Source organism: Burkholderia sp. BCC0397 (assembly GCF_902832865.1).
Classification (GTDB): Bacteria; Pseudomonadota; Gammaproteobacteria; order Burkholderiales; family Burkholderiaceae; genus Burkholderia.
In genome coordinates, this window is the sequence record NZ_CADFDL010000009.1 from 114,832 (window position 1) to 170,936 (window position 56,105).

The 56,105-nt window shown below is 65.7% G+C and carries 52 protein-coding genes and 5 pseudogenes (2 of these 57 only partly in view); 25 read left to right on the plus strand and 32 right to left on the minus strand.

Translation table 11 applies throughout. From position 1 onward, the window contains the following. The 4 genes from HWX03_RS25020 to HWX03_RS25035 form a co-directional block, all read left to right on the plus strand. On the plus strand, positions 1-20 hold the end of the coding sequence (locus HWX03_RS25020) for a feruloyl-CoA synthase (RefSeq protein ID WP_175873055.1). Its footprint begins 1,882 nt before the window's first position; only the last 20 of its 1,902 coding nucleotides appear in the window; the start codon falls outside the window, past its left edge; the stop codon is at positions 18-20. Positions 21-245: 225 nt separating this feature from the next. Continuing rightward, the gene (mhpT, locus tag HWX03_RS25025) at positions 246-1,451 is read left to right on the plus strand and encodes a 3-(3-hydroxy-phenyl)propionate transporter MhpT (RefSeq protein ID WP_175873056.1); all 1,206 of its coding nucleotides are present in this window, start codon (positions 246-248) and stop codon (positions 1,449-1,451) included. A gap of 61 nt (positions 1,452-1,512) precedes the next feature. Continuing rightward, positions 1,513-2,661, plus strand: coding sequence for a porin (locus HWX03_RS25030; protein ID WP_175873057.1), 1,149 nt, complete (start codon positions 1,513-1,515; stop codon positions 2,659-2,661). Between the two features lie 33 nt (positions 2,662-2,694). Continuing rightward, positions 2,695-4,419: a tannase/feruloyl esterase family alpha/beta hydrolase gene (locus HWX03_RS25035; RefSeq protein ID WP_175873058.1), complete on the plus strand. Its 1,725-nt coding sequence runs from the start codon at positions 2,695-2,697 to the stop codon at positions 4,417-4,419. Between the two features lie 63 nt (positions 4,420-4,482). On the opposite strand, the gene HWX03_RS25040 is transcribed toward HWX03_RS25035, so the two are convergent. Continuing rightward, the gene (locus tag HWX03_RS25040; protein ID WP_175873059.1) at positions 4,483-4,965 is read right to left on the minus strand and encodes an Lrp/AsnC family transcriptional regulator; all 483 of its coding nucleotides are present in this window, start codon (positions 4,963-4,965) and stop codon (positions 4,483-4,485) included. A gap of 179 nt (positions 4,966-5,144) precedes the next feature. Here HWX03_RS25040 and HWX03_RS25045 point away from each other — a divergent pair, with 179 nt between their 5' ends. Next, positions 5,145-6,377 (plus strand): diaminopropionate ammonia-lyase, encoded by a 1,233-nt coding sequence (locus HWX03_RS25045; protein WP_175873060.1) that lies wholly within the window; start codon positions 5,145-5,147, stop codon positions 6,375-6,377. A gap of 29 nt (positions 6,378-6,406) precedes the next feature. Next, complete coding sequence (locus HWX03_RS25050; RefSeq protein WP_175873061.1) at positions 6,407-7,591, plus strand: M20 aminoacylase family protein; 1,185 nt, start codon at positions 6,407-6,409, stop codon at positions 7,589-7,591. A 129-nt stretch (positions 7,592-7,720) separates the two neighbouring features. Here HWX03_RS25050 and HWX03_RS25055 read toward each other — a convergent pair whose 3' ends face one another. Continuing rightward, on the minus strand, positions 7,721-9,082 hold the full coding sequence (locus HWX03_RS25055; protein WP_175873062.1) for an aspartate aminotransferase family protein: 1,362 nt from the start codon (positions 9,080-9,082) through the stop codon (positions 7,721-7,723). A 139-nt stretch (positions 9,083-9,221) separates the two neighbouring features. On the opposite strand from HWX03_RS25055, the gene HWX03_RS25060 reads away from it, so the two are divergent. Further along, positions 9,222-10,097 carry a CS1 type fimbrial major subunit gene (locus HWX03_RS25060; RefSeq protein WP_244132762.1) on the plus strand — a complete coding sequence of 292 codons (876 nt, stop codon included), beginning with the start codon at positions 9,222-9,224 and terminating at the stop codon, positions 10,095-10,097. 264 nt (positions 10,098-10,361) lie between these two features. Then, positions 10,362-12,360, plus strand: a pseudogene (locus HWX03_RS25065) (glycoside hydrolase family 28 protein). A gap of 75 nt (positions 12,361-12,435) precedes the next feature. Here HWX03_RS25065 and HWX03_RS25070 read toward each other — a convergent pair. Beyond that, positions 12,436-12,945, minus strand: coding sequence for a GNAT family N-acetyltransferase (locus tag HWX03_RS25070; RefSeq protein ID WP_174390620.1), 510 nt, complete (start codon positions 12,943-12,945; stop codon positions 12,436-12,438). A 266-nt stretch (positions 12,946-13,211) separates the two neighbouring features. Then, positions 13,212-13,862: a glycine zipper 2TM domain-containing protein gene (locus tag HWX03_RS25075; protein WP_174432884.1), complete on the minus strand. Its 651-nt coding sequence runs from the start codon at positions 13,860-13,862 to the stop codon at positions 13,212-13,214. A 465-nt stretch (positions 13,863-14,327) separates the two neighbouring features. Between HWX03_RS25075 and HWX03_RS25080 the strand changes: the two genes are divergently transcribed. The 3 genes from HWX03_RS25080 (at position 14,328) to HWX03_RS25090 (ending at position 17,311) form a co-directional block, all read left to right on the plus strand. Then, entirely contained in the window at positions 14,328-15,527 is a 1,200-nt protein-coding gene (locus HWX03_RS25080; RefSeq protein ID WP_175873063.1) for an amidohydrolase family protein, read from the plus strand. A gap of 67 nt (positions 15,528-15,594) precedes the next feature. Beyond that, positions 15,595-16,779 (plus strand): amidohydrolase family protein, encoded by a 1,185-nt coding sequence (locus HWX03_RS25085; protein ID WP_175873064.1) that lies wholly within the window; start codon positions 15,595-15,597, stop codon positions 16,777-16,779. A 55-nt stretch (positions 16,780-16,834) separates the two neighbouring features. After that, positions 16,835-17,311 (plus strand): nuclear transport factor 2 family protein, encoded by a 477-nt coding sequence (locus HWX03_RS25090; protein ID WP_175873065.1) that lies wholly within the window; start codon positions 16,835-16,837, stop codon positions 17,309-17,311. Positions 17,312-17,363: 52 nt separating this feature from the next. Here the strand turns inward: HWX03_RS25090 and HWX03_RS25095 are convergent, their stop codons facing one another. Then, the gene (locus HWX03_RS25095; protein ID WP_174432880.1) at positions 17,364-18,227 is read right to left on the minus strand and encodes a LysR family transcriptional regulator; all 864 of its coding nucleotides are present in this window, start codon (positions 18,225-18,227) and stop codon (positions 17,364-17,366) included. 186 nt (positions 18,228-18,413) lie between these two features. Here HWX03_RS25095 and HWX03_RS25100 point away from each other — a divergent pair, with 186 nt between their 5' ends. Then, positions 18,414-19,088 (plus strand): ankyrin repeat domain-containing protein, encoded by a 675-nt coding sequence (locus HWX03_RS25100; RefSeq protein WP_175873066.1) that lies wholly within the window; start codon positions 18,414-18,416, stop codon positions 19,086-19,088. A gap of 28 nt (positions 19,089-19,116) precedes the next feature. Here HWX03_RS25100 and HWX03_RS25105 read toward each other — a convergent pair whose 3' ends face one another. After that, positions 19,117-19,596 (minus strand): helix-turn-helix domain-containing protein, encoded by a 480-nt coding sequence (locus HWX03_RS25105; protein WP_175873067.1) that lies wholly within the window; start codon positions 19,594-19,596, stop codon positions 19,117-19,119. Between the two features lie 469 nt (positions 19,597-20,065). Between HWX03_RS25105 and HWX03_RS25110 the strand changes: the two genes are divergently transcribed. Beyond that, a complete protein-coding gene (locus tag HWX03_RS25110) occupies positions 20,066-20,866 on the plus strand; it encodes an ABC transporter substrate-binding protein (RefSeq protein WP_175873068.1) in 801 nt (266 codons plus the stop codon). Between the two features lie 31 nt (positions 20,867-20,897). Beyond that, entirely contained in the window at positions 20,898-21,746 is an 849-nt protein-coding gene (locus HWX03_RS25115) for a phytanoyl-CoA dioxygenase family protein (RefSeq protein WP_175873069.1), read from the plus strand. Positions 21,747-21,823: 77 nt separating this feature from the next. Here HWX03_RS25115 and hutC read toward each other — a convergent pair whose 3' ends face one another. Further along, the gene (gene hutC, locus HWX03_RS25120) at positions 21,824-22,561 is read right to left on the minus strand and encodes a histidine utilization repressor (protein ID WP_174390610.1); all 738 of its coding nucleotides are present in this window, start codon (positions 22,559-22,561) and stop codon (positions 21,824-21,826) included. A gap of 31 nt (positions 22,562-22,592) precedes the next feature. Continuing rightward, positions 22,593-23,135 (minus strand): XRE family transcriptional regulator, encoded by a 543-nt coding sequence (locus HWX03_RS25125; RefSeq protein ID WP_174390609.1) that lies wholly within the window; start codon positions 23,133-23,135, stop codon positions 22,593-22,595. 133 nt (positions 23,136-23,268) lie between these two features. On the opposite strand from HWX03_RS25125, the gene HWX03_RS25130 reads away from it, so the two are divergent. The 3 genes from HWX03_RS25130 to HWX03_RS25140 are packed head-to-tail and all read left to right on the plus strand — an operon-like array spanning position 23,269 to position 25,699. After that, a complete protein-coding gene (locus HWX03_RS25130) occupies positions 23,269-24,051 on the plus strand; it encodes an aldolase (protein WP_174390608.1) in 783 nt (260 codons plus the stop codon). 50 nt (positions 24,052-24,101) lie between these two features. Continuing rightward, positions 24,102-24,998 carry a dihydrodipicolinate synthase family protein gene (locus HWX03_RS25135; RefSeq protein ID WP_175873070.1) on the plus strand — a complete coding sequence of 299 codons (897 nt, stop codon included), beginning with the start codon at positions 24,102-24,104 and terminating at the stop codon, positions 24,996-24,998. Continuing rightward, positions 24,995-25,699 carry an MOSC domain-containing protein gene (locus HWX03_RS25140; protein WP_175873071.1) on the plus strand — a complete coding sequence of 235 codons (705 nt, stop codon included), beginning with the start codon at positions 24,995-24,997 and terminating at the stop codon, positions 25,697-25,699. The genes HWX03_RS25135 and HWX03_RS25140 overlap by 4 nt, the downstream gene beginning before the upstream one ends. 17 nt (positions 25,700-25,716) lie before the next feature. On the opposite strand, the gene HWX03_RS25145 is transcribed toward HWX03_RS25140, so the two are convergent. Continuing rightward, positions 25,717-26,478, minus strand: coding sequence for an SDR family oxidoreductase (locus tag HWX03_RS25145; RefSeq protein ID WP_175873072.1), 762 nt, complete (start codon positions 26,476-26,478; stop codon positions 25,717-25,719). 409 nt (positions 26,479-26,887) lie between these two features. Here HWX03_RS25145 and HWX03_RS25150 point away from each other — a divergent pair, with 409 nt between their 5' ends. Then, positions 26,888-27,598: a YceH family protein gene (locus HWX03_RS25150; protein ID WP_175873073.1), complete on the plus strand. Its 711-nt coding sequence runs from the start codon at positions 26,888-26,890 to the stop codon at positions 27,596-27,598. 43 nt (positions 27,599-27,641) lie between these two features. On the opposite strand, the gene HWX03_RS25155 is transcribed toward HWX03_RS25150, so the two are convergent. Both HWX03_RS25155 and HWX03_RS25160 read right to left on the minus strand, forming a co-directional pair. Continuing rightward, on the minus strand, positions 27,642-28,880 hold the full coding sequence (locus tag HWX03_RS25155; protein WP_244132763.1) for a hypothetical protein: 1,239 nt from the start codon (positions 28,878-28,880) through the stop codon (positions 27,642-27,644). Between the two features lie 82 nt (positions 28,881-28,962). Beyond that, complete coding sequence (locus tag HWX03_RS25160) at positions 28,963-29,517, minus strand: hypothetical protein (RefSeq protein ID WP_175873075.1); 555 nt, start codon at positions 29,515-29,517, stop codon at positions 28,963-28,965. A 403-nt stretch (positions 29,518-29,920) separates the two neighbouring features. On the opposite strand from HWX03_RS25160, the gene HWX03_RS25165 reads away from it, so the two are divergent. The 3 genes from HWX03_RS25165 to HWX03_RS25175 all read left to right on the plus strand — a co-directional run bounded on the left by HWX03_RS25165 (position 29,921) and on the right by HWX03_RS25175 (position 33,404). Beyond that, positions 29,921-31,237 carry a lipase family protein gene (locus HWX03_RS25165; protein ID WP_175873076.1) on the plus strand — a complete coding sequence of 439 codons (1,317 nt, stop codon included), beginning with the start codon at positions 29,921-29,923 and terminating at the stop codon, positions 31,235-31,237. Between the two features lie 193 nt (positions 31,238-31,430). Next, on the plus strand, positions 31,431-32,561 hold the full coding sequence (locus HWX03_RS25170) for a 3-deoxy-7-phosphoheptulonate synthase (RefSeq protein ID WP_217445751.1): 1,131 nt from the start codon (positions 31,431-31,433) through the stop codon (positions 32,559-32,561). 414 nt (positions 32,562-32,975) lie between these two features. Next, positions 32,976-33,404 (plus strand): PRC-barrel domain-containing protein, encoded by a 429-nt coding sequence (locus HWX03_RS25175; protein WP_175873077.1) that lies wholly within the window; start codon positions 32,976-32,978, stop codon positions 33,402-33,404. 61 nt (positions 33,405-33,465) lie between these two features. Here HWX03_RS25175 and HWX03_RS25180 read toward each other — a convergent pair whose 3' ends face one another. The 7 genes from HWX03_RS25180 to dapF all read right to left on the minus strand — a co-directional run bounded on the left by HWX03_RS25180 (position 33,466) and on the right by dapF (position 38,919). Beyond that, on the minus strand, positions 33,466-33,981 hold the full coding sequence (locus HWX03_RS25180; protein ID WP_175873078.1) for an Ohr family peroxiredoxin: 516 nt from the start codon (positions 33,979-33,981) through the stop codon (positions 33,466-33,468). Between the two features lie 23 nt (positions 33,982-34,004). Further along, positions 34,005-34,760: an SDR family oxidoreductase gene (locus tag HWX03_RS25185; RefSeq protein WP_175873079.1), complete on the minus strand. Its 756-nt coding sequence runs from the start codon at positions 34,758-34,760 to the stop codon at positions 34,005-34,007. A 205-nt stretch (positions 34,761-34,965) separates the two neighbouring features. After that, a complete protein-coding gene (locus tag HWX03_RS25190; protein ID WP_175873080.1) occupies positions 34,966-35,970 on the minus strand; it encodes a LysR family transcriptional regulator in 1,005 nt (334 codons plus the stop codon). A gap of 110 nt (positions 35,971-36,080) precedes the next feature. Continuing rightward, on the minus strand, positions 36,081-36,485 hold the full coding sequence (locus HWX03_RS25195; protein ID WP_175873081.1) for a cupin domain-containing protein: 405 nt from the start codon (positions 36,483-36,485) through the stop codon (positions 36,081-36,083). A gap of 63 nt (positions 36,486-36,548) precedes the next feature. Further along, positions 36,549-37,028, minus strand: coding sequence for a carboxymuconolactone decarboxylase family protein (locus HWX03_RS25200; RefSeq protein WP_175873082.1), 480 nt, complete (start codon positions 37,026-37,028; stop codon positions 36,549-36,551). A gap of 191 nt (positions 37,029-37,219) precedes the next feature. Next, positions 37,220-38,104, minus strand: coding sequence for an RNA polymerase sigma-70 factor (locus HWX03_RS25205; RefSeq protein ID WP_175873083.1), 885 nt, complete (start codon positions 38,102-38,104; stop codon positions 37,220-37,222). Beyond that, positions 38,104-38,919, minus strand: a complete 816-nt coding sequence (dapF, locus tag HWX03_RS25210; RefSeq protein WP_175873084.1) for a diaminopimelate epimerase — start codon at positions 38,917-38,919, stop codon at positions 38,104-38,106. The genes HWX03_RS25205 and dapF overlap by 1 nt, the downstream gene beginning before the upstream one ends. Before the next feature lie 667 nt (positions 38,920-39,586). On the opposite strand from dapF, the gene HWX03_RS25215 reads away from it, so the two are divergent. Together HWX03_RS25215 and HWX03_RS25220 are read left to right on the plus strand one after the other, a co-directional pair. Continuing rightward, the gene (locus HWX03_RS25215; protein WP_175873085.1) at positions 39,587-39,853 is read left to right on the plus strand and encodes a DUF2933 domain-containing protein; all 267 of its coding nucleotides are present in this window, start codon (positions 39,587-39,589) and stop codon (positions 39,851-39,853) included. Continuing rightward, a complete protein-coding gene (locus HWX03_RS25220) occupies positions 39,837-40,493 on the plus strand; it encodes an isoprenylcysteine carboxylmethyltransferase family protein (protein WP_175873086.1) in 657 nt (218 codons plus the stop codon). The genes HWX03_RS25215 and HWX03_RS25220 overlap by 17 nt, the downstream gene beginning before the upstream one ends. A gap of 32 nt (positions 40,494-40,525) precedes the next feature. On the opposite strand, the pseudogene glnQ reads toward HWX03_RS25220, so the two are convergent. The 11 genes and pseudogenes from glnQ to HWX03_RS37030 all read right to left on the minus strand — a co-directional run. Further along, positions 40,526-40,716 (minus strand): annotated as a pseudogene (gene glnQ, locus HWX03_RS37025) (glutamine ABC transporter ATP-binding protein GlnQ); the annotation flags it as partial. Between the two features lie 99 nt (positions 40,717-40,815). Next, positions 40,816-41,973, minus strand: a complete 1,158-nt coding sequence (locus tag HWX03_RS25225) for a porin (protein ID WP_175873190.1) — start codon at positions 41,971-41,973, stop codon at positions 40,816-40,818. A 265-nt stretch (positions 41,974-42,238) separates the two neighbouring features. Next, complete coding sequence (locus tag HWX03_RS25230; protein WP_175873087.1) at positions 42,239-43,732, minus strand: ABC transporter substrate-binding protein; 1,494 nt, start codon at positions 43,730-43,732, stop codon at positions 42,239-42,241. A 140-nt stretch (positions 43,733-43,872) separates the two neighbouring features. Further along, entirely contained in the window at positions 43,873-44,958 is a 1,086-nt protein-coding gene (locus HWX03_RS25235) for an ABC transporter ATP-binding protein (RefSeq protein WP_175873088.1), read from the minus strand. Then, a complete protein-coding gene (locus HWX03_RS25240; RefSeq protein WP_208456819.1) occupies positions 44,955-45,935 on the minus strand; it encodes an ABC transporter ATP-binding protein in 981 nt (326 codons plus the stop codon). The genes HWX03_RS25235 and HWX03_RS25240 overlap by 4 nt, the downstream gene beginning before the upstream one ends. A gap of 16 nt (positions 45,936-45,951) precedes the next feature. Beyond that, positions 45,952-46,866: an ABC transporter permease gene (locus HWX03_RS25245; protein WP_175873090.1), complete on the minus strand. Its 915-nt coding sequence runs from the start codon at positions 46,864-46,866 to the stop codon at positions 45,952-45,954. Beyond that, positions 46,856-47,788 carry an ABC transporter permease gene (locus tag HWX03_RS25250; RefSeq protein WP_208456820.1) on the minus strand — a complete coding sequence of 311 codons (933 nt, stop codon included), beginning with the start codon at positions 47,786-47,788 and terminating at the stop codon, positions 46,856-46,858. Before HWX03_RS25250 ends, HWX03_RS25245 begins: the two co-directional genes overlap by 11 nt. A 146-nt stretch (positions 47,789-47,934) precedes the next feature. Further along, a pseudogene (cueR, locus tag HWX03_RS25255) lies at positions 47,935-48,318 on the minus strand (Cu(I)-responsive transcriptional regulator); the annotation flags it as partial. After that, positions 48,315-49,376, minus strand: a complete 1,062-nt coding sequence (locus HWX03_RS25260; RefSeq protein WP_175873092.1) for a 2Fe-2S iron-sulfur cluster-binding protein — start codon at positions 49,374-49,376, stop codon at positions 48,315-48,317. The gene HWX03_RS25260 and the pseudogene cueR, both read right to left, overlap by 4 nt. Before the next feature lies 1 nt (position 49,377). After that, complete coding sequence (locus tag HWX03_RS25265; RefSeq protein WP_208456821.1) at positions 49,378-51,900, minus strand: heavy metal translocating P-type ATPase; 2,523 nt, start codon at positions 51,898-51,900, stop codon at positions 49,378-49,380. 59 nt (positions 51,901-51,959) lie between these two features. Then, positions 51,960-52,583, minus strand: a complete 624-nt coding sequence (locus HWX03_RS37030) for a hypothetical protein (protein ID WP_244132764.1) — start codon at positions 52,581-52,583, stop codon at positions 51,960-51,962. Positions 52,584-52,644: 61 nt separating this feature from the next. Here HWX03_RS37030 and ispG point away from each other — a divergent pair, with 61 nt between their 5' ends. Further along, positions 52,645-53,949 (plus strand): flavodoxin-dependent (E)-4-hydroxy-3-methylbut-2-enyl-diphosphate synthase, encoded by a 1,305-nt coding sequence (ispG, locus tag HWX03_RS25275; protein WP_175873094.1) that lies wholly within the window; start codon positions 52,645-52,647, stop codon positions 53,947-53,949. 49 nt (positions 53,950-53,998) lie between these two features. Here ispG and HWX03_RS25280 read toward each other — a convergent pair whose 3' ends face one another. From HWX03_RS25280 to HWX03_RS25290, 3 genes and pseudogenes are all read right to left on the minus strand, one after another. Further along, positions 53,999-54,394, minus strand: a complete 396-nt coding sequence (locus HWX03_RS25280; protein ID WP_175873095.1) for a DUF305 domain-containing protein — start codon at positions 54,392-54,394, stop codon at positions 53,999-54,001. A gap of 255 nt (positions 54,395-54,649) precedes the next feature. Then, positions 54,650-55,039 (minus strand): annotated as a pseudogene (locus HWX03_RS25285) (two-component sensor histidine kinase); the annotation flags it as partial. Next, a pseudogene (locus HWX03_RS25290) lies at positions 55,036-55,520 on the minus strand (winged helix-turn-helix domain-containing protein). The pseudogenes HWX03_RS25285 and HWX03_RS25290, both read right to left, overlap by 4 nt. Positions 55,521-55,679: 159 nt before the next feature. Here HWX03_RS25290 and HWX03_RS25295 point away from each other — a divergent pair. Further along, on the plus strand, positions 55,680-56,105 hold the 5' portion of the coding sequence (locus tag HWX03_RS25295) for a hypothetical protein (protein WP_244132765.1). It continues 108 nt past the right edge of the window; the window shows 426 of its 534 coding nt (coding positions 1-426); its start codon is at positions 55,680-55,682; its stop codon lies beyond the right edge, outside the window.

Genomic DNA, 56,105 nt, shown 5'->3' on the forward strand with positions numbered 1-56,105 from the left:
CCGACGTGATTTACGCGTAAGCAGCACGCACGAACAGCAAGCAGCAAGCAGCAGTAAGCAGCAACAAGCAGGTACAACGACCGGCCGGCCACGACACCGGCAGGCACGCTTGCGGCCAGTGAATCAGGTTGCCTGATAAAGGCAGCCGTTCATACGACACCTCGCGCGCCGATCCGCCACTGGCCGGCGGCGACGCGCGGTAGCCGTTGCACGGCCGACCGACTACAAGACATGGGACTGGAGACATGAACACTTACGTTGCCGAAAAATCCACGGTCGCGACCACGCTCGCGCTGTGTTTCGCGATCGCCCTCCTCGAAGGGCTCGACCTGCAGTCGGTCGGCGTCGCCGCGCCGCGAATGGCGCGCGAATTCGGGCTGTCCGTATCGCAGATGGGCATCGCGTTCAGCGCGGGCACCTTCGGGCTGCTGCCGGGCGCGATGCTAGGCGGGCGGCTCGCCGACCGGATCGGCCGCAAGCGCGTGCTGATCGCATCGGTCGTGCTGTTCGGGCTGCTGTCGATCGCGACCGCGCAGGTATCGACCTTCGCGATGCTGGTCGTCGTGCGCGTGCTGACCGGCATCGGCCTCGGCGGCGCGATGCCGAACCTGATCGCGCTGTCGTCCGAAGCGGTCGAGCCGCGCTCGCGCAGCAGCGCGGTCGCGACGATGTACTGCGGGATCCCGTTCGGCGGCGTGATCGCATCGGTGATCGGCGTGCTGCTCGCCGGCGACACCGAATGGCGGCACATCTTCTACGTCGGCGGCGTGGGGCCGCTGCTGCTCGTGCCGCTGCTCGTTTGGTTCCTGCCGGAATCGCGTGCGTATCTCGACGTCGCCGGCACGCAGGCCGCACGCACCAGCGTCGCACGCACGCTGTTCGGCGACGGCCGCACGACGTCGACGGTCGCGCTGTGGGTCAGCTACTTCTGCACGCTGATCGTCCTCTACTTCCTGCTGAACTGGCTGCCGTCGCTGATGGCCTCGCGCGGGCTCGATCGCGCGCACGTCGGCCTCGTGCAGATCGCGTTCAACGTCGGCGCGGGGCTCGGTGCACTCGGCATCGGTGCGGCGCTCGACCGGATGCGCGCGTCGCGCGTGGTCGGCGGCATGTATGTCGGGATCGTGCTGTCGCTCGCCGCGCTCGCGGCCGCGCCCGGTTTCGCGTCGCTCGCGGCGGCCGCGTTCGCGGCGGGGATGTTCGTCGTCGGCGGGCAGTCGGTGCTGTATGCGCTCGCTGCGATCTACTACCCGACCGCGATGCGCGGCACCGGCGTCGGTGCGGCGGTGGCGATCGGCCGGCTCGGCTCCGTCGTCGGGCCGCTCGCGGCTGCGACGCTGCTGGCCGCGGGCCGCAGCGCGCCCGTCGTGATCGGCGCGAGCATCCCCGTCACGCTCGTTGCGGCTTTCGCTGCATTCGTGCTGATTCGCCGCCCGCAAGCCGGCGACTGAGGTTTTGATTTTTCAATGCGCGCCGTCAGAGCGCGCTTACTCAAGGTCTGGAGACGCAACGATGAAGACGAAGACAAGGAACGGCCTGCTGGCCGCCGGCGCGTGCTGCGCACTCGCGGCGCCCGGTGCGCATGCGCAGTCGAGCGTGACGCTATACGGGATCATCGACACGGGCGTCGAATTCGTGTCGCACGCGAACGCGGCCGGCGACCACGTGGTGCGGATGCCGGGCGTGACGGGCGAACTGCCGTCGCGCTGGGGGCTGCGCGGCACCGAGGATCTCGGCGGCGGCTACCAGGCGGTGTTCACGCTCGAAAGCGGCTTCAACGTGCGCGGCGGCGATCTCGGGCAGGGCGGCCGGCTGTTCGGGCGGCAGGCCTTCGTCGGGCTGAAGAGCGGCTTCGGCACGCTCGCGTTCGGCCGGCAGTACACGATGACCTACCTCGCGCTGCAGGGCGCGGACATCATCGGCCCCGACATCTACGGGCTCGGCTCGTTCGACGCGTACGTGCCGAACGGGCGCGCCGACAACGCGGTGACCTACGTCGGCACGTATCGCGGCGTGACGCTCGGCGCCGCGTATTCGTTCGGCCGCGACGGCGCGGGCACCGGCAACTCGCCGGGGCAGGGCACGTGCGCGGGCCAGGTGCCCGGCGACGCGGTGCAGTGCCGCAACTGGTCGGTGATGCTCAAGTACGACAGCGCGTATTTCGGTGCGGCGGCGTCGTACGAGGAGCAGCGCGGCGGCACCGGCGCGGCCGCGAACTTCTTCGACGGCATCGCGCCCGTCCCCTTCACGAGCAGCGGCGGCAAGGACGCGCGCACGCACGTGAGCGCGTATGCGCAGGCGGCCGGCGCGCGGATCGGCGCGGGCTGGATCGGGCGGCGCGTGTCGACCGGTTCGCCGGCCGCGCCCGGTGCGCATTCGGACCTGTTCTTCGTCGGCGCGTCGTATGCGGTGAAACCCGATTTCGTCGTCGACGGCGAAGGCTACCGGATCGTCAACAGCGCGCACGACACGCGCGCGACGATGGCGACGCTGCGTGCGACCTATCTGCTGACCAAGCGCACGGCCGTCTATGCGCAGTCGTCGTATCTGTGGAACAGCGCGCACGCGCGCTACTCGGTCAGCGGCGGCGGGCCTGGCACGACGCCCGGCGCAGGGATGGGGCAGCTCGGCGCGATGGTCGGCGTGCGGCACATGTTCTGATTCACCGGCGTGACGAACCGAACGGGAGTTATCTTGAACAGGAAATCTGCATTCCTCTGTATTGCGCCGTTGTCCGCCGCGGCCATGCTCGCCGGTTGCGGCGGCGACGATTCGATCGGCGCCGCGCCCACGCACCTGAGCGCCGCGACGCCGGCCACGATGGCGCAGACCTGCGACGCGCTCGCCGCGAAGCTCGCGTATGCGAACACGTCGTTCACGTCGGTGACGACCGCGGCTGCCGGCGCGCTGACGGTGGCCGGCAAGCCGGTCGCCGAGCACTGCGTGATCGCAGGCAAGATGAACGAGCGCGTGAGCGCGGTGGACGGCAAGACCTATGCGATCGGCTTCGAGATGCGCTTGCCGAAAGCATGGAACGGCCGCTTCTTCTACCAGGCGAACGGTGGGCTCGACGGCAACGTCGTGACCGCGACCGGCGAGATTGGCGGCGGCGGGCCGCTGACCAACGCACTGAACCAGGGCTTCGCGGTGATCAGCTCGGATTCCGGGCACAGCGCTGCGCAGAATCCGCTGTTCGGCCTCGATCCGCAGGCGCGGATCGACTACGGCTACGGCGCCGTCGATGCACTGACGCCAATGGCGAAGCAGGTGATCCGGCTCGCGTACGGCAAGGCGCCCGATCGCAGCTACTTCGGCGGCTGCTCGAACGGCGGCCGTCACGCGATGGTCACGGCGGTGCGCAACCCGGCCGACTACGACGGCATCATCGCGGGCGATCCGGGCTTCCATCTGCCGAAGGCGGCGATCGGCGAGATGTACGGCGCGCAGCAGTTCGCGAAGATCGCGTCGGCGACCGGATCGAACGGGTTGCCGGATATCCGCAGCGGTTTCAACGATGCGGAGCGCCAGTTCGTCGGCACGAAGATCCTCGACAAATGCGATGCGCTCGACGGCACGGCCGACGGGATGGTGCAGGACGTCGCCGCGTGCCAGGCGCACTTCAGCGTCGATGCCGATATCCCGACCTGCGCGAACGGCACCCGCACCGGCGCCTGCCTGACGCCTGCGCAGAAAACCGCGCTGGAGAACGTGTTCGCCGGGGCGCGCAACAGCGCGGGCACGGCGCTGTACGCGAGCTTTCCGTACGATCCGGGCGTGGCTGCCGGCGGCTGGGCGTCGTGGAAGCAATCGGCGTCGATCACGCTCGATCCGGCCGCGATGGCGTTCACGTTCATGACGCCGCCGAAAACCGCCGCGGCGCTCGCGAACCTGCCCGGCTTCGCGCTCGGCTTCGACATGGACAACGATGCGCCGGCGATCTTCGCGACGAACGGCGTGTACACGCAATCCGCGTGGTCGTTCATGACGCCGCCCGACGAGACGAACCTGTCCGCGCTGAAGTCGCGCGGCGCGAAGCTGCTCGTCTATCACGGCACCGGCGACCCGGTGTTCTCGTTCAACGACACGCGCGACTGGTACGCGCAGGTCGCGCAGGCGAATGGCGGCGATGCGTCGAGCTTCGCACGCTTCTATCCGGTGCCGGGGATGAACCACTGCGCGGGCGGGCCGGCCGCCGACCAGTTCGACATGCTGACGCCGCTCGTCGCGTGGGTCGAACAGGGGGAGGCGCCCGCGGCGGTCGTTGCTACCGCGCGCGACTCGACGAACGCGGTGCCGAACGCGGACGTGCCGACGTCGTGGGGCGCTGGGCGTACCCGCCCGCTGTGCCCGTATCCGCAGGTCGCGCGCTACAACGGCTCGGGCGACGTGAATTCGGCGGCGAGCTTCAGTTGTCGTTGACGTAGCCGTCGATGGGAAACGGCCGGCGCACGCTATCGCGCGCCGGCCGCTTCGTTGTCGCCTTCACTCGCCGGGATCGATATCGACCGGCACCTCGAGCCCGACCTTCACGCGGCTCATGCTCACCAGCGTCTTGAACCGCTTCACGTTGTTGTTCGCGAAGAACAGCTCGCGCGTGAGCGCGTTGTACTGATCCATGTTGCGCACCGCGAGGATCAGCACGAAATCCCATTCCCCCGTCACGTAGTAGCACTGCTGGATCTGCGGGCAGCGCTCGAACGCGCGCTTCATCGCGTCGAGCTGGTCGATCTGCTCACTTTCGACCTCGACGTTCACGACGATCGTCAGCGGATGATCGACCTTCTCCGGCGCGACGACCGCCGTATAGCGCTCGATCACGCCGTCTTCCGCGAGGCGCCGCAGCCGCCGGTTCACCGCGGCGGTCGACAGGTTGACGCGCGCGCCGAGCTCGGCCTGCGGCGTCTGCGCGTCGCGCTGGACTTCCATCAGCAGCTTGCGATCGAACGCATCGAGAGGGGTCGTCATGATGGCGTGTCAAACCTCGAAAGAATGAGAAATTTTTGCGTCGGAGCCGTCGATTTGGCGATTTTGTTGATCGGCATGCGCAATATTATTTTCCAACCGACGGCGAGCGCAACCCGCGCCTGCCCGATCCGACCCACCCGACGGACCGCCCGCGCGGTCCCGATCCTGAACCTTTCGCCATGCTGATCGCCAACCCGCGCGCGTCGCGCACTCCCTATCCCCAGGCGCTGCGCCGCGTGATGAACATCGCGTCGGCCGACGAAAGCGGCGCATGGCTCGCGCACTGGCCGCTCGTCGGCAACGCGCGCACGCCGTTGCGGGCGCTGCCCGATCTCGCCGCGCGGCTCGGCGTCGCGAGCGTCAGCGTGAAGGACGAGTCGTGCCGCTCGCCGCTCGGCAGCTTCAAGGCGCTCGGCGCGCCGATCGCACTGGTGCGGCTCGTGAAGCGGCTGCGGCGCACGCAGGATTTCGATCCGCAAGGGCTCGTCACCGGCCGCTACGCGTCGGAGCTGGCCGACCTGACGGTGATCAGTGCGACCGACGGCAATCACGGCCGCGCGCTGGCCGCCGCCGCGCGCGCGATCGGCTGCGGCTGCGTGATCGTGCTGCACGCGAACGTCGACGCCGAGCGCGAACGCGCGATCTCGGCGTACGGCGCGCGGATCGTGCGCATCGCGGGGAACTACGACGAATCGGTCGTCTGCGCGGCGCAGCTTGCGCAGGCGAATGGCTGGTACGTCGTGTCGGATACGTCGTACGACGGCTACGAAGCGATTCCGCGCGACGTGATGCAGGGCTACGGCGTGATCGCCGCCGAAGCGGTCGCGCAGGCCGCGGAGGACGACGGCCGGCCGTTTACGCACGTGTTCCTGCAGGGCGGCGTGGGCGGCCTCGCCGCGGGCGTCGCGAGCTACCTGTGGGAGCGCGACGGCGTGCAGCGGCCGCGCTTCATCGTCGTCGAGCCGCGCCAGGCCGATTGCCTGTACCAGAGCGCGCTGGCCGGGCGCGCGACGAAGGCCACCGGCAGCGTCGATTCGGTGATGGCCGGGCTTGCGTGCGGCGAGGCGTCGCCGCTCGCGTGGGATTTCCTCGAGATGTGCATCGACTACTTCATGCTGATCGACGACGAAGACGCGGTGCAGGCGATGCGCGGCCTTGCGGCCGGCAGCGAACGCGACGTGCCGCTCGTCGCCGGCGAATCGGGCGCGGCCGGCGTGGCGGGGCTGGACGTGCTGATGCGCGACCCGGCGCTCGCGCGGCAGGTCGGGCTCGACGCAAATGCGCGCGTGCTGGCGATCAACACGGAAGGGGCGACCGCGCCGTCCGTGTACCGGAATTGCATCGGCGAGACGGCCGACGCGGTGCTCGCGCGCCAGCGCGACTGGCTGAGCCGCGCGGCGGTGGCGGCCTGAACGACATGACGACCGACGAGGCGAATGCAATGGACGAAACCGACGCAATTGAAGCCAGCACGCTGCACGGGCAACTGAAGACCTGGCGCCGCCATCTGCACCAGTATCCGGAGACGGGTTTCGAAGAGGTGAACACGTCGGACTATGTCGCGCGGATCCTGACGACGCTCGGGCTCGACGTGCATCGCGGCATCGGCGGCACCGGGCTCGTCGCGAACCTGACGGTCGGCACCGGCACGCGCGCGATCGGCATCCGCGCGGACATGGACGCGCTGAACATCGGCGAGCACGCGCCGGGCCGCGAACACGTGTCGCGCACGCCGGGCAAGATGCATGCGTGCGGGCACGACGGCCACATGTCGATGGTGCTCGGCGCCGCGCAACTGCTGGCCGAGCGCAAGGATTTCGACGGCACGGTGCGCTTCATTTTCCAGCCGGCGGAAGAGCACGGCCGCGGCGCGAAGGCGATGATGGCCGACGGCTTGTTCGAGCGCTTTCCGGTCGACGCGATCTTCGGTGCGCACAACATGCCGGGCATGCGCGCGGGCACGTTCTCGACGCGTGCGGGCGGCATCATGGCGAGCGAAGACAATTTCGTGATCCGGATCGATGGGCGCGGCACGCACGCGGCGCGGCCGCACATGGGCATCGATCCGATCGTGATCGGCGCGCAGATCGTGCTGGCGCTGCAGACGATCGTGTCGCGCAATCTCGACCCCGGCCAGCAGGCGGTGGTGTCGTGCACGGAATTCATCACCGACGGGCTGCGCAACGTGCTGCCGTCGACCGTGACGATCAAGGGCGACACGCGCAGCTATTCGCGCGACGTGCAGGCGCTGCTGGCAACGCGGATGCGCGAGATCAGCGAAGGGATCTGCCGCACGCACGGCGCGACCTGCACGTTCGACTACACGCACGAGTTCGCGCCGACGGTGAATTCACCGGAATGGGTCGACACGGCCGTGCAGGCCGCCGCGCAGGTCGCGGGCGCCGACGCGGTGAACGCCGACGTGCAGCCGATGATGATCTCGGAGGATTTCGGCGCGTTCCTGCAGGCGGTGCCGGGCAATTTCGTGTTCATCGGCAACGGCGAAGCGGCCGGGCAGGGCGGCGTGCCGCTGCACAACGCGACGTACGATTTCAACGACGAGATTTTGCCGGTGGGCGCGCGGTATTTCGCGGAAGTCGCGCGGCGCGCGTTGAAGGGAGTGTAGCGGGGCGGGTGCGGGTCGCTGCGTATCCGGTTCGCTGCGCGTGCGGTGCACCTTCGTCATCGACGACTCATCGATACTCGACCGCACCGGGTTGCCGGCGCGTCGAGGATCATCCGTCGTCGCATTCGATCAACCGGCCAGTTCCCCCAGGCACGCATCGAACTGCGCGATGAGCCGGTCGACATCGTCGGCCGTCGTTTGCGGGCACACGAGCATCATGTTGTGGAACGGTGTGATCAGCACGCCGCGATTCAGCAGGTACAGGTGCACGATGTGTTCGAGCTCGCTGTCGAGCTGCGCGCCGGCCAGCGTGCCGTTGCGCGGCGGCACGGGCGCGAACTGAAACTCGGTGCGTGCGCCGATGCGCGTCACGCACCACGGCAGCCGGTGTGTCGCGATCGCGTGTTCGAGGCCTGTCGCGAGCCGCGCGGCGAGTTCGAACATGTGTGCATACGCGGCGTCGGTCGCGACTTCGGCGAGCGTCGCGCGCATCGCATGCATCGCGAGCATGTTCGCGGTGAGCGTCGTGCCGATGCCCGAATGGCCGGGCGGCGCGTTCAGCTTCGCCTGCTTCGCGCGTTCCGCGAATTCGGCGCTGAACCCGTACACCGCGCACGGCAAGCCGCCCGCGATCGGCTTGCCGACCACCAGCATGTCCGGTTCGAGACCGTGCGCGACCGCGTAACCGCCGGGGCCGCTGCTGATCGTGTGCGTCTCGTCGATCACGAGCAGCGTGCCGTGGCGGCGCGTCAGTTCGCGCGCGGCCTCCCAGAAGCCGGGGTCGGGCAGCACCATCCCGATGTTCGTCATCGCGGGCTCGGCGAGCACGCACGCGACATCGCCGTCCTTCAGCGCCGCCTCGAGCGCGGCCAGATCGTTGAATTCGACGACGCGCGTGTTCGCGAGCAGGTCGTACGACTGCCCGAGCAGGCTGTCGCGCTGCACCGGGCGGCCGTCGACGAGATCGACGAACACATCGTCGACCGTGCCGTGATAGCAGCCGTTGAACACGACGATCGTGTTGCGGCCGGTGGCCGCGCGCGCCCAGCGCAGCACGAAGCGGTTCGCGTCGCTTGCGCTGAGCGCGAATTGCCAGACCGGCAACCGGAAGCGGCGCGCGAGTTCGCGCGACACCCACGCGGCGTCCTCGCTCGGCAGCATCGTCGTGTAGCCGCGCGTGGCCTGCTCGACGAGCGCGCGCGCGACCGGTTCGGGCGCATGGCCGAACATCGCGCCCGTATCGCCGAGGCAGAAATCGACGTAGCGATGGCCGTCGACGTCGGTGAAGGTCGCACCGCGCGCTTCCTTCACGTAGAGCGAGAACGGGGTCGACCAGTCCTGCATCCAGTGCAACGGCACGCCGAACAGCAAGTGCTCGGATGCTTCCGCGGACAGGGCGCGGGAGACCGGCATGGCTTCGATGAACGCCTGGCGCTCGCGATCGAACAACGCGCGGGCGCGGATGAGGTCGATTCCGTGGCGGGTAGGCAAAGGCAGCTCCTGGGCTGTGCGGATAGGGAAACGATAGCGCGGTTGGCGCGGGGCTGACCAGAGGCGGAATGACCGACGCGGATTAGGCCGGGGGGAATTCGCGCGTGCGTCCTATTTGATTTCAAGATGGCACTGGTAAATGAAAACCGTAAAAACCCGTGAAGGTTTCCATGGATTTTTAACGGACTTCTCGCAACCTATCGTTGTTGCATGCCGTGGCGAGGAGGGTTCGCACAACAAGGCTAGTATTGGTTGTTGCGCGAATCTGTTACCTGTTTGCGATCGAATCCAGCCGACTCGATCGTACGCGTCGCGGCTGGGCGCATCGAATGCCACGGGGATCGTGCCGGTTAATTTCGGGATAAGCAGGTTCCGGATTTTCCGGCAAAGGAAGGCGCGGGCGCCCGAATCCCAACCCTCCGGAATGCGGGACTACACAATGAAAATCCGAACTTCTCTCACCGCACTCGTCGCATGCGGCGCCTTGACCGGCATCGCCCATGCGGGCTCGACGTCGCCGCAAGCGGTCGTCAAGACCATCACGTTGGTCGCGCATATCGGCGACAGCCTGTTCGTATCGAAGCCGGACGACTCTGCGTACGACGTGGTCGAACTGAACGTGACCGACGGCACGCGGCAGGCATTCGCGACGACGCTGCCGATCCGCGTGCGCACGACGACGCCCGATATCAACGTCACGCTGCTGCAGCCGCTGCGCCTGTCGAACGGTCGCGACGACCTCGCCAATGCGAAGGTCGTGCTGACGGGCAAGGCCGAAGACGCGGAAATCGCGCCCGGCGCGGCTCGCACGCTCACGCTGGTGAAACCCGGGCACGATGGCTTCGACGGCTACGACGAAACCCGCAATGTCAGGATCAGCGCGCAAGCGCCGGCTGTCGGCGGGACGGTATCGACCAATGGGCGCTATCGCGGCGACCTGGTGCTGGTGTTCGAACCGGCAGCTTCGGCGGGGCGCGAGCCGGCGAAGGGACCGGTAGCGGCGGCTGGCGAGTAGGAAAATCGCCCCGGCGGACATCGTCGGTCGGGGCGATTCAGTAAAAGTTTTTGCGCATAAACATACGACAACATATCTCTAAAGACACATTCGTCGATGTGAGTGTGCGCACACATTTGTCACATAAAGTCAGAAAAGAACAGGGTAAACGGCAAATACGTGCCCTGCGCCGATCACGTCTAGACTGCGCAATGTAGTACGACGACGTATAAATTGCGATCCGCCGACCGGCGCATCGATACCCGTTACCCTGAAGGAGTGCCCATGGCCGCCCATCGCCGCCGTTCGTCTTCGTCCGTCCGATCGCCCGCATCGAAACGGGTATCGCGCCGCGCCTTCATCGGCTGGAGCGGCGCGCTCGCCGGCGGCGCGATGCTCGGCGGACCGTTCGCGGCCAGCCGGGCGCTGGCGGCAGGCGCGACGCCCGATGCGTCGGCGGTCGATCTCGTGTGGGGCGAGCACGGCGCGGCGGCGCGCATCGCCGCATCGCTCGCGCACGTGTCGCGGCTCGCGCGGCGCGGGCGCGACTTCGACGTGACGCACTACGGCGCACGTCCGTGCGCGACGGTCGCGCAGACGTCGCCGTACCCGGCCGCGAAATCGCCGGTCAGCCCCGGTTCCGAACTGACGACCGCGCCCGGCGCATTCGATTCGCGCCCGGCGTTTCTCGCGGCGATCGACGCATGCCGGCGTGAAGGCGGCAGCCGGGTCGTCGTGCCGTCCGGCGCCTGGTACTGCGCGGGGCCGATCGTGCTGCAGAGCAACGTCACGTTCCACCTGAGCGTGAACTGCACGATCTATTTCAGCCCGAACCCGGCCGACTACGCGAAGGACGGCCCGGTCGATTGCGGCGCGAACGGCCGGCTGTACTACAGCCGCTGGCAGGCGAACGATTGCCTGAACTACGGCGCGCCCGTCTACGCGCGCAATGCGACGAACATCGCGCTGACCGGCGAAGGCCCGACGTCGGTGCTCAACGGGCAGGCGATGACGCCGTTCTCCGGCAGCGGCGCGAACAGCGTCTGCTGGTGGACCTACAAGGGCTCGTCGGGCGCGTACGGCGCGAGCGCGACGGTGCCGGCCCAGAACACCACGAACCCGAACAACGTCGATCTGCGGATCGTCGCGCCCGCGATTCCCGACGCGCTCTATGCGCTGCTGACGTCGCCCGTCACGCCGTGGCAGCAGGACCAGAACTACCTGCCCGCGCTGTCCGAGGCCGGCGTGCCGGTGGAGAAGCGCATCTTCGGCCTCGGTCACTATCTGCGGCCGTGCATGGTCGAATTCATCGGCTGCACGAACGTGCTGATGGCGAACTACCAGACCCAGAACACGCCGTTCTGGCAGCACCATCCGACCGCGAGCCGCAACGTCGTGATCCGCGGCGTGACGACCAACAGCATCGGCCCGAACAACGACGGCTTCGATCCGGACGCGTGCACCGACGTGCTGTGCGAGGACTGCACGTTCAACACCGGCGACGATTGCATCGCGATCAAGTCGGGCAAGGACCGCGACACCGAATACGGGCCCGCGAAGCGGCACCTGATCCGCAACTGCACGATGAACAGCGGGCACGGCGGCATCACGCTCGGCAGCGAGATGGGCGGCGGCGTCGAGCAGATCTATGCGACCAACCTGTCGATGCTGAACGCGAACTGGCAGACCAATCCGCTGAACATCGCGATTCGCGTGAAGACCAACATGAACCGCGGCGGCTACGTGAAGGATTTCCACGTAAAGGGCGTCACGCTGCCGAACGGCGTGACGCTGAAGGGCGGCGGCTACGGCAGTGCGTTGCTCGCGGGCAGCCCGGTCAACGCGAGCGTGCCGCTCGGCGTCGTCACGGCGTCGGCCGGCAATCCGTCGGCGGCGCAGGGCGGCATCGTCACGTTCGACTGCGACTACCAGCCGGCGAACGATGCGGTGCGCACGCGCGCGCCGGTCGTGCAGAACGTGACGATCGCCGACGTGAAGGCGAGCAACGTGACGCTGAACGGCGTGAGCGCGTCGTGCTTCCAGGCGATCGTCGCGCAGGGGCCGGTCGCGTTCGACTACAACGGCACGCCGCCCCACGCCTGCCGTGCAGCCGATCGCCGGCGTGACGATCAGCAATTGCGACTTCGGCACGCCGGTGGCGTCGGGCACGCCGACGGTCACGTCGCCGGGGCCGATCTATGCGTTCAACGTGAGCGCGATGACGCTGACGAACGTGACGATCGCCGGGCAGGTCGTCGACACGACGATCACCGACAAGCGGTGAGATGAGGCAACACACCACGGCGTTCGCGTGCGTGCAACCGGTCGGTGCACGCACGCGAACGTGAATATGAATGCGTTACGCCAGCGTCTTGATCATGTAGTGCTCGTCGTAGAAGCGGCCATCGACGAACAGGGAGCGCGGCTCCGTGCCGAACCGCACGAACCCCTGCGACGCATACAGTCGCTCCGCGGTGGGGTTGGCCTCGTTCACGCACAGCATCAGCTGGCTGCATCCCCATGCGTTCGCCGCATGCCCGGTTGCGCTGTCGAGCAGCGCCTGCGCGATGCGTTGCCCGCGATACGCGGCGTCGACGTACACGCCCCAGATCGTCGCCTTGTGCGCGATCTTCGTGCGCGCATCGCGGCGCACGCCGGTGATGCCGACGAGCGTGTCGCCGTCGAACGCGCCGAACACGGCCTGTACCTGCGTCGGCGTGAGGCGCTTCGCGAATTCGTCGACCGGCACCTGCGACTCTTCGTCGAGCGTCGGCAGGAAGGACAGGGGGGCGGTGTCGACCGCACGCAGGCGGACGGTTCGGAAACAGGCGGCGTCGGCCGCGTCGAGCAGGCGAATCGTGATCGTCATCGGGAGCATTCCGGTTGAGGGGCATGCATGCCGGCGCGCGCCGCTGCTGCGGTCGCGGGATGCATCGGCCTTATCCTAATAGGAATCCGGATGTCGCGGGGCGCTGCCCGGTGCGGGCACGATCGTGAACGGAGAAGACAGTGATGGCGGCGGGTCGTGCCCCCGTCAACGAGGGCGCGCCAAGCGCGTGTGCCGTCGCGTCGAACCGGTACCCGACGTCGAATGCTCGACGTGCGCGCGATCCGCTCACGCGCACGCAACGGGAATCAATAGCGCGACAGTTGATTGCCGTTGATCTGCACGCGGTCGCCCGGACGCAGGTTGCCCGGCGACTGCACGTCGAACGAGCGCATCGAGCCGTCGCTGACCTGCACGTCGACCCGGTAGCTGCTGGGGCCTTGCGCGGCGCCCATTTGCTGGCCGATCTGGTTGCCCGCCACCGCACCGCCGAGCGCGCCGATCACCGTCGCCGCATCGCGGCCATGACCGCGGCCGAACTGGTTGCCCACCAGGCCGCCGACCAGCGCACCGACGACGGTGCCGGCGACCCCCGACGGAGCGACCGAGCCGTTGACCGGCTGGATGTTCGTGACGGTGCCGTATTGCGCGCCGTACGGGTTCGCGTATTGCTGTTGCTGATTGCCGTACTGGTCATACGGCTGCGAGCCGTATTGCGACGGGTTGCCGTATTGATCGTACGGTTGCGGCGCCTGGTTCGGATACGCCGGTTGCTGCTGCACGTAGCCCGGTTGCGAATACGCGGGCTGCGCATAGCCGGGCGTCGCGTATTGCTGCTGCTGCGGATAGCCCGGCTGCGCGCCGTAGTAGCCGGGCGCGACGCAGGCGGTGAGCGGAAGCGCCGCCACGGCGACGAGCGAGGCGAACAGAACGGTCTTCGTGGAAGGCATGCGCATCATGATGTTTCCTGCATCGGCAACGTGTCCGCCGATGGATTCCCGACACGGGTGGCGAACTCGGCGTGAGTATAAGGAATGGGTGGATGCGCGTCCGGTGCGGCCGGGTAACAACGTGTAAAGTCTGTTGCCGCGTAAATCGCCGGTCGGGCGGGGTGTCGACGCCCCGGCCGGCAACGGCGCGACGCGGCTTCCCGGCGGCCGCGTGCCGGCGACACGGCCGATGCGCTGCCAGCGACATTTCAGCCTTTTCCACGTCGATCGCGCCCCGCCGTCGCGCCCGGCCCGGCGGGCCTGCACGCCGCACATCGCGAAATCGAATGCGCGGCATCGCGACATTTAATTGGCCTCGCGCAGCGGCGTCCGATATCGTGGCCGGATTCCCTGCCAACGGTCGCGCCGCGCCGGCCGCGGTTCCTTCCCCTGTCCGCGCGGGTGTCGCGCCGCGACCGCCCCACATTCCAAGCCATGACCGAACGACTCTTCATCAACGCCGTCGACGCCGGCGGCCAGCCCGTCAACCTCGTCGTCCGTGACGGCCGCTTCGCCGCGATCGGCGCCGATTGCGCAGCCGCGCCGGGCGCGGAGACGATCGACCTCGACGGCCGCGTCGTGCTGCCCGGTTTCGTCGACGGCCATATCCATCTCGACAAGAGCTTCGTCGGCGATCGCTGGGTGCCGCACGAACCGGTCGGCTCGCTGCGCGAGCGGCTCGCGGTCGAGAAGCGCCAGCTCGCGGCCGCGCCGCCGATCGTCGAGCGTGCGAACGCGCTGATCGCGCAGGCAGCCGCGTTCGGCACGATCGCGATGCGCAGCCACGTCGACGTCGATGCGACGACGGGCCTGTCGAACCTGCAGGCCGTGATGGCCGCGCGCGAACAATGGCGCGGGATCGTCGACATCGAACTGGTCGCGTTTCCGCAGGCCGGCGTGATCACGTGCCCGGGCACCGCCGAGATACTCGATGCAGCCGTGCGCGAAGGCGCGGACGTGATCGGCGGGATCGACCCGACGACGCTCGACGGCGACGCGGACGGCCAACTCGGCATCGTGTTCGGCATCGCCGAGAAGCGCGCCGCGAAAATCGACATCCACCTGCACGAGCCGGGCGAAACGGGCATCGCGCAACTGCGGCGGATCGCGGCGCGCACGCGCGCGGCCGGGCTCGGCGGGCGCGTGAACGTGAGCCATGCGTACGCGCTCGGCCAGGTGAGCGACGACGACGTGCAGCGCACCGCCGCGGCTTTGGCCGAAGCCGGCGTATCGATCCTGACGAATGCGCCGGGCGACTGCGCGTTCCCGCCGGTGCAACGGCTGCGCGACGCGGGCGTGCACGTATTCGCGGGCAACGACAACATCCGCGACGCGTGGTGGCCGTACGGCAACGGCGACATGCTGCAGCGCGCGATGATGGTCGGCTACCGGTCGGGCTTCTACACCGACGAAGCGCTCGGCATCGCACTCGACATGGCGACGTACGCCGGCGCACGCGCAATCGGCAAGGAGAACTACGGAATTGCGGTCGGCTGCGACGCGAGTTTCGTCGCGGTGCGCGCGCCGAATGCGGCGGCGGCCGTCGCGGGCGTACCGGCCGAACGCTGGGTATTCCGCCGCGGCGAAAGCGATACGGGCGCACCGTTCGCGCCGTCGCTGCGCTTTACGCGCTGACCCACCCGACCGGCGGCACGGCACGCGCCGTGCCCGCCTGGCTCTGACCGACCCGACCGGAACCGACATGACGAACCTGCTGATCCGCAATGTCCGCACGAACGCCGACGCTGCGCTCGATATCCTGATCGAAGGCGATCGCATCGCGCGCGTCGGCCCGTCGCTCGACGCGCCCGCCGGCTGCGCGATCGAGGACGGCGCGGGCGCGTTGGCGCTGCCCGGCCTCGTCGAAGGCCACACGCACCTCGACAAGACCCACTGGGGGATGCCGTGGTATCGCAACCAGGTCGGGCCGCGCCTCGTCGACCGCATCGAGAACGAACGCCGCTATCGCGCGACGAGCGGCCATGACGCGGGCGCCGCATCGCTCGCGCTGGCGCGTGCCTTCCTCGCGGCCGGCACGACGCGCATCCGCACGCACGTCGACGTCGATACCGAAGCCGGGCTGCGCCATCTGCACGGCGTGCTGGCCACGCGCGAGACGCTGCGCGGGCAGGTCGAGATCCAGATCGTCGCGTTTCCGCAATCGGGCGTGCTCAAGCGGCCGGGCACCGATGCGCTGTTGTCCGACGCGCTCGACGCCGGCGCCGACCTGCTCGGCGGGCTCGATCCGTGCGCGATCGAAGGCGATCCGGTCGAGGCGGTGGACGTGCTGTTCGCGATCGCCGAACGCCACGGCCGCGGGCTCGACATCCATCTGCACGAGCGCGGATCGATGGGCGCGTACTCGCTCGACCTGATCCTGCAGCGCACCGCGGCGCACGGCATGCAGGGGAAGGTCACGATCAGCCATGGTTTCTGTCTTGGCGATATCGCCGAACGCGAGCGCGATGCGCTGCTCGCGCGGATGGCCGCGCTAGGCGTCGCGATCGTCACGACCGCGCCGGCGGCGGTGCCGGTGCCGTCGGTGGTTGCGTGCCGTGCGGCGGGCGTGACCGTGATCGGCGGTAACGACGGCGTGCGCGACACGTGGACGCCGTACGGCTCGCCCGACATGCTCGAACGCGCGATGCTGATCGGCATGCGCAACGATTTCCGCCGCGACGATGCGCTCGAGGTCGCGCTCGACTGCGTGACGCACGGCGCGGCGCGCGGCTGCGGTTTCGCGGATTACGGGCTGCAGCCGGGCCGCCGCGCGGACGTCGTGCTCGTCGATGCGTCGACGTTCGCCGAGGCCGTCGTCGCGCGGCCGCTGCGGCGTCTCGTCGTGTCGACCGGGAAGATCGTCGCGCGCAACGGCACGCTGGTCTGAGCGTCGCGTCGCCCCGGTATGATCCGGTTTTCAGCCGGATTTCCGGGAGACGACGATGCGACGCATGACCGCGGCACGGGCCGCAACACGAGGGATGGCGGCAGCCCTGTTCGCCGTGACCGCCGCGCCTGCGGTGGCGGCCGGCCCGGCCGACGCGCAGCAGGAAGCCAACCGGCGCGCGGTGCTCGCGTTCTACGAGAAAGGGCTGAACGAGAAGGATGCGGACGCCGCGCTCGCGTATGTCGGCGATCGCTACGTGCAGCACAACCCGAACGCGGCCGACGGCCGCGAAGGGTTCCGCAAGTTCGTCGCGTTCCTGCGCGACAAATATCCGCAGTCGCACAGCGAGATCAAACGCGCGTTCGTCGACGGCGACTTCGTGATCCTGCACGTGCACGCGGTGCGAGAACCCGGCACGCGCGGCAGCGCGATCATGGACATCTTCCGGCTCGAGCACGGCAAGATCGTCGAACACTGGGACGTCAACCAGCCGGTGCCCGAGCAGGCGGCGAACGGCAATACGATGTTCTGAGGCGTGCGGGGCGTAGCGCCCGAGTACCGCTCCCGAATGCAATCCGCTTCGCCTACCGCCCTTCGAGTTCCAGCATCGCCGCGAGCGTTTTCGTCAGCGCGCTGACCATCGGGTCGGCGGTCGGCCGGTGCAGGATCGCGATGTCCATGTGCTCGATCGGTGCGAAACCCTGCTTCGCGGTCAGCACGGTGTGCTCGTCCGTCACCACGCGCGCGGGCAGCACGCTGATGCCGAGCCCGTCCGCGACGGCCGCCTGGATCCCGCTCAGGCTCGACGTCGTGAAGCTGATCCGCCAGCGGCGGCCGCGCTCCTCGATCGCCTTGATCATGTCGTCGCGGTAGAGCCCGCGCGGCGGGAACACGACGATCGGCACCGGGTCGAGATCGATCGACGGATGCTTCGCGCTGTCGATCCAGCGCAGCTTCTCCGGCCAGCGCACGACGGCCTCGCGGCTGTCGCGCCGCTGCTTGATCAGCACGAGGTCGAGTTCGCCGCGATCGTACGCGGCGCTGATGTCGCGGCTCAGCCCGCACGTCACTTCGAGCTTCACCTGCGGATGCTCGCGCTTGAATGCCGCGAGCGCGTGCGTCGTGCGGCCCGCCGCGAAATCGTCGGGCACGCCGAGCCGGATCGTCAGCGCGACCGTCGCGCCCGACAGCGCCTCCAGCATCTCGTCGTTCAGCGCGAGCATGCGCCGCGCATAGCTGAGCACCGTCACGCCCGCGTCGGTCGGCCGCACGTCGCGCGCGCCGCGATCGAGCAGGCGGTGGCCGGCGATTTCCTCGAGCCGGCGCACCTTCTGGCTGACCGTCGACTGCGTCGAATGCAGGCGCGCGGAGGCCGTCGTGAAACTGCCGCAGTCGGCCACCATCACCAGCGCGCGCAGCAGGTCGATGTCGAACAGGGGTCTATTCATTTTTGCACTTCTGTGGATTCGAACATTTCATTTCCAAATGCGTGCGACGACTTTTAACATGGCCGGACGCCGTGGGCAATCGCGGTTTCGCCGGACCCGGCGCGGCGTTTCGCGGCGCCTTCGAAGCGCCTGACGCATCGTATCGGCCGCGCATCGGCGAGCGCGGGCACGCCGGGAGGAAACCGGATGTTTTTCAAACGGATCGCGATCATCGGCTCGTTTGCATTGACCACGCTCACGTCGGCCGTGGCCGCCGCCGATGGCGGCGCGCTGGAAGGCCGGCTGCGCGGCGCGGCCGACCGCGGCGACGCGGGCGAAGTGCGCACGCTGCTCGAGCGCGGCGCGCAGATCGATTCGCGCGACGGGCAGGGCCGCACGGCGTTGCTGATCGCGACGCACGGCAATCATGTCGAGGCGGCGCACGTGCTGATCGAGGCGGGCGCGGACGTCAACGCGAAGGATGCGATCCAGGACAGCCCGTATCTGTATGCCGGTGCGCGCGGCTATCTCGACATCCTGCGGATGACGCTCGCGCACGGCGCCGACCTGCGCAGCACGAACCGGTATCGCGGCACCGCGCTGATTCCGGCGGCGGAGCGCGGGCATGTCGATACGGTGCGCACGCTGATCGATGCGGGTGTGAACGTCGACCACGTGAACCGCCTCGGCTGGACCGCGCTGCTGGAGGCGATCATGCTCGGCGACGGCAGCGAGCGGTACGTGCGGATCGTGCAGTTGCTCGTCGACGGGCACGCGAACGTCGATCTGGCCGACTCGAACGGCGTGACGCCGCTGCAGCATGCGCGGCAGCGGGGGTATGGGGCGATCGAGCGGGTGTTGGTGGCGGCGGGGGCGCGGTAGGTTCAGCGGTGGCAGGAAGGTGCTGCGGTCAGACCCAGACTTTCCGATAGAGATGAAGCGCCTGCGACCATGCGGCAAGGTTTTTCCAGATGGATCGCAGCGGGGTGCCAGAGCGTTCCGCAGCTTCCTCGGCCGCCTTGACTACGACGGGGAGCGGCACCTCGTCGAGGATGGCGGCGAATTGCGACTCATATCCCGCAGGGATTTTCCCCGTGGCCAATGCGTCGATCAGTCGACGCTCGGTCAATTCACCCTTGTAGCTGACGTTCGCACTCACGACGGCCTTGTAGAGGCCCCTTTGAGCGGGCCGCGCATGGGTCACGAGCTCGATGCCGAGCAACGCAAGCAACGGAATCAGCTTGTTGATGCCGAGATCGTTGAGTTTCCCCGTTTCGAGCTGGTTGACGGTGAGGCGAGACAGCCCGGCGAGCCTGGCAAGTTGAGCCTGGGTGAGATCGAGCTCAGCTCTCCGCTTTGCCACGGCCTGACCGATTTCATTGAGTTGCATACGGGTCCCCCGGCGCGGATTCAGCAACCCATGAATGTAAGGTATATCTTGCATCGTCGAACGCGTGATCGCGTTCGAGCGATTTGCCGTGCGGTATAGGGTGCACTGCCGATACCGCTGAAACATATCGGTAAAAGCGCCATGTCGATTGCCTGTATAGACATCGCCGTTTCGCGAATATTCGGGGAAACACGCTCTGTGGCGGATGTGCATCGCGCAGGGTAAACCCCCTTAATTCCCCGATTATTGGCCGAAAATCAAGCGCTGTGCCAAGCTTCCAGCTCCTGTCCGCCTTTACCCTTTCCTGTTCTTGCGTTCCCCCGCTTGCACTCAAAAATCTAGCAGTCTAGACTGCATCGCAGTTTCATCGAAGTCCCTCGTCTTTCGCGCCCCGCGCCGGCATTCCCGTCGCAGCGCCTCCTCCGGACGCCGGCGTCGCCCGCCGCGTCGAGACTTTCAAGGACAAGCCATGAACCGCACTGCCAAGCTCCTCGTCACCGCGCTGGTGTTCGCGCCGCTCGCATCGTTCGCGCAGGACACGGCGACGATCCGCTGGGGTATCGATCCCACCTATCCGCCGTTCGAGGCGAAGCAGCCCGACGGCTCGCTCGCCGGCTTCGACATCGACCTGCGCAATGCGATCTGCGAGCAACTGCATGCGAAGTGCGTGTGGGTCGAGCAGGGTTTCGACGGCATGATCCCGGCGCTGCGCGCGCGCAAGTTCGACGTGATCATGTCCGCGATGACGGCCACCGACGAGCGGCTCAAGCAGATCGACTTCTCGAACAAGCTGTATGCGTCGCCGGGCGCGCTCGTCGCGCCGGTCGGCTCGACGCTGCTGCCGAACGCCGCGTCGCTCGCCGGCAAGCGCGTCGGGATCGACCAGGGCACGACGCAGGAGGCGTACGCGAAGGCCGAATGGGCGACCAAAGGCGTGACGATCGTCTCGTACCAGAACCAGGACCAGGTGTATCAGGATCTCGTCAACGGCCGCCTCGACGCGACCTTCCAGGACAAGACGCAGGCCGGCTACTCGTTCCTGAAGACGCCGCGCGGCAAGGGCTACGCGTTCGCGGGCCCGGACGTGACCGACGTGCGGATCACCGGCTACGGCGTCGCGATGGGCATCCGCAAGGGCGACGCCGACATGAAGAAGCGGCTGAACGACGCGATCGTCGCGATCCGCGCGAACGGCACGTACCAGAAGATCGCCGCGAAATACTTCGACTTCGACATCTACGGCGCAAAGCAACTGACTTCGGCGCCGTGACCCCGTGACTCATTCGATCGACAGGCACACCATGACGAGTATCCAGCAGCGCGTCACGCAAGCCGTGACGCCCGAACTGATCGCCGCGTTCCGCGAGGAAGGCGCGGTCTGCATCAAGGGCATCTTTTCGCCCGACGAAGTGGCCGCGCTGCGGGCCGGCATCGACGCGAACCTCGCGCAGCCGAGCGAACGCGCGAAAGTCGCGAGCCGGCCCGACGATCCGGGCTGGTTCTTCGAGGATTTCTGCAACTGGCAGCACAACGACGCGTATCGCGACTTCATCGTGCGCTCGCCGGCGCCGTCGGTCGCCGCCGCGCTGATGGGCACGGACCACGTGCGGCTGCATCACGACCATCTGCTCGTGAAGGAGCCCGGCACGCGGCAGCGCACGCCGTGGCACCAGGACCAGCCGTACTACGACATCGAAGGCGACGACAACGTCAGCATGTGGATTCCGGTCGATCCGGTGCCGCTCGAATCGACGCTGGAATTCGTCGCGGGCTCGCATCGCGGGCCGTGGCTGATGCCGCGCACGTTCATGGACAAGGAGGCGAAGTGGTTTCCGGAAGGCAGCCTCGCCGACCTGCCCGACATCGAAGCCGACCGCGCGGCCTTCCCGATCCGCCACTGGGCGCTCGAGCCCGGCGACATGGTGTGCTTCCGGATGCTGACGCTGCACGCGTCGGGCGGCACGCAGAACCGCCGGCGCGCGTTCTCGATCCGCTTCGTCGGCGACGATATCCGCCACGCGCCGCGCCGCTGGAAAACGTCACCCGATTTCCCCGGGCTCGCGGAGCAACTGCCGGAAGGCGCGCCGCTCGATCACCCGCTGTTTCCGGTCGTGTGGTCGCGCGACGCGGGGCAGGTTGGCGCGATCTGACCCGGCGTAATGAATGAACACGGCGGCCGTTTCATGACGAAACGGCCGCCGTGCGTTTCGGGGCGTGCGACGAAGGATCAGGTCGGATGGCGCCCCGCGCCCGGCTTGAAGCGCGAGCCGAGCCGGTAGCGGTTGCCCGGATGCAGGAAGTGCACGAACGTGACGGGCAGCCCGTCCGTCCACGTGCGGCGCGTGAGCGTGAGGCACGGCTCGTCGGCGCGCATGTCGAGCAGCCGCGCCTGCTCGCCGGTCGGCAGCGAGGCGTCGACGACGTGCTCGATTTCCAGTTCGTAGTGCGACACGTTGTTGTACAGGTACTCGGACGGCGGCTCGGTCTGGAAATCCTGATCGATGAAGCCGGGCGCGGCGGCCGGGTTCACGTAGCGATCCTCGAGCTGGATCGGGCGGCCGTTTTCCTCGTGCACGCACACCACGTGAAAGACCGGCGTGTTGACCGGCAGGCCGAACGCGGCCGCGACGTCGAACGACGCAGGCTCGCGCGACTGGCTGAGCACGCGGCAGCGGTATTCGTGCCCGCGCGCGCGAATCTCGTCGCGGATATGCGCGATCATCAGCAGATTCGACTGCGGCTTCACCTCGGCGACGAAGGTGCCGACGCCCGCGATGCGCTTCAGCACGCCTTCCTCGGTCAGCTCGCGCAGCGCGCGGTTGACCGTCATGCGCGCGACGCCGAACTGCGCGGCGAGGTCGAGCTCGGACGGAATGCGGTCGCCGGGGCGCCAGTCGCCGGACTCGACGTTCTGGCGAACGAGCGTCTTGATCTGCTGGAACGGTGCGGTGGCCTTGGTGACCATCGGAAGATCCTTGCGCGAAGAAGTGACGAGGCTAGTCGTCGTGGCTGACGATGACCAGGATCTCCGCCTGCGCGGTGCCGAGGCTGCGCGTGCGGTGCGGGATGAGTGCGTTGAAATAGACTGAATCGCCGGCCCTGAGTTGCACTGTCTCGTTCGGAAATTCGATTTCGACGCGCCCCTTGTGCACGAACAGGAATTCCTCGCCTTCGTGCTCGCGGAACGTCGACGCGACGAATTCGTGCGGCGGATGCACGACGAAGGGCAGCATCTTCTTCGGCGCGACGCCGGCCGCGATGCTCTCGAAGCGGTGCGCGTGGCTGTCGGCCGCCGCACCCATCGCGGTGCGCTCGCCGGCGCGCGTGACCGCGATCAGCTCGCGGTTGTGGCTTTCCGAGAACAGTTGCTCGACGTCGACGTTCAGCGCCTTCGACAGCTTCAGCGCGACCGCGATCGACGGCACGCTCAGGCCGCGCTCGACCTTCGACAGGTAGCTCTTCGTGAGGCCGGTCTCGTCGGCCAGCACGTCGAGCGTCCAGCCTTTCTGTTTTCTCAGCAGCTTCAGGCGAATCGTCATGGGGCGCCAGGTGTCCTTCGAAAAACCGATTGTAATGCATGACACAAAGTGTCATTAAGTGTATTGTGTGTCACGTGCGCCGGGGAAACGGCTGCGGACGGCGCGGCAGACCCGGTTCAATCAGGAGGCGAACATGGCGGAAACGCTGAATTTGACGAAGGAAGCGCTGGTCGCGCTGGCGGAGCGGCGCCTTGAAAACGCAGTGGGCGACAGCGGCTGGTCCGCGCGGCAAAAGCTCGCGCTGACGTGCCGGATCCTGTTCGACGCCGGCCACGACTCGGGCCTGGCCGGGCAGATCACCTGCCGCGCGGACGCGGCCGGCACGTACTACACGCAGCGGCTCGGGCTCGGCTTCGACGAGATCTCGGCCGCGAACCTGCTGCGCGTCAACGAGGATCTCGACGTCGTCGATGGCGAAGGCATTCCGAACCCGGCCAACCGGTTCCATACGTGGATCTATCGCGAGCGCCCGGACGTGAACTGCATCATCCATACGCATCCGGCACATGTCGCGGCGCTGTCGATGCTCGAGCAGCCGCTCGTCGTGTCGCACATGGACATCTGCCCGCTGTACGACGATTGCGCGTTCCTGAAGGACTGGCCGGGCGTGCCGGTCGGCAACGAGGAGGGCGAGATCATCTCGAAGGCGCTGGGCAGCAAGCGCGCGATCCTGCTCGCGCATCACGGCCAGCTCGTGGTCGGCAAGACGATCGAGGAGGCGTGCATCCTCGCGCTGCTGATCGAACGCGCGGCGAAACTGCAACTGCTCGCGATGTCGGCCGGCGAGATCAGGCCGGTGCCGCCGGCGCTCGCGCGCGAAGCGCACGACTGGATCTCGAAGCCGAAGCGCGATGCGGTGACGTTCGACTACTACGCGCGCCGCGCGTTGCGTACGCATCAGGACTGCGTCGCGTGAATCGGTGCAGCGTTTCCATCTCGTCAGACAATCATTGAGGAATACCAATCGTGTCCATCCTGCTGAAAGGCATCATTGCCTATCCGGTCACGCCGTTCTCCGCCGACGGCGGCGTCGACCTGAAAGCGCTCGATGCGCTGATCGAACGCCTGATCGCCGACGGCGTTCACGCGATCGCGCCGCTGGGCAGTACCGGCGAAAGCGCGTACCTGTCCGACGCCGAATGGGAGGCCGTCGCTACCGCGTCGATTCGCGCGGTGCGCCGGCGCGTGCCGACCGTCGTCGGGATTTCCGATCTCACCACGGCGGGCGCGGTGCGTCGTGCCCGCTTCGCCGAGCAGGCCGGCGCCGATGCGGTGATGGTGCTGCCGGTGTCGTACTGGAAGCTCGGCAATGACGAGATCGTCGCGCACTACCGCGCGATCGGCGATGCGATCGGCATCCCGATCATGCTGTACAACAACCCGGCGACGAGCGGCGTCGACATGTCGCCCGACCTGATCGCGACGATCTGCCGGACCGTCGACAACGTGACGATGGTCAAGGAGAGCACCGGCGACATCGGCCGGATGCAGCGGCTCGCGCAATTGAGCGACGGGACGATCCCGTTCTACAACGGCAGCAATCCGATGGCGCTCGCCGCGCTGGCCGCGGGCGCGGCTGGATGGTGCACGGCCGCACCGAACCTGAATGCCGCGTTGCCGCTCGCGTTGTTCGATGCGATGCGCACCGGCGACCTCGCGCGCGCCAGGTCGGTCTTTCACGCGCAGTTGCCGTTGCTGCAGTTCATCGTCGACGGCGGGTTGCCGGTGACCGTGAAGGCCGGGCTGAGGTTGCGCGGCTTCGACGCCGGCGAACCGAGGCGGCCGCTGCTGCCGCTCGGCGAGGCACGCACGCGAGAACTCGAGCGCCTGCTCGCGGCGCTGCCGGACGGTGTGGCGGCATGAGCGATGACGCACGGCCGGCGATCGCGGCCGCCGTCGGCGCGGTGCGGATCGGCGCGAGCCGGCCGCTCGCCGGCACGTCGCACGCGAGCGCGATCGACAAGCAGCCGGTGGAGGCGCGCCTGTGGCTGGGCGCGCTCGGCTTTGCCGGCGACGAGCAGGCCGATGCGCGGCATCACGGCGGCCCCGACAAGGCCGTTCACCACTATGCGCACGATCACTATGCGTGGTGGGCCGGGCAGATCGGCGCGCGCGACGTGCTCGCCCGGCCGGGCGCGTTCGGCGAGAACCTGTCGACGCGCGGCATCACCGAGCACGACGTGTGCCTCGGCGACGTGTTCACGCTGGGCGGCGCGCTGCTTCAGGTCTCGCAGTCGCGGCAGCCGTGCTGGAAGCTCAACGCGCGGTTCGATCATCCGCGGATGGCGGCGCTCGTGCAGCAAAGCGGCCGGACCGGCTGGTACTACCGCGTGCTGCAGGAAGGCTGGGTGGGGGCGGGCGATGTGCTCGCGCTGCATGAGCGCCGCTACCCGCAATGGCCGCTGTCGACGGTGCTCGACGTGCTGTATCGACGCACGCTCGACATGGCCGCGCTCGATGCGCTGTGCGACGTGCCGCTGCTGCCGCCCGGCTGGCGCAAGATGCTCGAAAAGCGCCGGACGGAACGGCAGGTCGAAGACTGGACGAAGCGGCTCGAAGGATGACGGGCCGCGTCCGACGCTTACTTCGTCGGCAGGTTGCGCACGTCGGCCGTCGGCTCGGTGCCGAATGCGTCGCTCAGCGCATAGCCGATCAGCTGTCGGGCAGTCGCCTCGGGCGTGGCGAGCGCGCCGCTCGATTTCAACTCGTCGAATTTCTCGCGCATCGGGAAATTGTCTTCGCCGGTCGCGCGGATCGTGGCCTGCATGCCCGTGTCGACGACACCCGGCGCGACGCTGCAGATGCGCAGCGCGCCGTTCGCGTCGAGCGCGACCGCGCGCGCATGGTGATCGAGCGCGGCCTTGGTCGCGCAGTAGATGCTCCAGCCCGCATACGGGTTGCGGGCCGCGCCGCTCGACAGGTGCACGATCCGGCATTCGGTCGCGGCCGACGCGGCTTGCGCGAGCGCGGCCGACAGCATCAGCGGCGCGGCGACGTTCAGGCCGACCGCGCGGGCGACGATCGTCGGGTCCTGCGTGGCGAGCGGGCCGATCGGATCGACGATGCCCGCGTTGTTGAACAGCAGCACGAGCGACGCGCCGTCGACGAAGCGGCGCAGCGTGTCGCCGGCCAGCCAGGTCGCGACGGCCGTGGAGTCCGACAGGTCGAGTTCGACTTCGGCGAAGCGCTCGCCGGCCTGCGACGCGAGCGACGGATGACGGCTGCGCGACACGCCGAGCACGGTAATGCCTTCCTGCAGCAGTTGTTCGGCGAGCGCCGCGCCGACGCCGCGGGTGTGTCCGGTGACGATGGCGCGCACGTGTGCGGAAGAAGATGCAGTCATGGTGGTGAACCGGTGAGGGGTGAACGGATTTGACGAGCGGCGCGCACGCACGGCGGCAGCGCATTCAACGCGGGTGATGCGTGGTATCGGCGTGCGAAGCCGATACCACGCGGCGCCGCTGATATCGGGATGAACGTATATCGTAGCGCCAGCATGCGCATCGCGCAAACGCCGGGGCGTGCGTGAAGGATGAATCGGTGGCGCTGCGCACCTGCATCGCCGCGCGGCATCGCATGCTATCGCGCACGCCGCTACGTCGGACGAAAGCCCGCTGCGGCAAGTGCGCACGCTGCTGCGGCGAGCGGCGCCGGGCCGCGCGTCGCAAGCTATCATATGGCTCGCCCGTGCGCGATGCCGGACGGGCCCGCGACCGTTTCCCCTTCACCTGCTGTACGCTGTGACGCCACTCATGAACACCACGCCGGATACGCCCACGCCCCGCGCCCTTCGCGAACTCACGCCCCTCGAGGCCCGCATTCTCGGCGTGCTCGTCGAGAAGCAGCACACGGTGCCGGATACCTACCCGCTGTCGCTGAACGCGCTGACCTCGGGCTGCAACCAGAAAACCGCGCGCTCGCCGGTGATGAACGTCAGCGAGGACGAAGTCACGACCGCGCTCGACGGGCTGAAGCACCTGAGCCTCGTGATGGAAGGCAGCAGCAGCCGCGTGCCGCGTTTCGAGCACAACATGAACCGCGTGCTCGGCATCCCGAGCCAGGCGATCGCGCTGCTGACGATCCTGTTGCTGCGCGGCCCGCAGACGGCCGCCGAGCTGCGCCTGAACAGCGCACGCCTGCACGGCTTCGCGGACATCTCGTCAGTGGAGGCGTTCCTCGACGAACTCGCGGCGCGCGCGCAGCCGCTCGTCGTCCGGCTGCCGCGTGCACCGGGCGCGCGTGAGAACCGCTGGATGCACCTGATGTGCGGCGAAGTGAACATGGCCGACTTCGCGAGCGCGGATGCCGGCGGCGGCGCGGATTCGGTGCCGCCTTCCGAATTCGAAGCGCTGAAGGCCGAACAGAAACGCCTCGCGGACGAAGTGGCGCGCCTGAATGCGCTGGTTCAGCGGATGGCGAGCGAACTCGGCATCGACGTCGACGCGCCGGGCGACGCGGGCTGATCGCCTTCTGATGCAATGACGGCGGGGCTCGCGCGCCGCCGCATTACTTCAGCTTGACGCCCGGCACGAGGTAACGCGCACCGCCCGGTCTCAGGATCGGCGCGAGCGCGGCAAACGGCGCGGCGAGCTGCGGCCCAAGGCAGGCGCCCGCCGCGTGGCCGATCCCGGATACGACGAACGACAGCTTGCCGGGTGCATCGAGTTCGAACGCCAGATACTGCGGGAACACGTCGGCGCACGACAGCGAATCGCCGTCGCCGCTCGTCGGCTGCTTGCCCGGTGCGGCTCCGTCGCGCAGCCGCGCAATGAATTTCACCATCGCGGCGCTCGTTGCCGATTCACGGTCTTCCGCCGGCGCAGCCGCGTCGATCACGCGATTCCAGTCGAGGTACGCCCCGCGCAGCAGGTCGAATGTGACCGGATCGTAGTGATTGTCCGGGTGCGCGCCGCCGCAGAACGTGCTGCCTGCTTCCACGATGCCCAGCGCCGCGCGCGACAGCCATGTGACCGTCACGTGTTCGTCATCGTAGTCGCCGAGTGTCCCTGCTGCCGGCTCGTCGCTGGTATAGCGCGTGGACGCGCATTCGAGCGCGCCGAGATTCATCTGCCAGTGCCGCTGTTCCAGCAGATAGTTGATGTGCGCCATCGTGGCCGGATCGGGGTGGCGGCTCAGCCTCGGATATGCGAGCACCGTGCGCGGGTCGCGCCACATCCGGTACGCAACCGTGCCGTCGCCGATTTCGGGGCCGATCGGTTGCGCGTGCCCGGCAAGCTTCAACGTGGCATAAGGCGCGTGCTGCATGTCGATGTCCGCGCTGCGCGCGATGGCGCTGCCGACACCGCCCGCCACGCGCGCGGTGATCGCTTCGACGGAGCCGGGCGCGACCGCGTCGGGATCGTATGCAGCCACGCGGCGCAACGCGAAGGGGCGCGTCTTGCCCGAGCGCGCATCGGTCCAGCGGCCGCGATAGCCGTCCTTGTCCCGCGTGCCCTGCCAGGTGGCCGCCATATGATCGAAATCGGCCTGCCCGCGGTATTTCGAAGCGTTGCGCACATCGTCCGGCAATTGCGTGCGCACGAGCGGCTCAACGAGTTGTGCAGGCTTGCCTCGCAGCGGAATATCGACGCCGAACTGCGCATAGAAATAGCGACCCGAGATCGTGCCGTCCGGGGCGGGGCGATCGTCGAGCTCCATCACGACGGCGCCTGCGCCTTGCAGCGTTCCCTCGTAGACCGTGCGCGGTGCGGCATCCGCGAAGCCCGCGTGCAGTGCGATCAGCATGCACGCGCTTCGGATCAACGGGCGCGTCAACGACGATGACAGGATGGTTTTCATCAAGGTGCGTGAACGATAAAGATGCATATCAACCGACACTGATCCGCGTCGCACCCGCATCGACGAGCCGGAACAGCAGATCCTCGACGGCCGTCTCCGGCGCGGAGCCGAGATCCGCGTGGATGCGCCAGCCCTGTTCCGTGCGAACCGGTTCCGACAGGTAATGAACGATGCCGTGCAGCCCGTCTTCGGCCGGCGTGTTCTCGTCGTCCCCGTCGAACCACGCAAGAAACCACGTCTTGAAGGCGTCGTTCGCGGTGCTTTCGTCGAGACCGTCGGCCTCGACCGCGGCCCAGTCCCACACGAACGGGCGGATCGACACGGCCGCCGTTTCGAGCTCGAACGCGAACGGTTCGAAATCCAGCTGCGTGGTCGAATCGACCATCGCCGGCTGGCCGGCCGCCTCGCCTTCGGTGGCGATGGTGTCGGCGCGGCACGGCAGCGCGAGCGGACCTTCGGTGGCCAGCGTGCCGTCGGCTTTCCGGTAGGCCGGTTCGACGACGGCTGCCGGTTGCGAGGCCGCTTTCGCGAGCAGATCGGCATAGGGTTGGCGGATGGCGTTGAGCAGGTCGGATACGGTCATCGTGGCGTGTCGGTTGGGCAGGAAACGATCGGTCACAGGCAAGCGGCGCGCGGAGCGACCGGCGTTGCACGACGGGCCGCTTCGGTACCGGACAGCCGTGATCGTACGGTACTTCGCTCGAACGCGAACACTCGGCCGAACGGCCGGGCCGCTGGCGTCGCGTGGCAGCCGGTTTAGGCGTTTACCTTCAAACAACCGCAAACGCGCCTCGAACGCATGCGCGTTGTGCTTCAATGAATCCGGTTTGCAGTCCTACTAAATTACAGAATCTGAAAAAACCGGATCGTTCATTTACAGGAGACAGTCGATGGCACCGAAACGCTTTTGAAGCGGCAATCGAGAGGGTCTGCCACACCGCCGAATTTCCTTCGCTGAAAGCAGGTTATCCCAGGGGCCTCCACCCATGTCCTCCAGACATTTCATGATTGCCGCGGCCGCGGTGTCGGCCGCACTGGCCGTCTCCGCACCGCCGGCCGGCGCCGCCGCACCGGCCGTCTCCGATCCGTTCTACACGTACACCGGCCCGACGCCGCTGGCATCGGTTCCACCGGGCACCGTGATCAAGACGCGCAACGTTACCTATCACGTGGCTGGCATTCCGACCGCGGTGACCGCGCAGCAGCTGCTGTATCGCACCAACAACGCGCTGAACCAGCCGGTCGTCAACGTGACGTCGGTGATCCGTAGCCCGGTCAGCAACGGCCAGGCCATCTCGTACCAGTCGGCCTACGATTCGCTGAACCCGTACGACGAACCGTCACAGGTGATCGCCGGCGACCGCGACGTGACCAAGGTGATCAACGTCGGCACGTTGCTGTACAGCGCGGAATCGATTCCGCTGTCGACGCTGCTGCTGCTCGGCTACAACATCATCGTGCCCGATACCGAAGGCCAGACGGCCGATTTCGCGGCCGGCCCCGAATACGGGATGACGACGCTCGATTCGATTCGCGCGGCGCTGAATACGCCGTCGACCGGGCTGAATCCGTCGAGCAAGGTCGCGATGATCGGCTATTCCGGCGGCGCGATCGCAACGAACTGGGCCGCGCAACTCGCGCCGAGCTACGCGCCCGACGTCAACCAGCAGCTCGTCGGCGCGGCGGAGGGCGGCGTGCTGGTCGATCCGGCGCACAACCTGCGTTATGTCGACGGCAGCATCGTGTGGGGCGGAGTCGCCGCGGCCGCGCTGGCCGGCTTGTCGCGCGGCTATGGTTTCGACCTGACGCCGTACCTCAGCGAGACGGGCGTCGCGGTGTTCAAGGACATCCAGAACCAGTCGCTCGCGTACATCCTGCCGAAGTACACGGGACTGCATTGGGGCACGCTGTTCAAGCCGCAATACGCGAACGACATCAACGGCATTCCGGTGTACGTGACGTATGCGAACAAGGTAAATGCGGGGCTGGCCGCGTCGCCGACGATCCCGATGTTCATCGGCCAGGGCACCGCGGGCGCGCTGGACGGCACCTTCAGCAGCCAGGTGGGCGACGGCGTGATGCTGGCGTACGACGTGCGCGCGCTGGCGCAGAAGTTCTGCGCCAGCGGCACGCCGGTCACGTACACCGAATATCCGCTCGAACACGCGGGCGCGATCGTGCCATGGGTGGCCGGCATGCTGCCGTGGCTCTACGACCGCTTCAACGGCAAAGCCGCGCCGAACAATTGCTGGCTGACGTCGCTGCTGCCGAGCAATTCGCTCGCGCCCGAGACGCTGCACTAGCCTCTGCCGCGCAACGTGGCAAACGGTCGGACGACCCTTTGGAGGGTCGCCTTTTTTGCCCCGTTTCGACGTCGGGCGCGTGACTGCGGCGGCCGCCGCCCGCGTTCCCTCGCCGTAACCCGCCGCCACCTTCTCCGGGTGCCATAATCGAGCCTGCCCATCATTCCAGACAGACGTCCCCCGGAGAATCACCATGCAGAACCTCGACAATCCTTCCCACGATCGCGAGGTAGGCAGCGCCGACGCGACGCAGGACACCACGCGCATCGACGACGTCCGCATCGGCGCCGTGCGTCCGCTGATTTCGCCGGCGCTGCTGCTCGACGAACTGCCGGTGCCGGCCGCCACGCAGACGCTCGTCGAGGACACGCGCCGCGCGATCGGCGACATCCTGCACGGCCGCGACGACCGGCTGCTGCTCGTCGTCGGCCCGTGCTCGATTCACGATCACGACCAGGCGCTCGATTACGCGCGCCGCCTGAAGGCCGCCGCCGACGCGTTGAAGGACGACCTGCTGATCACGATGCGCGTGTACTTCGAGAAGCCGCGCACGACGGTCGGCTGGAAGGGCTACATCAACGATCCGCGCCTCGACGGCAGCTTCCGCATCAACGAAGGGCTGCGCGCCGCGCGGCAACTGCTGCTCGACATCAACGCGCTCGGCCTGCCGGCGTCGACCGAATTCCTCGATCTGCTGAGCCCGCAGTACATCGCCGACCTGATCGCGTGGGGCGCGATCGGTGCGCGCACGACCGAGAGCCAGAGCCATCGCCAGCTCGCGTCGGGCCTGAGCTGCCCGATCGGCTTCAAGAACGGCACCGACGGCGGCGTGCAGGTCGCGTCGGACGCGATCGTCGCCGCGGCCGCGAGCCATGCGTTCATGGGGATGACGAAGATGGGGATGGCCGCGATCTTCGAGACGCGCGGCAACGACGACGCGCACGTGATCCTGCGCGGCGGCAAGAACGGCCCGAACTACGATGCCGAGCATGTCGAAGCGAGCTGCGCGGTGCTGCGCAAGGCCGGCTTGCGCGAGCAGGTGATGGTCGACTGCTCGCATGCGAACTCGAACAAGTCGCACGAGCGGCAGATCGAAGTGGCGCAGGATCTCGCCCGGCAACTGTCGCAGGGCGAGCATCGGATCGTCGGCGTGATGGTGGAGAGCCATCTCGAAGCGGGGCGTCAGGATCTGAAGCCGGGCGTGCCGCTGCAATACGGCGTGTCGATTACCGATGCGTGCCTGAGCTGGACGCAGACGGAGCCGGTGCTCGACGTGTTGGCAGAGGCGGTGCGGCATCGCAGGGTGTATTCGCGGAATGCGTGACGCAGCGTGGCGGCGCGGCATCCGCCGCATGGTTCGATGCGCCGCGAAGATCGGGGGCTCGTCTGTGAGGTTGTCCTGATCGACAGGCCGCGGCGCCATTTTTTTGCGCCGCGCGCCTCATCTGTCTGCACGATCATTGATCCTGATCCGGCTCGCCCCGCCTGCCGTATCGCATCTTGAACGCACGATCCGGCGAATGCCGCTACCATGAAGGACGTGTTGCTCGCCGCGGCCCGGCCATGCCGGTCCGCCACGCACACACGCCGTGGCGGCGCGGCCGGCCGCCACGCGACCGAGGAAGCGCGGGGCGGCCATCCGCGGGGCGGCCATCCGCGGGGCGCTCACCGATCAGCCGTTGCGCCCGCGTCGCTTCGCTCCCGGAATCAACAACAACCGAACCGGAGTGCATTCCACATGAAGTTCTACAAGACCCTCATCGCAGCAACCGTCCTCGCCTCGAGCGTCAGCGCGCACGCGCAGATCGCGGGCGCGCAGCCGATCAGCGTGACCGTCGAGCAATCGCAGGCGCTGCTCGAAGGCTGGAGCGTGAAGAAGAGCGTGCTCGGCAAGACCGTGTACAACGACGAGAACCAGAAAGTCGGCAAGGTACGCGACCTGATCGTCGCGCCGGACGGCTCGGTGTCGGCCGCGATCGTGTCGGCCGGCGGCTTCCTCGGCGTGGCCGCGCACGACGTCGCGGTGCCGATCGCGTCGCTCGACGTGCGTAACGGCAACATCTACCTGCCGGGTGCGACCAAGGAAGCGCTGAAGGCCACGCCGGCGTTCCAGTACGCGAAGGTGCCGTCGCCGCCGAAGCCGAAGAAAATCGACGAAAAGCACTGATCCGTCGTATCGATGCGGCGCCCGTTGCGCGATGCGGCGGGCGCCGCATTTTCATTTTCGCTCAACGCTTCGATGTCTCGTCCGCTGGCGCAAGCGCCACGACGTGGCTGATCCCCTCGTGCGCCATCTTCGTATACGGGCTGAAACGCTCCGTATTGCGAACGAGCTCTTCCGCCACCGCGCGTTCGACGCCCGGCAGCCGCACGCGAATGTTCGCGTTTAGCATGAACAGCCCGTCCACCGGATCGCGGCAGAAGTCGATCGATGCGGACACCGATGCGCCGGCGATCGACACGCCCGCCCGTGCAGCCAGCAGGCTCAGCGCACCGTGAAAGCACGCCGCATAGCTGGCGGCGAACAACTGCTCCGGGTTCGGGCCGTCGCCGGGGCCGCCGAGCGCGGACGGCAGGCGCAACTCGACATCCAGGCGCCCGTCGTCGGAACGCGCGACGCCCGATGCGCGGCCGTGCTCGGCCGCCCCGCCCGTGACGGTCACCGTCGTCGAGTACAGCGTCTGCGGTTCCCGTCCGCGATACCGGTCGAGCAGCGACAGCGGCGGTGGGCGCAGCGGCATCATGGTGTGCGATCCGGCGGCGGCGTTCAGCGCGCGAGCGCGTTCTGGCGGAACCACGCGTCGAAGGTCGTCGCGCCGAGGCGTGCACCTGGCGCCGGCACGAGCGTGTCGTCCTGCAGCACCGCGCCGAAGTAGTCGGCGCCCGCATCGCGCGTCACCGTGCGCGCGTCGTGCGTGGCCGACAGGAAACGCTCGACCAGATCGGCGATCCGCACGCGCTCGGGGCCGCCGATTTCGGCGATGCCGTTGCGCGGCGCGTCGAGCGCGAAGTCGGTCACGGCGGCCGCGACGTCGTCGGAGGCGATCGGCTGGAAGTGCGCGGTGGTCAACCGGACCGTGTCGCCTTGCGCGCCAGCCTGCGCGATCGCCCCGACGAATTCGAAGAACTGCGTCGAACGCACGATCGTGTACGGCACGCCTGCTTCGCGGATCAGGTTTTCCTGGATGATCTTGCCGCGGAAATACGCGCTCTGCTGCAGCCGGTCGGTGCCGACCACCGACAGCGCGACGTGATGGCGCACGCCGGCCGCGCGCTCCGCGGCGAACAGGTTGCGCCCCGACGCCTCGAAGAATGCCTTCACGGCCGCTTCCTCGAACGACGGCGAATTCGCGAGATCGACGACGACCTCCGCGCCGGCGAGCGCGTCGTCCAGTCCCGCGCCCGTGATCGTATCGACGCCGGTCGACGGTGCGGCCGCCACCGCGTCGTGGCCGCGTGCGATCAGGTTCCTGACGACCTTGCTGCCGATGAGGCCGGTACCACCAATCACGACGATTTTCACGATTGCTCTCCTTGAACGGGCGCGCGACATGCGCGCCGCTTGAACCTGCCGAACCCGGCGCTCATCGCGCTCGCGCGATCGGGCCGGGACCTTGCCGAACGGCGCACCGACGTATTCGCGTGCCTGTCGAACAGCCCGCATCGTAGGCATGCGCCGCGCGATCCGGTAGGGGCCTGCAAGCCCTCACCATGTTGCTGCGAATGCATCAATCGATCGTCTCCAGCGGCGCCATCGTCGTCATCGTGGTCAGGCACTGCAGGTCGCGCGCCCGCGTCTGTTCGATCATGTAGTCGATGAACACGCGGATGCGCGTGGGCAGGTGCTTGCGGCTCAGGTAGCAGAGATAGTGGCCGCCGTCGTCCGGCGCATGCTGGCCGAGACAGCTCACCAGCCGGCCGTCGGCGAGCAGGTCGCACACCTGGTACGCGGGCAGTTGCGCGATGCCGAGCCCGTCGAGCGCCGCGCGCACGACGAGGTCGATGTCGTTGAACGTGTGATGCGCGGCGAGCTGGCGCTGCTGCGTCACCCCGTCGATCCTGAATTCCCATTCCGTCACGCGGCCCGACGCGGTGCACAGGTTGATGCAGCGATGCTGCGCGAGGTCGTCGGCGTGGCGCGGCAAGCCGTGCCGGTGCGCGTACGACGGCGACGCACAGACGATCATCTGCATCGGAATCAGCCGGCGCGCGACGATCGCGCTGTCTTCCATGCGGCCGTCGCGAAACGCGACGTCGATGCGGTCGGCGGAGAAATCGGCGGGCCGGTCGTTCAACAGCAGGTCGAGCGTGATGTCCGGATACTGCGCATGGAAATCGTGCAGCAGCGGCGCGATGACCTTGCGGCCGAAGCCCGGCGTCGAACCGATGCGCAGGTGCCCGCTCGGCGGCCCGCTGCGCAGCTCGCGCATGTCCTCGAGCGCCTGCGCCAGATGTTCGATGCCGGGCCGGCAGTTTTCGTAGAAGAGCTCGCCTTCGCGCGTCAGCGACATGCTGCGTGTGGTGCGCTGGAACAGGCGTGCGTCGAGCCGGTCTTCGAGCCGCTGCACGTGGCGGCTGACCGACGAGCGGCCGACGCCGAGGCGATCGGCGGCGCGCGCGAAGCTGCCCTCGGTGACGACGGCCAGAAAGGTGACCACGCAGGCGTAGCAGGTCGAGAAACTGCGCGCGAATGGATCGTCGGCGTCGGGGCGGCGAATGGAGGTGTCGGGCATGGAGGCGCTGGAATCGTGGTGTCCGTATGCGACTAGACGTTTCAGCGCTGCCGCCTGTGACACCGCCCGCCGCATTTTTTTCAAAAAGGGCGCAGCGGCGTGCGAGCCGGCTATTTTTCCGGCACGAGCACGGGCGCGCCCTTGTCCTTCAACAGCAGCACGATGAACTTCGCGGGCCGGGTCCGGCTCGCGTTGCGTCCGACCGTGTGCAGGTCGTTCTGGCCCTCGTAGAAGGTCTCGCCCGGTTTCAGCGTGACGGGCTCGCCGCCCTTCACCTGCATCACGATCGAACCTTCGACGACATAGACGAACGCGTCGGCGTGGTGGCGGTGGACCGGGTCGACCGCGCCGGGCGGATACTCGACCGAGATCATCTGCGCTTCCTTGCCTGGGTATGCGTCGAGCGGCCTGGTCATCAGCGGCGTGACGATGGCCGAGGGCGCCGCGCGAACGGCGCCGGTCGCGGCGCCCGCGACGACGAGCGCGGACGCGATCACGTGTTTCATGCGAATCATGGTGGTGGCTTCCGGTGGGCTGCCGGCCGACGGCCGGCAGCGAGAGAGGGCGGTGGACGGCCGTCAGGCGAGGTTCGCCTTGTCGAGGCCGAACGCCTTGTCGGACGAGCCCGGCACGGTGCGGAACGCGACATTCGCGCGGTTCCAGCCGTTGATTGCCATCACTTCGAACGTCAGGTCCGACAATTCCTTTTCGGAGAGCTGGCCGCGCGCGCGGTCGTAGAGATCGTCCGGCACGCCGTGCGCGGACAGTGTCGTCAGCGCTTCGGTCCATGCGAGCGCGGCCCGCTCGCGCGGCGAGAAGAGCGTCGATTCGCGCCACGTCGCCAGATGGTGCAGGCGCAGCTCGCGCTCGCCGTGGATGCGCGCTTCCTTCACGTGCATGTCGACGCAGAACGCGCAGCCGTTGATCTGGGACGCCCGGACGGACACGAGATCCCGGATCGATTCCTCGATCGCGCTGCTGCGCAGCTGGTTGCTGAGTTCGAGGAATTTCCTGAACAGCTCGGGCGACTGTTGAATGTAGTTGATACGCTGCGTCATGATTTCTCCTGGCGACGAAGAGGCTGGCCCGCGCTGCGCGGGTGTCGTGGGCGGCAGGGCGCCGCGCGAAATCATCTTAGGAGTGTGCACCCGTGCGCGGTAGCCACGCACAGGGACGCATCGTGTTGCACGCGCTGCACCAATCCGCGCTCGACGGCGAGCGCGGCCGGCGCCGGCGCGCGCTGCACGCGTCAGCCGGCGGCGCTGGCGGCCGCGATGCGCGCGAGCTTGTCGGGGTTGCGCTGCACGAGAATCCGGCCGATGCGCGTGCCGTCGGTCTCGAACGACATCGCCGCTTCGAGTTGCCCGCCGATGAAGCGCAGCATCGCCCACTGGCCGTTCAGCACGACCGGCCGCATCTCGACGCCGCTGCCGCAGCGCAACCACGTCGCATAGAACAGTTGAGCAATCCGCCGGCCGCCGAGCATCGGTTTCGGGAAGCTCTGGACGTGGCCGCCGCCGTCGCCGATCAGCATCGCGTCTTCGGCGAGCAGCGCCTGGATCGACGGGAAGTCGCCTTGCGCGAGCGCCTGCGTGAACCTCTGCAGCAGCCGGCGATGCGTTTCGTGCGGCACCGCATGCCGCGGCAGGGTATCGTCGCGCAGCCGCGCCCGAGCCCGGCTGACGAGCTGCCGGCACGCGGCTTCGGTCTTGCCGATCGCGTCGGCGATCCGGTCGTAGTCGAACTCGAAGATTTCATGCAGCAGGAACGCCGCGCGCGCTTCCGGCGTCAGCCGTTCGAGCAACAGCAGGTACGCAACCGACACGTCGTTCGCGCGCTCCGTCATTTCCTCGGGCGTCGCGGGCGATTCGCCGAGCTCCGGTTCGGGCAGCCAGATACCCGTGTAGTGCTCGCGCCGGAGCTTCGCCGCGCGCAGGCGATCGATCGACGTCCGCGTCGTGACCGCGACGAGCCACGCCTCGGTGTTCTCGATGCGGTCGCGCGCCGCGTCGTGCCAGCGCAGCCACACGTCCTGCACGATGTCCTCGGCATCCGCGACGGAGCCGAGCATCCGGTACGCGATCTTCTGCAGGCGCGGGCGCAGCGCGTGGAAGGTTCGGGCGTCGTCGGTCATCACAGCCACACTCCGCTGAACCCGAACGTCACGGGCCCGCTCAGGAACACGCTGCCGGCGCCGTCCCAGCGAACGGTGACGTCGCCGCCGTCGCATGTCACCCGCACGGTATCGTCGAGCAGCCCGCGCCGGATGCCGTTGACCACCGCGCCGCACGAACACGAGCCGGAGCCGAGCGGCACGCCGCCGCCGCGTTCCCAGATGCGCAGGCGAATGTGCGTGCGATCGATGACCTGAACGAAATGGACGTTGGTCTTCAGCGGAAACAGCGGATGCGCTTCGATGGCCGGGCCGAGCGCTTCGATGTCGAGCGCGGCGACATCGTCGACGAAGAACGTGCAGTGGGGATTGCCCATGCTGCATGCGGCCGGCGCGCCGGGCAGCGGCAGCGCGAGCGTGTCGACGGCTTCGGTGACCGGCACGTCCTGCCAGCCGAGCCGCGGCGCGCCCATTTCGACTTCGATCAGCCCGTCCGCCTTCTGCGCACAGTGCAGGCGCCCGCGATTCGTGCGCAGCACGACCGACGCCGCGCCGGTTTCCCGCATCAGCTTCCACGCGACGCCGCGCGTCGCGCTGCCGCAGGTATCGAGCGCCGAGCCGTCGGGGTTCCAGAACGCGACGCGCGCGGCTGCGGCAGCGTCGGCGCCGTCCGAGATCACCGCGAGCTGGTTGAAGCCGATGCCGCGATGCCGGTCGCCCATGCGCCGCACGAGGTCGCGATCGAGGCGCTGCGCTGGAGCGTGTCCCTGACCGCGCAGGTCGACGATGACGAAGTCATCGCCATTCGCGTTCATCTTCTGAAATCCGATCGGCATGGCGGTTCCGGAATGGAGGCAGGTGAACACTGTACGGGGTGCGCGGGCCGCGATCAATGCCGTTCGGGCACGCGGCGGCGCCGGAAGATTCGATGCGCCCGATGTCCGGCGGGCTGTCCGATTGGCGGTCACGTCGTTGCATCGACGCCCCGGGTCCGCAAACACCATATTGTGGCGGCATGGCAAGACGCAAAGTCAGAACGATTTATGGGTGGTGCTGGAACCGCTGATTCCAGAGTTCACTCCATCGGCCAACCGAACCAACCGGCAAGGTTTGTCGCCTGCCCCATCATGCTCCTCTCTCGCACGTTGCTGGCCACGCCACATTCGGTGCGGAATTGTCGAGCACCGGTAGCACTGATCTCCTCGTATGGGGCAGCACGAACAAGGGTTTGACGTACATCAAGCGCGGGCTGTGGCCGGTTCCCACGGCCATCGCGATAGTTCGTTTCGGCACGCGTTACGAGCGACTCGTCGCTTCATGTCTGGCAATACGTATCCGATCTCGGTTGAGCCACATCAACTTGTCGACGTAAGCCAGCGATAGAGTGGAATCGCAGTATGGCGGACGTCTCGTTATGGGACCCCGGAATTGCGCGGGGAAGGGCGAACGGAAGTCTGCTTAGCAGACCTGCTGAACGAATCAATTCATCACAGGAGCGTAACGATGGCTGACAACCCGCGTTCTGCCCGGCCTTTCTTGAAATCGCGTGGCGCGATCGCGCTCGCCGTCTTTGGAGCAATTGCGTTGTTCCTCTTGCTGTCCGAACACCGGGCGCACTTTCTCGGTGTGCTGCCGTTCCTGCTATTGCTGTCGTGTCCGCTCATGCATGTCTTCATGCACCACGGACACGGACATGGTCACGGCAATAGCGATACCGAAACACGAGACAATCCTTCGGAGTCGGGAGGCAGCCATGAGCACCATCGGTGACGGCTACGGACTATGGAGCCTGGTGATCATCAATTCGCTGGTCTTCATCATCTTCGCGTTCAGCTTCTTCAAACCTGCGACCAAGCGCGACTGGCGAACGTTCGGCGGCTTTTCCGCGTTCATCGTCGCGCTGTTCGTTGAGATGTATGGTTTCCCTCTCACGATCTACCTGTTGTCGGGCTGGTTGCAAACGCGTTTCCCGCAAACCAATCTGCTCGCGCACGACTCCGGACATCTCTGGTGGACCATGACGGGCCGGCACGGCGATCCGCATGCAGGCCTGCCTCATCTGCTGAGCTTCTTTTTCATTCTCGGCGGATTCTTCCTGTTGTCTTCAGCATGGCATGTGCTGTACGAAGCTCAGCGCAGCCAAGAGCTGGCGACGACGGGTCCGTACGCGCGGATTCGACATCCACAGTACGTCGGCTTCGTCATCATCATGGTGGGCTTTCTGCTGCAATGGCCGACGCTTGTGACGCTGGTGATGTTTCCCGTGCTGGTCGTCATGTATGTGCGCCTCGCGATACAGGAGGAACGGGACACGGAAGCGCAGTTCGGTGACGCGTGGCGCCAATACGCGGCGCACACACCGCGGTTCTTTCCTAAGCTGTTCGGGAAACATCCAGCACACGTACATTGAGCTGTACCGCGCCGACCCATGCGGTTGACCGGAAGGAAGCACACGCGGTCGGCCGCTGCCTTGGCGAAAGCTATTTCATGCGTGACGACTAACATCGTTATTCCTGCGCGAGCCGAGCCGGCGTGCGCATGGCGCCCAACCTGTCGCGCGCGAGTGCCGAGTCGAGCGCCGAGGTCGGCTCATCGAACAGGAGCGCCGTGGGCTTCATAGCGAGGCGCGCGACGCCCCAACTTTTGCTGATCGATGCCTGAACGGCTGAGCGCGTATGAGACTCATTTTCATGGCGCCCAGCTCGCCAAACTGAAGCCTGCTTCAAGCTCTGCTAGAAGCGGTGCCGCATGCCAAGAACTACCTGCACTTGGTTCGGAGTTTTCGAGGCAGTTAGGCCGTTGAGGTTTGCGACGGCCTTCCCACCCGTCGAATCGATGCCGGATGCATGCTGGTAAACAACGTCTGCGTAAAAGTCGGTTTGCTTGGATAGGAAGTAGTCCGCCCCGATCACGCCTTGATGATAAGTTGCGTCGTTGACACCGTAGCCTTTGAGGTAGTTGTAGCCGGCCCCGAGCTGGACGGTGGGCGTGAGTTGATAGGCGACATTGACTTCTATGTCGTGGAACTTTGCATCGCCGCCTGCACCGGTAGCCGGGAGACCCGCTAGCGCCCCGATATCCTTGAACTGCGTATTGCTGTAGTCGACGCCGAATGTAGCGGCACCAACGGTGTAAGCAGCGCCTGCGACGAAGATCTGCTGTTTCTTCGCGGACGCGTAGCCGGAATACACGCGGCTTCCGGTCATGTTGGAGCCCGTAGTGCTTGAAGCTGGCGTAGTGCCAAAATAGGAGAAGTTAGGCTCCTGCGCGTCCAGGAAGACGGCAGCAAGCTTGAGCGGTCCCGAAATATAGTTCGCCCCGATGGACCAGACCTGGTTTTTGTTGAAATTCCCAGCGACACCGCCGAAGCTGTAAAACCCGGCGAACGAGAGGCCACCGTACGATACACTCCGAAACTTGATCGAGTTGTTAACGTGGTTGGTGCCATCCGTGTTATCCACATCGCCAGGGTGGGAGGCCGTGTAGACAGCCCACATCTGTGCCGCCACGGACATGTAGTTCAAGTCATTGATCAAATCATATTGACGCCCGAACGTAATGGTACCTATGTTCGACGATGACAAACCGACATACGCTTGGCGTCCGAACTCGGCGCCCCCTTGACCGAGCTTTCCACTGACAATACTGAAGCCGCTTTCAAGCACGAAAAGTGTTTTCAGTCCGCCGCCGAGGTCTTCAGCGCCGCGCAGTCCCCAACGGCCGCCACTGAGATTTCCGGAGGCCATCGAATATTGGCTGTGGCCGCCAACGTTGTTCGCATAGGCAATGCCGACATCAGTCACTCCATAGAGTGTGACGCTGCTTTGAGCATATGCCGAACATGCAAATGAGGCGGCTAAGACGGCCGCCGCAATCAAGGACTTTTTCATATGATTATCGTATGGTTGAATGGAAAAGAAATTGAAACGATTTCCGTCATGCGTCTTCACTCGAGCGTGCCGGAACGTGTTCCAGATGGGACTCATTTCTGCTCATAGCGTCGAGAAGAATTTTGTCGCTCTCTCACTCCGATCTTTTCGGCAAGAACGTCATCGAGCCGACGGCTCCGCATCGCGTAGTCAAGCGATCTGTGCGTGAATGACTCTCTTTAGATCGCGCGGAACCAATAGGCCCCGCACGGTCCCGAAACGATAGTTACTTGACCGTCAAGTCTTTGGTCATCAGGTAATAGGCAAGAGGATGCATTTTGTAATTCTTCAGACGCTCACTAACGGCATCGGCAGAGGTCTCGTTCACCAGATACACGGTAATCGCCTCATCGAATAATTTTTTGGCAAGCTGCGCATAGATTGCGTAACGAGCCTGCGAGTCGCTGAGGAAGGTGGCCTTGCTGATCTGCTCATCGATTTCTTTGGAGCAGTAATGCGACATGTTGTAGCTTCCGCGGCATGAATAATCTGCCGCCAAGAAGCCACCTGGGTCGGCAACGTCGGTGAGATAGCCGCGCGACAACAGCGCCATGTCATAGGTGCCGGAGATCATTTCGGGTTCGATCGCGGTATATTCGGCCACCCGCACATTGACCTTGATGCCGATCTCGGCAAGCTCCGCTTGGATGATGGCGGCAACATCCTTGAGTTCGGATCTCGAGGTATAGGCCAGAAGCTGTAGTTGCAATTGCCCCGGCTTAATACCAGCCTCCTTCAGCAATGCCTTGGCGCGTTTGGGATCGTAGATCGGAGCGATGCCTTTCGGCGCCCAGGGATCGTCAGGCAAGAAGGCCGACGCTGAAGCGGTCGCCAAGCCTTCATACACGCTGGCGGCGATCGCCTTGCCATCGATCGCGGCTTGAATGGCCTGACGAACGCGGACGTCGTCGAGCGGCTTCTTATTGTTGTTGAGCAGCAGCTCCGTCACCCGAGGAGATTTTTGCCGTATCAGATCGATCCCGTGCGTCCGCGCCAATTCCTTCACGGCATAAGTCGGAATCAGACGCGCGATATCGGCCTCGCCGCTGCGAACCTGCGTCATGCGAGTATTGGCATCGGGGAGGAAAACGACCCTGCCTCCGGCAAGCAGAGGCTTGCCACCCCAGTAATTGTCATTGCGTTTGAATTTCAGATACTGCTTCGGCTTGACTTCAGTCATCTCGAAGGGGCCGGTACAGTGGCCTATGGGATCGATCGTCGCCCCCTGATAGGCAGCCGGCGATAGGATCGCGGTATTGGGCGCAGCCAACTGCGCCGGAAGCAGCACCGACGGGGCCTGCGTGGTGATGCGGACTACCTTTTCGCCAACCGCTTGCACTGATTTGATGGTTTTGGGCGAGAAGGATCGCGCCGGCATTTCTGCGGTCAGCAAATGATTCAGCGCCCCGGCCACAGAGTTGGCCGTCAGAGGCGTGCCGTCCTGAAACCTAACGCCATCGCGAAGCGTAAATTCCCACACCGTCGGTTCGACCTGTTTCCATGCGGTCGCGAGCCCCGCTTCGAGCCGTAGTTGGGAATTGAGACGCACCAGCGTCTCGAAACAGCCGGCACGGCTACCCAAATAGGCGTCGTCGCTGGCCATTTGCCAATTGGTCTGAACTTGTTGAAAGTCGGCATAAGTCAGGGTTTTACCTTCCTGTGCAATCGCACTCGTGGACAAAGCCGCCGCGCAAATCGCTGCCAAAGCATATCTATTCATTGTCTTCTCTCACTCTTGATCAGTTGTCCTATCTAGCTGACTCGGCGGTCATCCCCGCATGGCGAACCGACACCCTATGGGTTGCACCGGGACATCACATGGCCTGTCTTACCGAAACGTTTTTCTGGCTTGTCTCCCTCTTAACTGATTCCGATTTCCGTGTTCTGCGCCGGGCCCGCTTGCCCCTCCGGCTGCAATTCCCGCCAGAAGTGGCAACGTACCTGATGGGTCTCGCTCGCCGTCTCGAATTCCGGCTCTGCCTTGGAGCATTTTGACTGCGCGTAGGTGCAGCGAGTGTGGAAACGGCAACCGCGCGGCGGGTTGAGCGGGCTAGGCAGGTCACCGCGTAGTTGTACCTCCGGCGCGTAGAGCCCAGTCCGGTCGAGCATCGATGCCGCTATCAGCGCCCGCGTGTAGGGGTGACGCGGCGCCTCGAACAGTGCGTCTCTGTCGGCAATCTCGACGATCCGACCCAAATACATCACGGCAATGCGGTCGCAAACGTGGCGCACTACCCTGAGGTCGTGAGAGATCATCAGCATGGTGAGGCCGTGGCGTTGCTTCAGATCCGTCAGCAGGTTGAGGATCTGCGTGCGCATCGACGCATCGAGCGCCGAAGTCGGCTCGTCGCAGATCAGGAACGAGGGTTCCAGGAGGAGCGCCCGACCGATGACAACCCGCTGCAACTGTCCGCCCGAGCATTGCCTCGGGTAGCGTCCGTAGAAACTCTCGTCGAGACCGACCTCCGTGAGCACGCGCATGACCCTCTGCCGGCGCTCTTCGCACGTGCCGATGCGGTGCTGTGCCAGTGGCGCCTCCATGCTCGTACCGATTCGCATGCGAGGGTCGAGTGCGCTGAACGGATCCTGGAAGACGAGTTGCACGGTGCGCCTCAGGCGCTTCAGTTCCTCGCCCCTGAGACCGGCGATCTCCAGGCCTCCTATTTTGATGTGACCGCTCGTCGCCAGTGTCTGGCACGTCAGCAGGCGGGCGATCGTGCTCTTACCGCAGCCTGATTCGCCAACAAGGCCAAGCACTTCGCCTTTCCCGATGGTCATGGAGACGTCGTCGACCGATTTGACGGAGGACGACCGGCCAAGGCCCGGTAACAAATAGTGCTTGGCGATTCCGTCGACCTCGACCAGCGGCAGCGCAGGCGCCGGCGCCTGCGTGGCGGGCGCATGGCAATCTGCGGTTACGACCCGGAAGAACCTGTGGTTGTTCATGCGACCGCCTCCTTCTCAGCTTTGATCGCCCAGCAACGCGTCTTGTGACCATCCGCGTCCGTCGAAAGCTCCGGTTCGGACCGTATGCAGTGGCTCTCGATGTTGTGCTGCGCCGCCGCGCTACAGCGCGGATAGAAGCGGCAGCCACAAGACAGCTTACGGGCGTGGGTCCCCGAGCCGGGGATCGACAGCAACTGCCCACTGGGCTCGGGAATGAGTAGCGAGCAGCGTATCAACGCCTGCGTATAGGGGTGTTGCGGCGCCTCGAGCACCGCCTTTGCCGGCCCTTCCTCGACGATCCGCCCGGCATACATCACGGCGACCCGGTCGGCGAGTGCGCCGACGACGGCGAGGTCGTGCGTGATGAGCAGCGTCGCCAGGTTGCGCTTGTGCCTTTCCTCATCAATGAGACGTAGAATCTGGGCCTGCACGGTGACGTCGAGCGCCGTGGTCGGCTCGTCCGCGATCAGCATTTCGGGATCTCCGCTGAGCGCGGCGGCCGTCATGACCCGCTGCGCCATACCGCCGGACAGCTCATGCGAGAAGCTTCGCGCCCGCACCGCCGCATCGCAAATGCCGACCTCGTGCAACAAATCAAGCACGCGTTCCATGGCCGCACCCCGACCGAGACGGCGATGCAGTCGCAATGGTTCGGCGATCTGGGCACCGACCCGCGACGTCGGATCGAGCATGGCTTGCGGCTGCTGGAACAGCATCGCGATATGCCCTCCGCGCAGCTGGTTCATCCGCCGGTCCGACAGCGAAAGCACGTCTTCGCCGTCGAAGCGGATGCGCCCGCCGGTAATCGTGCCCCCGACCGGAAGCAGCCGCATCAGCGACAGTGCCGTCATGCTTTTTCCCGAACCCGATTCGCCGACAAGCGCCAACACTTCGCCGCGGTGGAGTGTCAGGCTGAGCCCGTCGATCACCGGTGCCGATTGGCCAGGAAAGGCGACCTTGAGGGCCTCGATTTCCAACAACGGTCTGACACATTTATTCATCGCTTGAGCCCTCGCCTTTGGCTTTGATTTGAAACCCGTGCCCGATCCAGGTGACACTGAGCGCGGCAAGGAAAATCGCCAGGCCCGGCGCGATCATCAGGATTGGCAGCCGCTCGACGTAGGGCTGAGAATCGGCCATCATCAGTGCCCAGTCTGCCGCCGGAGGCTGCACGCCCAGCCCGAGGAAGGACAGCGCTCCCACCGTGATCAGCTTGTGACCGAAGCGCAGGAAGCTCACCGCCGCAATCGACCGGATGATGTTCGGAATGATGTGGCGAAGGATGATGAAGGAGCGGCTGCAACCCAGCACCTCCGCCGCGTGGATAAAACCCTGGGCGTTGATTGTCATGGTCAACGCACGAGCCAACCGCGCGAACGGTGTCCAGCCGACGACCGTCAGCGACGCGATCACGGTCAAATAGCCCGGGCCCATGATGGCGACGAGGAAGATCGCCACTACGACGTCCGGGACCGAGATCAGGACGTCGACGACGCGCATGGCAATCTCATCAAGCAGGCTACCCTGGATGCGGCCGGCGACCACGCCGATCACTGTGCCGATGGCAACGGACAGCATTACCGTGATCAGCGCGATCGTGACCGTGAAGCGGCCGCCAACAAGGAGGCGGCTGAAGGTGTCGCGCCCGAGCTGGTCCGTGCCCAGCCAGTGCACCGCGCTCGGCGGGGCAAGCCGTGCAAGGAGGTTCTGCGCGGCCGGATCGTACGGAACGATCCACGGCGCCACGATGAGGGTTACCACGAGCACCACCAGCATCACGACCCCCACGCGGAAGGTCCAGTGGCGTTTGCAGAGAAATCGCCAAAGGCGCGACACGGCCGACTGACTGGGCGACATGAGCACCAGCGAACTGGCGGTGGCATGTTGCGAAAGATTGTCAATGCGCATAGCCGGACCTCACTGCGGGGTTGAGTGCGGCATAGAGCATGTCGGCCACCGTGTTGATCAGCACCGACAGCGCCACGATGGAGACGAAACCGCCTTGCAGCACGGGAATGTCGCGATCGATGACCGCTTCGTAGAGCAGCCGCCCCATGCCAGGGATGGCGAATATGACCTCGACGACGACCGAACCGCCGAGGAGCCCGGCCAGCCAAAGTGCAAAGAAGGTGACGACCGGCATCGAGCCGTTGCGTACGCCGTGCCGCATTACCGTCTGGCGCATGCTGAGGCCGCGGCTACGTGCTGCCGTGATGTACGGGGCCTGCAGTACGTCCATCATCGCGGCCCGCGTCACTTGGGTGAAATAAGCCATGGGACGCAGCGAGAGCACCATTGCCGGCAGCAGCCGCGAGCTCCAGTCCGTCCAGCCGGCCGAAGGCAGCCATTGGAGGTAAACCGCGAAAACAAGCACGCCTATCGGTGCCAGCCAATATTCTGGCGTCGCCACGAAGGTCTGGATCATCAGTGTCGTGGCGCTGTCGACCGTGCCGCCCGGGCGCGTTGCCGCCAAGGTGCCGAGCGGTATCGCGACGAGCGCAGCGATGCCCAGCGCCATCAGCGCCAGTGTTATCGACACGCTGAGCGCTCCCCCGATCTCGGCGGCAACGGACCTGCCGCTCGTGAATGAATAGCCGAGATCGCCATGCAGCGCCTGCCACAGCCAGGCGCCATACTGCACCGGCAAGGGGCGATCAAGACCCAAATGTACGCGCATCGCCTCGACGGCGGTGGGATCGACAGCAAGGTCGTGGACCCGCGACATCAGGATCGTCCGCACCGGATCGCCGCCGCTGACATACGGCAAGAGAAAAGCGATGAGCGAGACGCCAAGAAGCATCAGGCCTAAGATCAACAGACGTCGAAGCATCTTATTCTCCGATCATATTGGTAGAACTGCTGGGGCTGCGTCTTCCGGAGAGCCGCTCATGGGACATGCTTCTTCCGACACACGGGGTCCACGCCGCCTGCTCCGAAGCGCGTCAGGTCTGTGTGCCTGGCTTCGGCCTTGATGGCGCTGGCCAGATCCTCGAGGATCGGACACTCCGGCCGGTCATCGCCGTGACAATTCTCGGCCAGGTGTTTCAAAGCGTCCTTCATCATCCGCAGTTCCTCGATCTTCCGTTCCAGCTCCGCGATATGCTCACGGGCAATGCGCTTGACGTCGGCGCTCGCGCGACCGCGGTTCGACCACAGCGCCAGCAGCTCGACCAGCTGATTCACGGAGAAGCCCAGATCCCGCGCGCGTCGGATGAAGCGCAGCGTATGCACATCGTTGTCGGAATAGACGCGGTAGCCCGATTCGGTCCTCTGCGCGGGCGCAATGAGCCCGATCTGCTCGTAATAGCGGATCATCTTGGTGGACACGCCCGATTCTTGGGAGACATCACCGATATTCATCTTGGGTCCTCCAGTGGCTGTTCCGGTCGCGCCGTTATTTCAGGCGTGAAGAACACATCGACGTGCAGGTCTTCCCGCCGAAGACCGCGCTCGAGAACGATCGGCATCACCGTGTCGGTCATTGCCGGCGGGCCCGCCACGTAGGTTTGCCAACCGTGGAGATCCTGCAGGTCCTCCGCGATCGCCTGAACGACCGTGCCGGTGCGGTAGCTGGAAGAGCGATCGGCTTGCGAAAGAACCGGGATAAAGGTCAGGTTCGGGTGGCGCTCGCACAAGGTCCGGAAATGGTCCACCAGATAGAGGTCTCGCTCCTGGCGTACCCCGAAGTACAAGTGGATTGGCTGCTGGAATCCATAGTTCAGCGCCGTGTCCACGATGGACTTCATCGGCGCCATGCCGGACCCTCCGGCAACTGCCAGTATCGGCCCGGTGTGGCGGTGACGCAGAAACGCGCTGCCGAACGGGCCGCGGACCGTCACCTCGTCTCCGATCGCAAGCCGCGTGGCCACCCGCTCGCTTGTCGCGCCGTTGGGCACGCGGCGTATGTGAAATTCCAGTTCCGTTTCGCCCGGCTGATTCGCCATCGAATAGTCGCGCGTGGGCGCGCCGGGAAAGGAAAGCTGCGCATATTGACCTGCGCTGAACGAAAGCGGCCTATCGCCTTCCAGCACAATCGTCAGTCGTTTAATGTCATGCGTGGCGTCATCCAAAGCGATGACGCGCGACCGCACGGACTGTACCGGATGGTCAGCCAGCTCTTCATCCTTGCCCAGCCAGGCTACCGATGCATCGGTTTTGGGCTGCGCCCGGCAGGCGAGGATGAGTCCCAAATCGCGCTCTTGGGGAGTCAGGGAAAAGGGCGTATGCGGCAGAAGGTCAACCTCACCCGCGATCAGGCGCGACTTGCACGAGCCGCAGCGCCCGGACCGGCAACCATGGGGATAGGCAATCCCCTGCTCAAGCGCCGCTTCCAGGATCGTGCGCCCCTGCGCTACCGCGATCTCCCTACCCACTTGACGGATATGGACTGACGTTTCGATGTGAGCGTCTTTGCGCATTTCATTCCCCTGCCACGAGGCGACCATTCATGTCGGGCCGCACCGGATCGAAACGCATAGGGGCTCGGAAGCGTTTGAGCCGCAGCGCGTTGCTGAGAACGAAGACGCTGGAAAGCGCCATGGCGCCGGCCGCGATGATCGGCGAAAGCAGCACACCATAGGCAGGGAACAGCACCCCGGACGCTACGGGCACCAGCACGGCGTTGTAGGCAAAGGCCCAGAACAGATTCTGCTTGATGTTGCGGATCGTCGACTTCGACAGGGCGATTGCGTTGGGCACACCGCGCAGATCGCCGGACATCAGCACGACACTGGCTGTCTCGATCGCCACGTCGGTACCCGTGCCGATGGCAATGCCGACATCGGCCGCAGCGAGAGCCGGGGCATCGTTGATCCCGTCGCCCACGAAAGCGACCGTTCTGCCACCGGCGCGCAACTTGGCGAGCGCCTCGACCTTTCCGTCGGGCAGGACCTCGGCCACGACCTCGTCGATCTTCAGACGCCGGGCGATAGCCTCGGCAGTCTTTCGATTGTCGCCGGTGACCATCGCGACTTTCACGCCCAACTCGTGCAGAGCGTTGACCGCCTCGATGGTCGAGTGCTTGATCGGATCCGACACCGCGATCACCGCGGCGATCTTCCCGTCTATGGCGGCGAACAGCGGGCTCTTGCCTTCCTCGCCTAGCCGACTCATTTCGTTTGCAAAGGCCGAGACGTCGAAGCCGAGCTTCACCATCAGCCTGTCCGCCCCTACCTGGACCGTATGCCCCGCCACTCTCGCCTTGACGCCGAATCCGGGAGTGGCATCGAAATCCTCGACCGCCGGCAATTCCAGCCTCTCGCGCTTGGCTGCCGCTGTGATTGCCTCCCCAATCGGGTGCTCCGAGCGGGTTTCGACAGCGGCCACCAGCCGAAGCACCTCGTCCCGATCGAAACCGATGGCAGGGATGAGGTCTGTGAGTTCGGGACGTCCTTTCGTCAGCGTGCCGGTCTTGTCCATCGCGATCACCTCAGCGCTCCTGAGCGTCTGAAGCGCTTCGCCCTTGCGAAATAGCAGACCCATCTCGGCCGCACGGCCCATGCCGACCATGATGGAGGTTGGCGTGGCGAGCCCCATCGCACAGGGGCACGCGATGATGAGCACCGCCACCGCGTTGACCAGCGCGAAGCCGAGCGACGGCGTCGGACCGAGGACAAACCAGACGAGGAAGGTGGCCGCGGCCGCGAGCATCACTGCGGGCACGAACCGCGCCGTGACTTTGTCCACCAGCGCCTGAATCGGCAGCTTGGCGCCCTGGGCCTGTTCGACCATGCGGATGATATGAGCCAGCACGGTATCCGCACCGACCTTCGTGGCGCGGAAGGTGAAAGCGCCCGTCTTGTTGATCGTGCCGCCGACGACCTCCGCCCCGAGGCTCTTTGCGACGGGCACCGGCTCTCCGGTGATCATGGACTCGTCGACATAGGACGAACCGTCCACCACCTCGCCATCGAGCGGCACCTTGTCGCCCGGTCGAACGAGAACGAGATCTCCGACATGCACCTGATCGAGCGGAATCTCGACCGTCTCGCCGTCGCGCACGACCCTCGCGGTCTTGGCCTGGAGGCCGACAAGACGCTTGATCGCTTCCGAGGTCCGGCCCTTGGCGCGGTTTTCGAGATATCGACCAAGCATGATAAGCATGATGATGACGGCTGCTGCTTCATAGTAGACGTTGGCCGTGCCGTGGGGTAAGGCCGATGGCGCAAAGGTGGCTACGACGGAGTAGCTCCACGCGGCTATCGTGCCGAGCGACACGAGGCTGTTCATGTCCGGCCCCCCCCGCAGCAGGGCGGGCACCCCCTTGCGGAAAAAGCGGAGCCCCGGCCCGAAGAGCACAATGGTCGCCAGGACGAATTGCAGGTACCAACTCGTCTGCATGCCTATATGTACCATGACGAATTCATGAATAGCCGGGACGAGGTGCGAGCCCATTTCCACCACGAAAATGGGAAGCGTGAACGCAGCCGAGACGCCCAGTGCGCGCGCGAGACTGCGTGCCTCCTGCTCGCGGGCCTCGGCCCGTGCGTCCTCCGGATTCCCTGCAGCGACGGATCGGGCGGTATATCCCGCGTGCTCGATAGCCGCTACCAGGTCCTGAACGCCGGCAACGCCGCTGGCCACCCTGAGAGAGGCTCTCTCGGTAGCCAGATTCATGCTGGCATCGAGAACGCCCGGTACGAGCTTTAGCGCCTTCTCGATGCGACTCACGCAGGAGGCGCAGGTCGCGCCCTCGATCGCGAGTTCGATGCTTTCGGTCTTCGTGTCATAACCGGCGTTCCGAATGGCCGCTACAACGGCATCCAAATCGGCAGGGCCGGCGAACGTTACATTGGCGCGCTCGGTCGCCAGGTTGACGACGGCCGATTTCACGCCGGGCACACCGCGCATCGCCTTTTCGATGCGATTGACGCAAGACGCGCAGCTCATGCCCTCGACATGGATACCGAACTGAGCTGGACCTGTGGCAGTCACGGCAGTCATGACACTCCTTAAACAGTTGTGCGAATGACACCATTTGAGACATTGCAACGATTGGAAGGTCAAGCGATCAAAAAAAATCCTTGCTCGCGTTCGGCGAAAAAAAGCACTTGACCTTCCAACGGTTGTAAACGCCAACATGGGCGCTCGTCAAAACTCAGGAGATTAGTTTCATGTGCGCAGAACATCAGGATCATGCCAACGATGCTAGCGAACCCGCCGTCTCTGGCGCTCGCTTCAAGGTAGCCGAAATGACGTGCGACCATTGCGCGGCTACGATACGTAAGGCCTTCGCGACGACTATGCCGGGGACCGAGATCTCTATTGATCTGGGCGCTCGGGAAGTCACGGTGGCAGGAGATGCTTCTGCTGCGGCGGAGACACTTCGGGCGGCTGGTTACGAATCGCAGCCGATCGGCTAAGAAAGCAGTTTCCAGGCAAAGCTTGGATGCAACCTCTGAGGCTCCGTCGTGATGGCGCTTCGGAGGTTTTGCGTCGTTGGCAGGCGGCAGATTTGAACCGCTTCGGGTTTGCCGGAGGCCATTTGGCTTGATGGCCAGGATGCCCCGTCCCGCCCGCATCACAATCTCACCGAGGGCGTCGATGCGCGAAATTGGTCTGAACAAAGGCAACGTCGCGCATTTCACGTTGCCGTAACGGTCCAACGCTACAGCGAGTGCTGCCACCCAGTCTCAATTCGGGTGTGCAGCTTGTCCGACAGCTGCGCACGCAGCGTAACCAGGACTCATGGGTCTTTCGATGCCTACCGACAGCAGCAGCCAGAACTGTTCTCCCGTGCCGACTTTCGGCGGCCCAGCCAAACGTCGCATTTCGCACGCGGTCGACGTTCGTTGGGGCGGCCAGCTCGTGACGATCGGCGGCGACGCGCCTGTGCGCGTGCAGTCGATGACGAATACGGATACGGTCGATGCGATCGGCACGGCCATCCAGGTCAAAGAGCTCGCGCAAGCGGGCTCGGAGCTCGTGCGCATTACGGTGAACACGCCCGAGGCGGCGCAGGCTGTCCCGGCGATCCGCGAACAGCTCGATCGAATGGGCGTGACGGTGCCGCTCGTTGGCGACTTCCACTATAACGGCCACTTGTTGCTGCATGATCACCCGGGTTGCGCCGAGGCACTCTCGAAATACCGCATCAACCCCGGCAACGTCGGGCAAGGCGCGAAGCGCGATACGCAGTTTGCGCAAATGATCGAGACGGCGATCCGCTATGACAAGCCGGTGCGCATTGGCGTGAACTGGGGCAGCCTCGATCAGGACTTGCTCGCGAAAATGATGGACGACAACGCGGCCCGCGCCGAGCCGTGGGAAGCGCAATGCGTCATGTATGAAGCGCTGATACAGTCGGCGATCGGCTCCGCCGAGCGCGCCGTGGAACTTGGCCTCGCACACGACAAGATCGTCCTGTCATGCAAGGTGAGTGGGGTGCAGGACCTCATTACCGTTTATCGTGAGCTCGCGCGTCGCTGCCGATTTGCGCTGCATCTGGGCCTGACCGAGGCCGGCATGGGCTCGAAGGGCATCGTGGCCTCGACAGCGGCGCTTGGCGTTTTGCTGCAAGAAGGCATCGGCGACACGATCCGCATCTCGCTTACGCCCGAGCCGGGTGCTTCACGAACTGGCGAGGTGATCGTCGGCCAGGAAATTCTCCAGACGATGGGGCTGCGCTCGTTCACGCCGATGGTCATCGCTTGCCCCGGTTGCGGCCGCACAACAAGCACACTGTTCCAGGAGCTGGCCTCGCAAATCCAGTCCTACCTGCGTACGCAAATGCCGGTATGGCGCGATCAATACCCTGGCGTCGAGAAAATGCACGTAGCGGTCATGGGCTGCATCGTCAACGGGCCCGGCGAATCAAAACAAGCCAATATCGGCATCAGCCTGCCCGGCTCGGGGGAAAACCCGGCGGCACCCGTCTTCATCGACGGCGAAAAGGTCAAGACGCTGCGTGGCGAGCGGATCGCCGAGGAATTCCAGCACATCGTCAGCAGCTACGTCGAGCGCACCTATGGCCGCACGAGCATCGCGAACTAACGATGACAGAACAGGAGAGAAAGCTCGAGATGGGGCCGCCGGTAGATGGTTACTTGCTGCCGTGTTTCGCTTGCCACCGCTTCATCGTCGCGATCTCTTCCTTCTGTGCCTTGACGATACTTCGGGCGAGCTTTTGCATCTCAGGATCCTTGCCGTACTTCAGTTCGACTTGAGCCATATCGATGGCACCTTGATGGTGCGGAATCATGTGCGCAACGAAATCTTTGTCAGCATCGCCGGTGTAGGTCGGTGCCTGCATTTTCTGCATCATCGATTGGTCTGCATCCTTGAACGCCTGTACAGAGGGCGAATTGGCTTCAGTCGACTGGCTCATGTTCATGCCCGACATCGGCGCGGCCTGCTGAGCGCTCGCTATACCGGTCACCAGGCCAAGCGCGGCAAAAGCGTTGACGGTGAACCACCGAGCGAGAATGCGTGTTTGCATCTTTACCTCCTGATCGATAGACGATTCGGCGTCGGAACAGGCTAACTGTTGTCTCGTTCGCACTCTTGCGATCTAAAGGGTCCGTCCGAAGCGCAATGACCGAGCAAATTTCGCTCCTGTTGCTCGCAGCTCCCTGCCTGGGGTTGCTTCGCCTTCATGCGACGCGATTCTTCTCGTTCCCCTCGGTCATGGGAAATCGCAAATGGAAAGTCGTGCCCGCGTCGTTACTGACCATTCCGACCTCTCCCCGGTGCAGATTCCCACCGGATCGCACGTGTATGGGACACGAGACGGATGGTCGCCCGAGGCGATCGATTTCAACGTCACGCCCGGCACGGCCGTGTGCTCGACCAGCCGATTGTTCTGCGCGTCGTAAATACCGAGGTAGGCACCGGGATGCGAGAGCAGCACCTCGTGAAACACCGCGGGCGTCGAGCGAATGTTCTGTGCCGAACCGCTTGCGTGAGCCAACTGCAAAAACTGACTCAGTTTGCCGCTGATTTCGATGTCATCGCGACGCTGCAGTTCGGTCGACAGGGATCGATACAGGTAAGCGCCAGTCAGCGCAAACGATAGTCCGGCGACGACAGCGAAGGCGACGGTCAACCAAGTGAGCAGCGTGTACGGTACCGCCTTGCCCGTCATGAACGGTCCTCGAGCACGTATCCCATGCCCCGGATGGTGTGGATCAGTTTCTTGTCGTACGAATTGTCGACTTTGGCGCGCAAGCGCTTGATCGCGGCATCGACGACATTCGTATCGCTGTCGAAGTTCATGTCCCAGATCTGCGAGGTGATGAACGTACGCGTCAAAACCTCACCTTCCCGTTCAGCCAGGAGTTGCAGCAACGCAAACTCCTGCGCGGTCAGGTCAATGCGATTGTCACCGCGACGCACTCGCCGCTTGAGCAGGTCGATCTCCATGTCCGCAACGAGCAGAATGTCCCGGACACTTCGCGGCGCGCGCCGTAGCAACGAGCGGATACGGGCGAGAAATTCCGCGTAGGCGAACGGAACAATCCGATCTTGCCGTTCTCGGCAACATCGACGGTATGGCTCGCTTCCGTCAGTCCCTTTCGGAGATATGACGCCATTTTTGGTTCGTCTTCGACTATGAGTATCCGCATGGAAGTGCAGTAGGACTGTCAACGGGTTCGACGCAGCGAGCGCTGCGCCCAGCATACGGTCGCGAAAGCGCGCGAAAAATGACGGCTGGATGACAGCTTTTTCATGAATCCGTGGCGGTCGGAGCCGGCGAGCGCCGTCCACCGCCGCTGGATGAAAAAATGGTCATCTTTCGACCACGCCGTCGTCACGCGTCAGCCGATAAGCTGGACACCGGCAATACCGCTTTCGGTTACACCCGGACACGTTCTCGATGTTATCGTTTCGAACTGCTCGTGCTAGACTCCGCACCCATGTCATATTGGCGCAAACTCTTCATCGTCATGCTGTTGGCACTGAGCCTGCCGGTTCAGTCGTTCGCGGCTATCTCGATGAATTGCGTCGCTTCGCATGCCGAAGCCAGCGAAACGCCGATCGTGCATGCCGGGCAGTCCATGTCCGGGCATCATCACGACATGCATGGAGCGGCGCTCGCGGCCGACGACCATCACACTCATCACCACGGCGGCGGTCATCACGCGCATTCATGTTCGACATGCGCAGCCTGCTGCTTCGGCACGGGATTACCCGCGGTTCCCTCCGTCGTC

Excerpts from the sequence above, each read along its gene's own strand:
- HWX03_RS25105 (WP_175873067.1), bottom strand. The coding sequence starts at position 19,596 with ATGCAACTCAATGAAATCGGTCAGGCCGTGGCAAAGCGGAGAGCTGAG.
- HWX03_RS25100 (WP_175873066.1), top strand. The coding sequence starts at position 18,414 with ATGTTTTTCAAACGGATCGCGATCATCGGCTCGTTTGCATTGACCACG.
- HWX03_RS25160 (WP_175873075.1), bottom strand. The coding sequence starts at position 29,517 with ATGACCGTATCCGACCTGCTCAACGCCATCCGCCAACCCTATGCCGAT.
- HWX03_RS25140 (WP_175873071.1), top strand. The coding sequence starts at position 24,995 with ATGAGCGATGACGCACGGCCGGCGATCGCGGCCGCCGTCGGCGCGGTG.
- HWX03_RS25200 (WP_175873082.1), bottom strand. The coding sequence starts at position 37,028 with ATGACGCAGCGTATCAACTACATTCAACAGTCGCCCGAGCTGTTCAGG.
- HWX03_RS25190 (WP_175873080.1), bottom strand. The coding sequence starts at position 35,970 with ATGCCCGACACCTCCATTCGCCGCCCCGACGCCGACGATCCATTCGCG.
- HWX03_RS25075 (WP_174432884.1), bottom strand. The coding sequence starts at position 13,862 with ATGATGCGCATGCCTTCCACGAAGACCGTTCTGTTCGCCTCGCTCGTC.
- HWX03_RS25195 (WP_175873081.1), bottom strand. The coding sequence starts at position 36,485 with ATGATTCGCATGAAACACGTGATCGCGTCCGCGCTCGTCGTCGCGGGC.
- HWX03_RS25095 (WP_174432880.1), bottom strand. The coding sequence starts at position 18,227 with ATGAATAGACCCCTGTTCGACATCGACCTGCTGCGCGCGCTGGTGATG.
- HWX03_RS25175 (WP_175873077.1), top strand. The coding sequence starts at position 32,976 with ATGAAGTTCTACAAGACCCTCATCGCAGCAACCGTCCTCGCCTCGAGC.
- HWX03_RS25060 (WP_244132762.1), top strand. The coding sequence starts at position 9,222 with ATGAAAACCGTAAAAACCCGTGAAGGTTTCCATGGATTTTTAACGGAC.
- HWX03_RS25260 (WP_175873092.1), bottom strand. The coding sequence starts at position 49,376 with ATGCGCAAAGACGCTCACATCGAAACGTCAGTCCATATCCGTCAAGTG.
- HWX03_RS25115 (WP_175873069.1), top strand. The coding sequence starts at position 20,898 with ATGACGAGTATCCAGCAGCGCGTCACGCAAGCCGTGACGCCCGAACTG.
- HWX03_RS25215 (WP_175873085.1), top strand. The coding sequence starts at position 39,587 with ATGGCTGACAACCCGCGTTCTGCCCGGCCTTTCTTGAAATCGCGTGGC.
- HWX03_RS25150 (WP_175873073.1), top strand. The coding sequence starts at position 26,888 with ATGAACACCACGCCGGATACGCCCACGCCCCGCGCCCTTCGCGAACTC.
- HWX03_RS25265 (WP_208456821.1), bottom strand. The coding sequence starts at position 51,900 with ATGACTGCCGTGACTGCCACAGGTCCAGCTCAGTTCGGTATCCATGTC.
- ispG (WP_175873094.1), top strand. The coding sequence starts at position 52,645 with ATGGGTCTTTCGATGCCTACCGACAGCAGCAGCCAGAACTGTTCTCCC.
- HWX03_RS25235 (WP_175873088.1), bottom strand. The coding sequence starts at position 44,958 with ATGAACAACCACAGGTTCTTCCGGGTCGTAACCGCAGATTGCCATGCG.
- HWX03_RS25040 (WP_175873059.1), bottom strand. The coding sequence starts at position 4,965 with ATGACGACCCCTCTCGATGCGTTCGATCGCAAGCTGCTGATGGAAGTC.
- HWX03_RS25110 (WP_175873068.1), top strand. The coding sequence starts at position 20,066 with ATGAACCGCACTGCCAAGCTCCTCGTCACCGCGCTGGTGTTCGCGCCG.
- HWX03_RS25070 (WP_174390620.1), bottom strand. The coding sequence starts at position 12,945 with ATGACGATCACGATTCGCCTGCTCGACGCGGCCGACGCCGCCTGTTTC.
- HWX03_RS25045 (WP_175873060.1), top strand. The coding sequence starts at position 5,145 with ATGCTGATCGCCAACCCGCGCGCGTCGCGCACTCCCTATCCCCAGGCG.
- hutC (WP_174390610.1), bottom strand. The coding sequence starts at position 22,561 with ATGGTCACCAAGGCCACCGCACCGTTCCAGCAGATCAAGACGCTCGTT.
- mhpT (WP_175873056.1), top strand. The coding sequence starts at position 246 with ATGAACACTTACGTTGCCGAAAAATCCACGGTCGCGACCACGCTCGCG.
- HWX03_RS25205 (WP_175873083.1), bottom strand. The coding sequence starts at position 38,104 with ATGACCGACGACGCCCGAACCTTCCACGCGCTGCGCCCGCGCCTGCAG.
- HWX03_RS25230 (WP_175873087.1), bottom strand. The coding sequence starts at position 43,732 with ATGAATAGATATGCTTTGGCAGCGATTTGCGCGGCGGCTTTGTCCACG.
- dapF (WP_175873084.1), bottom strand. The coding sequence starts at position 38,919 with ATGCCGATCGGATTTCAGAAGATGAACGCGAATGGCGATGACTTCGTC.
- HWX03_RS25280 (WP_175873095.1), bottom strand. The coding sequence starts at position 54,394 with ATGCAAACACGCATTCTCGCTCGGTGGTTCACCGTCAACGCTTTTGCC.
- HWX03_RS25125 (WP_174390609.1), bottom strand. The coding sequence starts at position 23,135 with ATGACGATTCGCCTGAAGCTGCTGAGAAAACAGAAAGGCTGGACGCTC.
- HWX03_RS25155 (WP_244132763.1), bottom strand. The coding sequence starts at position 28,880 with ATGCTGATCGCACTGCACGCGGGCTTCGCGGATGCCGCACCGCGCACG.
- HWX03_RS25090 (WP_175873065.1), top strand. The coding sequence starts at position 16,835 with ATGCGACGCATGACCGCGGCACGGGCCGCAACACGAGGGATGGCGGCA.
- HWX03_RS25180 (WP_175873078.1), bottom strand. The coding sequence starts at position 33,981 with ATGATGCCGCTGCGCCCACCGCCGCTGTCGCTGCTCGACCGGTATCGC.
- HWX03_RS25050 (WP_175873061.1), top strand. The coding sequence starts at position 6,407 with ATGGACGAAACCGACGCAATTGAAGCCAGCACGCTGCACGGGCAACTG.
- HWX03_RS25085 (WP_175873064.1), top strand. The coding sequence starts at position 15,595 with ATGACGAACCTGCTGATCCGCAATGTCCGCACGAACGCCGACGCTGCG.
- HWX03_RS25130 (WP_174390608.1), top strand. The coding sequence starts at position 23,269 with ATGGCGGAAACGCTGAATTTGACGAAGGAAGCGCTGGTCGCGCTGGCG.
- HWX03_RS25030 (WP_175873057.1), top strand. The coding sequence starts at position 1,513 with ATGAAGACGAAGACAAGGAACGGCCTGCTGGCCGCCGGCGCGTGCTGC.
- HWX03_RS25145 (WP_175873072.1), bottom strand. The coding sequence starts at position 26,478 with ATGACTGCATCTTCTTCCGCACACGTGCGCGCCATCGTCACCGGACAC.
- HWX03_RS25250 (WP_208456820.1), bottom strand. The coding sequence starts at position 47,788 with ATGCTTCGACGTCTGTTGATCTTAGGCCTGATGCTTCTTGGCGTCTCG.
- HWX03_RS25080 (WP_175873063.1), top strand. The coding sequence starts at position 14,328 with ATGACCGAACGACTCTTCATCAACGCCGTCGACGCCGGCGGCCAGCCC.
- HWX03_RS25165 (WP_175873076.1), top strand. The coding sequence starts at position 29,921 with ATGTCCTCCAGACATTTCATGATTGCCGCGGCCGCGGTGTCGGCCGCA.
- HWX03_RS25225 (WP_175873190.1), bottom strand. The coding sequence starts at position 41,973 with ATGAAAAAGTCCTTGATTGCGGCGGCCGTCTTAGCCGCCTCATTTGCA.
- HWX03_RS25220 (WP_175873086.1), top strand. The coding sequence starts at position 39,837 with ATGAGCACCATCGGTGACGGCTACGGACTATGGAGCCTGGTGATCATC.
- HWX03_RS25245 (WP_175873090.1), bottom strand. The coding sequence starts at position 46,866 with ATGCGCATTGACAATCTTTCGCAACATGCCACCGCCAGTTCGCTGGTG.
- HWX03_RS25170 (WP_217445751.1), top strand. The coding sequence starts at position 31,431 with ATGCAGAACCTCGACAATCCTTCCCACGATCGCGAGGTAGGCAGCGCC.